Source organism: Streptomyces sp. NPDC005423 (assembly GCF_040606415.1).
In the GTDB taxonomy this organism is placed as follows: domain Bacteria; phylum Actinomycetota; class Actinomycetes; order Streptomycetales; family Streptomycetaceae; genus Streptomyces.
The window spans coordinates 56365-112765 of record NZ_JBEXET010000013.1 but is presented as its reverse complement, the minus strand read 5'-3'; the positions used below and the strand labels follow the sequence as shown (position 1 = coordinate 112765).

The 56401-nt window shown below is 71.8% G+C and carries 49 protein-coding genes and 2 pseudogenes (2 of these 51 running past the window's edge); 21 read left to right on the top strand and 30 right to left on the bottom strand.

Translation table 11 applies throughout. The features are described 5' to 3' along the window. Together ABZT12_RS16720 and ABZT12_RS16715 are read left to right on the top strand one after the other, a co-directional pair. Positions 1 to 1444, top strand: partial view of an alpha/beta hydrolase gene (locus tag ABZT12_RS16720; protein ID WP_356383989.1) — the 3' portion only. The gene continues 131 nt to the left of window position 1, outside the view; 1444 of the gene's 1575 nt are visible here — the last part of the coding sequence; its start codon lies beyond the left edge, outside the window; it ends in the stop codon at positions 1442 to 1444. A 98-nt stretch (positions 1445 to 1542) separates the two neighbouring features. After that, positions 1543 to 2073, top strand: a complete 531-nt coding sequence (locus ABZT12_RS16715; protein WP_356383986.1) for a GNAT family N-acetyltransferase — start codon at positions 1543 to 1545, stop codon at positions 2071 to 2073. An 11-nt stretch (positions 2074 to 2084) separates the two neighbouring features. Here ABZT12_RS16715 and ABZT12_RS16710 read toward each other — a convergent pair whose 3' ends face one another. Further along, on the bottom strand, positions 2085 to 2660 hold the full coding sequence (locus tag ABZT12_RS16710; protein ID WP_356383983.1) for an adenylosuccinate lyase: 576 nt from the start codon (positions 2658 to 2660) through the stop codon (positions 2085 to 2087). Between the two features lie 380 nt (positions 2661 to 3040). Between ABZT12_RS16710 and ABZT12_RS16705 the strand changes: the two genes are divergently transcribed. From ABZT12_RS16705 to pssA, 9 genes are all read left to right on the top strand, one after another. Next, positions 3041 to 4846 carry a 3-hydroxybutyryl-CoA dehydrogenase gene (locus ABZT12_RS16705; RefSeq protein ID WP_356383980.1) on the top strand — a complete coding sequence of 602 codons (1806 nt, stop codon included), beginning with the start codon at positions 3041 to 3043 and terminating at the stop codon, positions 4844 to 4846. A gap of 172 nt (positions 4847 to 5018) precedes the next feature. After that, positions 5019 to 5846 (top strand): TetR family transcriptional regulator, encoded by an 828-nt coding sequence (locus ABZT12_RS16700; RefSeq protein WP_356383977.1) that lies wholly within the window; start codon positions 5019 to 5021, stop codon positions 5844 to 5846. 419 nt (positions 5847 to 6265) lie between these two features. Next, complete coding sequence (gene ccrA, locus ABZT12_RS16695; protein ID WP_356384136.1) at positions 6266 to 7603, top strand: crotonyl-CoA carboxylase/reductase; 1338 nt, start codon at positions 6266 to 6268, stop codon at positions 7601 to 7603. 9 nt (positions 7604 to 7612) lie between these two features. After that, positions 7613 to 9640 (top strand): protein meaA, encoded by a 2028-nt coding sequence (locus tag ABZT12_RS16690; protein ID WP_356383973.1) that lies wholly within the window; start codon positions 7613 to 7615, stop codon positions 9638 to 9640. Beyond that, positions 9637 to 10608 (top strand): CoA ester lyase, encoded by a 972-nt coding sequence (locus tag ABZT12_RS16685; RefSeq protein WP_356383970.1) that lies wholly within the window; start codon positions 9637 to 9639, stop codon positions 10606 to 10608. Before ABZT12_RS16690 ends, ABZT12_RS16685 begins: the two co-directional genes overlap by 4 nt. A 5-nt stretch (positions 10609 to 10613) precedes the next feature. Then, a complete protein-coding gene (locus ABZT12_RS16680; RefSeq protein ID WP_356383967.1) occupies positions 10614 to 11126 on the top strand; it encodes a MaoC family dehydratase in 513 nt (170 codons plus the stop codon). Between the two features lie 2 nt (positions 11127 to 11128). After that, on the top strand, positions 11129 to 12334 hold the full coding sequence (locus ABZT12_RS16675) for an acyl-CoA dehydrogenase family protein (protein ID WP_356383964.1): 1206 nt from the start codon (positions 11129 to 11131) through the stop codon (positions 12332 to 12334). Positions 12335 to 12503: 169 nt separating this feature from the next. Continuing rightward, positions 12504 to 13160 carry a phosphatidylserine decarboxylase gene (locus tag ABZT12_RS16670; RefSeq protein WP_356383961.1) on the top strand — a complete coding sequence of 219 codons (657 nt, stop codon included), beginning with the start codon at positions 12504 to 12506 and terminating at the stop codon, positions 13158 to 13160. A gap of 22 nt (positions 13161 to 13182) precedes the next feature. Next, complete coding sequence (gene pssA / locus ABZT12_RS16665) at positions 13183 to 14004, top strand: CDP-diacylglycerol--serine O-phosphatidyltransferase (RefSeq protein WP_356384133.1); 822 nt, start codon at positions 13183 to 13185, stop codon at positions 14002 to 14004. A gap of 72 nt (positions 14005 to 14076) precedes the next feature. Here the strand turns inward: pssA and ABZT12_RS16660 are convergent, their stop codons facing one another. From ABZT12_RS16660 to ABZT12_RS16640, 5 genes are all read right to left on the bottom strand, one after another. Beyond that, a complete protein-coding gene (locus ABZT12_RS16660) occupies positions 14077 to 15357 on the bottom strand; it encodes an ABC transporter substrate-binding protein (protein WP_356383958.1) in 1281 nt (426 codons plus the stop codon). Further along, complete coding sequence (locus tag ABZT12_RS16655) at positions 15354 to 16502, bottom strand: branched-chain amino acid ABC transporter permease (RefSeq protein WP_356384130.1); 1149 nt, start codon at positions 16500 to 16502, stop codon at positions 15354 to 15356. Before ABZT12_RS16655 ends, ABZT12_RS16660 begins: the two co-directional genes overlap by 4 nt. 76 nt (positions 16503 to 16578) lie before the next feature. After that, positions 16579 to 17469 carry a branched-chain amino acid ABC transporter permease gene (locus ABZT12_RS16650; RefSeq protein WP_356383955.1) on the bottom strand — a complete coding sequence of 297 codons (891 nt, stop codon included), beginning with the start codon at positions 17467 to 17469 and terminating at the stop codon, positions 16579 to 16581. Then, positions 17466 to 18230 (bottom strand): ABC transporter ATP-binding protein, encoded by a 765-nt coding sequence (locus ABZT12_RS16645; protein ID WP_356383952.1) that lies wholly within the window; start codon positions 18228 to 18230, stop codon positions 17466 to 17468. The genes ABZT12_RS16650 and ABZT12_RS16645 overlap by 4 nt, the downstream gene beginning before the upstream one ends. A 5-nt stretch (positions 18231 to 18235) precedes the next feature. Next, entirely contained in the window at positions 18236 to 19042 is an 807-nt protein-coding gene (locus ABZT12_RS16640; protein WP_356383950.1) for an ABC transporter ATP-binding protein, read from the bottom strand. Positions 19043 to 19218: 176 nt separating this feature from the next. Between ABZT12_RS16640 and ABZT12_RS16635 the strand changes: the two genes are divergently transcribed. After that, a complete protein-coding gene (locus ABZT12_RS16635) occupies positions 19219 to 20484 on the top strand; it encodes a helix-turn-helix domain-containing protein (protein ID WP_356383947.1) in 1266 nt (421 codons plus the stop codon). Between the two features lie 130 nt (positions 20485 to 20614). Here ABZT12_RS16635 and ABZT12_RS16630 read toward each other — a convergent pair whose 3' ends face one another. Then, the gene (locus tag ABZT12_RS16630; protein ID WP_356383944.1) at positions 20615 to 21733 is read right to left on the bottom strand and encodes a glycerate kinase; all 1119 of its coding nucleotides are present in this window, start codon (positions 21731 to 21733) and stop codon (positions 20615 to 20617) included. Positions 21734 to 22015: 282 nt separating this feature from the next. Here ABZT12_RS16630 and ABZT12_RS16625 point away from each other — a divergent pair, with 282 nt between their 5' ends. After that, the gene (locus tag ABZT12_RS16625; protein ID WP_356383941.1) at positions 22016 to 22510 is read left to right on the top strand and encodes an NUDIX hydrolase; all 495 of its coding nucleotides are present in this window, start codon (positions 22016 to 22018) and stop codon (positions 22508 to 22510) included. A gap of 34 nt (positions 22511 to 22544) precedes the next feature. Here the strand turns inward: ABZT12_RS16625 and ABZT12_RS16620 are convergent, their stop codons facing one another. Next, positions 22545 to 23033, bottom strand: a complete 489-nt coding sequence (locus ABZT12_RS16620) for a methylated-DNA--[protein]-cysteine S-methyltransferase (RefSeq protein WP_356383938.1) — start codon at positions 23031 to 23033, stop codon at positions 22545 to 22547. Next, on the bottom strand, positions 23009 to 24514 hold the full coding sequence (locus tag ABZT12_RS16615; protein ID WP_356384127.1) for an AlkA N-terminal domain-containing protein: 1506 nt from the start codon (positions 24512 to 24514) through the stop codon (positions 23009 to 23011). The genes ABZT12_RS16620 and ABZT12_RS16615 overlap by 25 nt, the downstream gene beginning before the upstream one ends. Before the next feature lie 257 nt (positions 24515 to 24771). On the opposite strand from ABZT12_RS16615, the gene ABZT12_RS16610 reads away from it, so the two are divergent. Next, positions 24772 to 25158: a luciferase family protein gene (locus tag ABZT12_RS16610; protein WP_356383935.1), complete on the top strand. Its 387-nt coding sequence runs from the start codon at positions 24772 to 24774 to the stop codon at positions 25156 to 25158. 20 nt (positions 25159 to 25178) lie between these two features. Here the strand turns inward: ABZT12_RS16610 and ppk2 are convergent, their stop codons facing one another. The 3 genes from ppk2 to ABZT12_RS16595 are packed head-to-tail and all read right to left on the bottom strand — an operon-like array spanning position 25179 to position 27534. Next, the gene (ppk2, locus tag ABZT12_RS16605) at positions 25179 to 26087 is read right to left on the bottom strand and encodes a polyphosphate kinase 2 (RefSeq protein ID WP_356383932.1); all 909 of its coding nucleotides are present in this window, start codon (positions 26085 to 26087) and stop codon (positions 25179 to 25181) included. 47 nt (positions 26088 to 26134) lie between these two features. Continuing rightward, positions 26135 to 26368 (bottom strand): hypothetical protein, encoded by a 234-nt coding sequence (locus ABZT12_RS16600; RefSeq protein ID WP_356383929.1) that lies wholly within the window; start codon positions 26366 to 26368, stop codon positions 26135 to 26137. A 17-nt stretch (positions 26369 to 26385) separates the two neighbouring features. Continuing rightward, positions 26386 to 27534, bottom strand: a complete 1149-nt coding sequence (locus ABZT12_RS16595; RefSeq protein ID WP_356383926.1) for an inorganic phosphate transporter — start codon at positions 27532 to 27534, stop codon at positions 26386 to 26388. 303 nt (positions 27535 to 27837) lie between these two features. On the opposite strand from ABZT12_RS16595, the gene ABZT12_RS16590 reads away from it, so the two are divergent. After that, the gene (locus tag ABZT12_RS16590; RefSeq protein ID WP_356383923.1) at positions 27838 to 29697 is read left to right on the top strand and encodes a M1 family aminopeptidase; all 1860 of its coding nucleotides are present in this window, start codon (positions 27838 to 27840) and stop codon (positions 29695 to 29697) included. A 29-nt stretch (positions 29698 to 29726) separates the two neighbouring features. On the opposite strand, the gene ABZT12_RS16585 is transcribed toward ABZT12_RS16590, so the two are convergent. From ABZT12_RS16585 to ABZT12_RS16570, 4 genes are all read right to left on the bottom strand, one after another. Further along, entirely contained in the window at positions 29727 to 30236 is a 510-nt protein-coding gene (locus ABZT12_RS16585; protein WP_356383920.1) for an O-acetyl-ADP-ribose deacetylase, read from the bottom strand. Continuing rightward, positions 30233 to 31642, bottom strand: a complete 1410-nt coding sequence (locus ABZT12_RS16580) for an NAD(P)/FAD-dependent oxidoreductase (protein ID WP_356383917.1) — start codon at positions 31640 to 31642, stop codon at positions 30233 to 30235. Before ABZT12_RS16580 ends, ABZT12_RS16585 begins: the two co-directional genes overlap by 4 nt. Positions 31643 to 31730: 88 nt before the next feature. Continuing rightward, positions 31731 to 32573, bottom strand: a complete 843-nt coding sequence (locus ABZT12_RS16575; RefSeq protein ID WP_356383914.1) for an inositol monophosphatase family protein — start codon at positions 32571 to 32573, stop codon at positions 31731 to 31733. An 85-nt stretch (positions 32574 to 32658) separates the two neighbouring features. Further along, positions 32659 to 34476: a gamma-glutamyltransferase gene (locus ABZT12_RS16570; protein WP_356383912.1), complete on the bottom strand. Its 1818-nt coding sequence runs from the start codon at positions 34474 to 34476 to the stop codon at positions 32659 to 32661. 237 nt (positions 34477 to 34713) lie between these two features. Between ABZT12_RS16570 and ABZT12_RS16565 the strand changes: the two are divergent. Together ABZT12_RS16565 and ABZT12_RS16560 are read left to right on the top strand one after the other, a co-directional pair. Continuing rightward, a pseudogene (locus ABZT12_RS16565) lies at positions 34714 to 35155 on the top strand (DNA-binding protein); the annotation flags it as partial. Between the two features lie 171 nt (positions 35156 to 35326). Further along, a complete protein-coding gene (locus ABZT12_RS16560) occupies positions 35327 to 36001 on the top strand; it encodes a hypothetical protein (protein ID WP_356383909.1) in 675 nt (224 codons plus the stop codon). A gap of 25 nt (positions 36002 to 36026) precedes the next feature. Here ABZT12_RS16560 and ABZT12_RS16555 read toward each other — a convergent pair whose 3' ends face one another. The 10 genes from ABZT12_RS16555 to ABZT12_RS16510 all read right to left on the bottom strand — a co-directional run bounded on the left by ABZT12_RS16555 (position 36027) and on the right by ABZT12_RS16510 (position 49994). After that, positions 36027 to 37589, bottom strand: coding sequence for an NCS1 family nucleobase:cation symporter-1 (locus ABZT12_RS16555; protein WP_356383906.1), 1563 nt, complete (start codon positions 37587 to 37589; stop codon positions 36027 to 36029). Between the two features lie 146 nt (positions 37590 to 37735). Next, positions 37736 to 38755, bottom strand: coding sequence for a TIGR03842 family LLM class F420-dependent oxidoreductase (locus ABZT12_RS16550; RefSeq protein ID WP_356383903.1), 1020 nt, complete (start codon positions 38753 to 38755; stop codon positions 37736 to 37738). 11 nt (positions 38756 to 38766) lie between these two features. Then, a complete protein-coding gene (gene hydA, locus ABZT12_RS16545) occupies positions 38767 to 40170 on the bottom strand; it encodes a dihydropyrimidinase (protein ID WP_356383901.1) in 1404 nt (467 codons plus the stop codon). Between the two features lie 139 nt (positions 40171 to 40309). Continuing rightward, a complete protein-coding gene (locus tag ABZT12_RS16540) occupies positions 40310 to 41152 on the bottom strand; it encodes a nitrilase-related carbon-nitrogen hydrolase (protein WP_356383899.1) in 843 nt (280 codons plus the stop codon). Positions 41153 to 41307: 155 nt separating this feature from the next. Further along, a complete protein-coding gene (locus ABZT12_RS16535; RefSeq protein ID WP_356383897.1) occupies positions 41308 to 42873 on the bottom strand; it encodes a PucR family transcriptional regulator in 1566 nt (521 codons plus the stop codon). Between the two features lie 24 nt (positions 42874 to 42897). Next, the gene (locus ABZT12_RS16530; protein WP_356383896.1) at positions 42898 to 44184 is read right to left on the bottom strand and encodes an aspartate aminotransferase family protein; all 1287 of its coding nucleotides are present in this window, start codon (positions 44182 to 44184) and stop codon (positions 42898 to 42900) included. Then, on the bottom strand, positions 44181 to 45023 hold the full coding sequence (locus ABZT12_RS16525) for a nitrilase-related carbon-nitrogen hydrolase (RefSeq protein WP_356383893.1): 843 nt from the start codon (positions 45021 to 45023) through the stop codon (positions 44181 to 44183). The genes ABZT12_RS16530 and ABZT12_RS16525 overlap by 4 nt, the downstream gene beginning before the upstream one ends. A gap of 169 nt (positions 45024 to 45192) precedes the next feature. Continuing rightward, positions 45193 to 46776 carry a hypothetical protein gene (locus ABZT12_RS16520; protein WP_356383890.1) on the bottom strand — a complete coding sequence of 528 codons (1584 nt, stop codon included), beginning with the start codon at positions 46774 to 46776 and terminating at the stop codon, positions 45193 to 45195. Between the two features lie 296 nt (positions 46777 to 47072). Continuing rightward, positions 47073 to 48875, bottom strand: coding sequence for a gamma-glutamyltransferase (gene ggt, locus ABZT12_RS16515; RefSeq protein WP_356383887.1), 1803 nt, complete (start codon positions 48873 to 48875; stop codon positions 47073 to 47075). 108 nt (positions 48876 to 48983) lie between these two features. After that, positions 48984 to 49994, bottom strand: coding sequence for an alpha/beta hydrolase (locus ABZT12_RS16510; protein WP_356383884.1), 1011 nt, complete (start codon positions 49992 to 49994; stop codon positions 48984 to 48986). 144 nt (positions 49995 to 50138) lie between these two features. Here ABZT12_RS16510 and ABZT12_RS16505 point away from each other — a divergent pair, with 144 nt between their 5' ends. Next, positions 50139 to 50774, top strand: coding sequence for an XRE family transcriptional regulator (locus ABZT12_RS16505; RefSeq protein WP_356383881.1), 636 nt, complete (start codon positions 50139 to 50141; stop codon positions 50772 to 50774). Between the two features lie 260 nt (positions 50775 to 51034). On the opposite strand, the gene ABZT12_RS16500 is transcribed toward ABZT12_RS16505, so the two are convergent. Beyond that, positions 51035 to 51271 (bottom strand): hypothetical protein, encoded by a 237-nt coding sequence (locus tag ABZT12_RS16500; RefSeq protein WP_356383878.1) that lies wholly within the window; start codon positions 51269 to 51271, stop codon positions 51035 to 51037. 163 nt (positions 51272 to 51434) lie between these two features. On the opposite strand from ABZT12_RS16500, the gene ABZT12_RS16495 reads away from it, so the two are divergent. Continuing rightward, the gene (locus tag ABZT12_RS16495; RefSeq protein WP_356384124.1) at positions 51435 to 52838 is read left to right on the top strand and encodes an FAD-linked oxidase C-terminal domain-containing protein; all 1404 of its coding nucleotides are present in this window, start codon (positions 51435 to 51437) and stop codon (positions 52836 to 52838) included. A gap of 4 nt (positions 52839 to 52842) precedes the next feature. Then, positions 52843 to 54228, top strand: coding sequence for a mannitol dehydrogenase family protein (locus ABZT12_RS16490; RefSeq protein WP_356383875.1), 1386 nt, complete (start codon positions 52843 to 52845; stop codon positions 54226 to 54228). A gap of 612 nt (positions 54229 to 54840) precedes the next feature. On the opposite strand, the gene ABZT12_RS16485 is transcribed toward ABZT12_RS16490, so the two are convergent. Beyond that, entirely contained in the window at positions 54841 to 55230 is a 390-nt protein-coding gene (locus ABZT12_RS16485) for a VOC family protein (protein ID WP_356383873.1), read from the bottom strand. 87 nt (positions 55231 to 55317) lie between these two features. Between ABZT12_RS16485 and ABZT12_RS16480 the strand changes: the two genes are divergently transcribed. Next, entirely contained in the window at positions 55318 to 55698 is a 381-nt protein-coding gene (locus ABZT12_RS16480) for a LysR substrate-binding domain-containing protein (protein WP_356383870.1), read from the top strand. A 179-nt stretch (positions 55699 to 55877) separates the two neighbouring features. On the opposite strand, the pseudogene ABZT12_RS16475 reads toward ABZT12_RS16480, so the two are convergent. Next, positions 55878 to 55979 (bottom strand): annotated as a pseudogene (locus tag ABZT12_RS16475) (IS5/IS1182 family transposase); the annotation flags it as partial. Positions 55980 to 56071: 92 nt separating this feature from the next. Next, positions 56072 to 56401, bottom strand: the end of a protein-coding gene (locus tag ABZT12_RS16470) for a helix-turn-helix domain-containing protein (protein ID WP_356383867.1). 810 nt of this gene lie beyond the right edge of the window; only the last 330 of its 1140 coding nucleotides appear in the window; its start codon lies beyond the right edge, outside the window — the gene reads right to left on this strand; its stop codon occupies positions 56072 to 56074.

Sequence of the window (56401 nt, the reverse complement as noted above, 5' to 3'; positions counted from 1 at the left end):
GTGCGGGACCACCAAGTACCCGGCGCTCCAGTGCGCTTCCCTCAAGGTGCCTCTCGACCACGCGAACCCCGGCGGCCGGCAGATCACGCTCGCCCTCTCCCGCGTCCCGCACACCGCCACGGCCTACCAGGGCCCGCTGCTGGTCAACCCCGGCGGCCCGGGCGGCAGCGGACTGGCCCTGGCCGGCTTCGTGGCGTCCGCGCTGCCCAAGGCGGTGGCCTCCCGCTACGACGTCATCGGCTTCGACCCGCGCGGTGTCGGCGCCGGCACACCCGCCCTGGACTGCCGCCCCCACCACTTCGCGCCGGTGCGCCCCGACTCCGTACCGAGCACTCCCGCCCTCGAAGAGGCTGGCCTCTCCCGCGCGAAGAAGTTCGCCACCGCCTGCGCCAGGAAGTACGCGGACCTGCTGCCGTACATCGACACCCTCAGCGCGGTACGGGACATCGACGCCGTCCGGCGGGCGCTCGGCGCCCAGCGGATCAACTACTTCGGCTACTCCTACGGCACCTACCTGGGCGCCGTCTACGCCAAGCTCTTCCCCGACCGGGTGCGCCGCCTGGTCCTGGACTCCGTGGTCGACCCCACCGGCGTCTGGTACGACGACAACCTCGGCCAGGACCGCGCCTTCGACGCCCGCCACCGGGCGCTCATGGCGTGGATCGCCGCGAACGACACGACGTACCGGCTCGGCACCGACCCGGCGCGGATCGAGGCCAGGTGGTACGCGATGCGGGCGGCCCTCGCGAGGAGGCCGGCCGGCGGGAAGGTGGGCGCCTCCGAGCTGGAGGACACCTTCCTGCCGGGCGGCTACTACAACGGCTACTGGCCCGCCCTGGCCGGGGCGTTCGCCGCGTACGCGCACGACGGGAACACCCAGCCGCTGGTCGACACCTACGAGAACCTCGGCGCGGTCGACGCCGCCGGGGACAACGGCTACAGCGTCTACACCGCCGTGCAGTGCGGTGACGTCTCCTGGCCGCGCGACTGGCGCCAGTGGCACAAGGACACCTGGGCGGTCCACGAGCGGGCCCCCTTCATGACCTGGAACAACGCCTGGTACAACGCGCCGTGCGTGTTCTGGCCGACCAAGCCGCGGTCGGCGGTGAACGTCGCCAACGGCAAACTGCCGCCGGTGCTGCTCTTCCAGGCGACCGACGACGCGGCCACCCCCTACCAGGGCGGGCTGACGACGCACCGGCTGCTGGCCCGGTCCAGTCTCGTGGTCGAGCGGGGCGGCGGGAACCACGGCGTCACCCTGAGCGGAAACGCCTGCCTGGACAGGTACTTGACGGCGTATCTCGACGACGGCACGGTGCCGCGCGGTCGCGACGGCGTCGATGCGGTGTGCGAGAAGACACCGGACCCCCGGCCGGTGAGCGCGGCGAAAACGGCCACCGCCGCGAACGGCGAGACCCTGCACAAGCTGCTCGGCTTCCGCTGAGCACGGCCCGAACTCCCGCTGCGAAGAAGGGTGTTCGTCGTGGCGGGCGGCAAATTAATCGGGGGGCCTTCCAGCAGAGCCCCCTCTAAGGTGCGGTCATGCCCCACGAGCCGCCGCGGATTCGCCCCATGACCCTCGCCGACTGCGACCGCGTCTCCGAAATCCGCGTCCACGGCTGGCAGTTCGCCTACGACGGCCTGATGCCGCGCTCCTTCCTCGACGCGCTCAGCGTGGAGCGGGACGCCGCCCGGCGCCGGGCCCGCTTCGGGCAGGCCGACGGCGCCGTGCTGAACCTGGTCGCCGAGCGGGCCGGCGAGGTCGTCGGCTGGTCCTGCCACGGCCCGTACCGGGACGGCCGACTCCACACCGCGGAAGCCGAGTTGTACGCCCTCTATCTCGCCACCGACCACCTCGGGACCGGCGTCGGACGGGCCCTGCTCCAGGAGTCGGTACGGCGCTGCGCGGCCCTCGGCCACGACCGGATGTTCCTGTGGGTGGTGCGGGACAACACCCGCGCCCGCCGCTTCTACGAGCGGGCGGGGTTCCGCGCCGACGGCGCCGAGGAGCCCTTCGAGGTGGCCGGGACAGCGGTGCCCGAACTCCGTTACGTGCGCCAACTCCCGCGCTGACGTAGGCCGTTCTACCGCTGCCGGGAAATCCGCGCCAGCGCGCGCACCGCCGCCTCGGCCAGCGCCGGGTGCGCGAGCGCCTCGTTGAGCACCGGCCTGGCCCGGGTGTCCCCGAGCGTGCCGAGCCCCTCCACACAGGCGAGGGCCACCCGCCGGTAGGGGTCGTGCGGGCTCAACCGCCGCCGCAGGGTGGTGATCAGCGCGGGCACCGACTCGGGGGCGCGCAGCTCGGCGAGGAGGAGGACCGGGTGCAGGGCGTAGGCGACGCGGAGTTCGTTGGTGGCGAGGGCGGCGGCGGCGCGGGCGGTGCGGGGGTCGCCGAGCCGGGCCAGGGCGTACGCGGCGGAGGCACAGCGCGGCGGGTCGCGGTGGTTGAGGAGGAGGACGAGCGCCTCGAAGGCCCGTCGGTCGCCCGCGAGGCCGAGCCGGAACGCCACCAGCTCCCTCGCCCACAGCGGCTGCCCCACGGCGGTGAGGACGTCGGCCAGTTCGGCGAGATCACCGGTCGCCGCCAGCCGCTCGTAGACGGGCGTGCCCCCCGACTCCCGCCGCAAGCGCTCCGTGAGTGATCGCGACTCTTCGTCCATGACGCCGAGCCTAGGGGGGCCGCCGGAGCGAGGGACGCAGATCACAAACTCCGGGGGCTGGCGCGCTCGTTACCCACCGGTTAAGCTCAGACGAGCGAGTTACCCACTCGTGTTTCGCTCGCGGTGGCCTGGTGACGCAGCCGCCGTGGGAGCAGTCGGTTCGGTACCTCGCGTACCGCTGTACGACTCGGTCCCGGGACAGGGCCGGTCGGATCCGCCGTTCGCCGGGCGTGTGCACGCCCGTGACGACGGCACCGGGCGTGTGCGACACGTAGCCCGGCAACACCCGCACTCCTTCCCGCACCCCGGTGCGCCGCGGCTTCGGTCCCGGCGCACCCGGGCGCGCTTCCAGTCGTCACCCTCATTCCTGGAGTCCCGCGATGGCCGCTCCCCTGTCCCACACCCCTCTGTCCCCGCTGCAGACCGTCGCCGTCATCGGCCTCGGCACCATGGGCACCGGTATCACCGAGGTCCTCGCCAAGGCCGGCCGCGAGGTCGTCGGCATCGACGTCAGCGAGGCCGCGACCGTGCGGGCCGTCGCATCCCTGGAGGCGGCGACCGCCCGTGCCGTGGAGCGCGGCCGGCTGACCGGGCAGGAGCGCGCCGCCGCCCTGGCCCGGGTCCGCACCTCCACCGACCTGCGGGCGGCGGCCGACGCCGACCTGGTCATCGAGGTGGCCCCGGAGTCGTACGAGATCAAGCAGCAGATCTTCCGGGAGCTGGACGGGATCGTGCGGCCCGAAGCGATCCTCGCGACCGGCACCAACGCCCTCTCCGTGACCCGGCTCGCCGCCGACTCGGCGCGGCCCGAGCGGGTGCTCGGGCTGCACTTCTTCAACCCCGCGCCCGCCATGAGACTGGTCGAGATCGTCTCGTCCGTGCTGACCGCGCCGGCCGCCGTCGCCGCCGTCACCGATCTCGCCGTCGAGCTGGGCAAGGAGCCGGTGGCCGTCGGCGACCGGCCCGGATTCGTCGCCGACGGGCTGCTGTTCGGCTATCTCAACCAGGCGGCGGCGATGTACGAGGCGAAGTACGCCTCCCGCGAGGACATCGACGCGGCGATGCGGCTGGGCTGCGGGCTGCCCATGGGACCGCTCGCCCTGCTCGACCTGATCGGCGTCGACACCGCGCGCACGGTCCTCGAAGCCATGTACACCGAGTCCCAGGACCGCCTGCACGCCCCCGCGCCGATCCTGAAGCAGCTCAGCGAGGCGGGCCTGACCGGCCGCAAGTCGGGCCGCGGCTTCTACTCGTACGCGGCCCCCGGCAGCGCCTCCGTGGTGCACGACGCCCTGACCCCGCTGGAAGGCGTCGGGCTCACCCCCGGCCGCGAGGTGCGCTCCGTCGGAGTGGCCGGCTCCGGGACCATGGCGTCCGGTATCGCGGAGGTCTTCGCGAAGGCCGGCTACGAGGTGGTCCTCGCCGCCCGCAGCGAGGAGAAGGCACGGTTCGCCAAGGCCCGGGTCGGCAAGTCCCTCGCGCGCTCCGTGGAGAAGGGCCGGCTGACCGCCGAGGGCGCCGCCGAGGCCCTGGACCGGATCGTCCCGGCGGGCTCCTACGACGCGTTCGCCGAGGTCGACCTGGCCGTCGAGGCGGTCGCCGAGGACCTGGAGATCAAGCAGCAGCTGTTCGCGACACTGGACAAGGTCTGCCGGCCGGGCGCGGTCCTGGCCACCACGACCTCCTCGCTGCCCGTCGTCGCCTGCGCCCGCGCCACCTCGCGTCCGCAGGACGTGATCGGGATGCACTTCTTCAACCCGGCGCCCGCGATGAAGCTGGTCGAGGTGGTGCGTACGGTGCTCACGGGCGACGACGTCCACGCCACGGTCCGCGAGGTCTGCGGCCGGATCAGGAAGCACGCCGTCGACTGCGGCGACCGGGCCGGATTCATCGTCAACGCCCTGCTCTTCCCGTACCTCAACAACGCGATCAAGATGGTCCAGGAGCACTACGCGTCCCTCGACGACATCGACGCGGCGATGAAGCTGGGCGGCGGCTACCCGATGGGCCCCTTCGAGCTGCTGGACGTCGTCGGGCTCGACGTCTCCCTGGCGATCGAGAAGGTCCTGCACCGCGAGTTCCGCGACCCGGGTCTCGCCCCGGCCCCGCTCCTGGAGCACCTGGTGGCCGCGGGCTGCCTCGGCCGCAAGACCGGCCGCGGCTTCCGCGAATATGCGCGCCGCTGAGCATCCCGGCGAGCGGTCCGGGGGCGACGCGGACTGGGGCGGCCTGCTGGACCCCGCACCACTCGCGTCTCCCCCGCCCGGCCCACCCGCTCCTCCCCCGCCCGGCCCACCCGGTTCTCCCCCCTCCACCCCGGGCGGGGGAAGCCCCCGGCATGCGCGCCGGGCTGCGCACATGCAGTACGTTCGGGTCATGTCCCAGCCCGCCAAGTCCTCACGTACTCCTGCCCCGTCCGACGCGCCGGAGAGTGCCGCCGGCGGTCGTGCCGCCGCCCAACGGCTCAAGATGCGGCGGGAGTTGGCGGCGGCCGCGATGGAGCTGTTCGCGACGAAGGGGTACGAGGCGACCACGGTCGACGAGATCGCCGCCGCGGCCGGGGTCGCGCGCCGCACGTTCTTCCGCCACTTCCGCTCCAAGGAAGAGGCGATCTTCCCCGACCACGACGACACCTTGATCCGGGCCGAGGCGGTGCTCAACGCCGCTCCGGCGCACGAGCACCCGCTCGACACGGTGTGCCGGGGCATCAAGGAAGTCATGCGGATGTACGCGTCCCACCCGGAGATCTCGGTGGCCCGCTACAAGCTCACCCGCGAGGTGCCCACCCTGCGCGAGGCGGAGATCGCCTCGGTGGCCCGCTACGAGCGGCTCTTCACCCGCTATCTCCTCGGGCACTTCGACGAGCACGCGCACGACGACGACGCCAACGACGACCCGTTGCTGGCCGAGGTGGCCGCGTCCGCCGTGGTCACCGCCCACAACCACGTCCTGCGGCGCTGGCTGCGAGCCGGCGCCCAGGGCGACGTGGAGGCCCAGCTCGACCACGCCTTCGCCATCGTCCGCAGGACGTTCGGCACCGGGATAGGGGCCGGCCGGACCGCGGCCCCCAAGCCCGCCGGCGCGGCGACGCACCGGCAGGGCGAGGTCCTGGTGACCGTCGCCCGCACCGACGCCTCGCTGGACGAGGTCATGCGGACCATCGAAGAGGCCTTGAAGGAGCGCTGACCACCCGGCTCCGCCGTGACGACGGCCACCCCTCGGGGTGGCCGTTCTGGCATGTCGGAGCAGGTTTTCGGGCGGCTTCCACCCCCCGTTCGATCGATCATCGCTCATATGTTACGTAAAGATTTCATCTGAGAGCGATTCATGGCACTCGGTGCCTTGCGAGCTGACACGGGGTGCCATACGTTGAAGGGAGTCCGGGCGGCCGGCGAAGCAGAACCTCGCTCCGTCGGCTGTCCCCGCGAACCACTGGTCCGCGCGCCCGGACGCCTGCGTCACAGGCAACCTTCCGCGCCACAAAGCGCTGCCGAAGCACCACCCCCACCGAACCGACGGCACTCCTCACCACCCTCAGCAGCAGCAACGACGACCCTCAGCGCCCCGCCCTCAGGGCGCTCACCGCCGGAGGCAACACCGTGACCGTGAAGGACATCCTGGACGCGATCCAGTCGCCGGACTCGAAGCCGGCCGACTTCGCCGCCCTTCCCCTGCCCGAGTCGTACCGCGCGATCACCGTGCACAAGGACGAGACGGAGATGTTCGCCGGGCTCGCCACCCGCGACAAGGACCCCCGCAAGTCGATCCACCTGGACGACGTCCCGGTGCCCGAACTCGGCCCGGGCGAGGCCCTGGTGGCCGTGATGGCCTCCTCGGTCAACTACAACTCGGTCTGGACGTCGATCTTCGAGCCGCTCTCCACGTTCGGCTTCCTGGAGCGCTACGGCAAGCTCAGCGAGCTGACGAAGCGGCACGACCTCCCCTACCACATCATCGGCTCCGACCTCGCGGGCGTGGTGCTGCGCACCGGCCCCGGCGTGAACGCCTGGAAGCCCGGTGACGAGGTCGTCGCGCACTGCCTCTCCGTGGAGCTGGAGTCCTCCGACGGGCACAACGACACGATGCTCGACCCGGAGCAGCGCATCTGGGGCTTCGAGACGAACTTCGGCGGCCTCGCGGAGATCGCGCTGGTCAAGTCGAACCAGTTGATGCCCAAGCCGGGCCACCTGTCATGGGAGGAGGCCGCCGCTCCCGGGCTGGTCAACTCCACCGCCTACCGGCAGTTGGTCTCCCGCAACGGGGCCGGCATGAAGCAGGGCGACAACGTCCTCGTCTGGGGCGCGAGCGGCGGACTCGGCTCGTACGCCACGCAGTTCGCGCTGGCCGGCGGCGCCAACCCGATCTGTGTGGTGTCCAGCCCGCAGAAGGCGGACATCTGCCGGGCGATGGGCGCCGAGGCGATCATCGACCGCACCGCCGAGGACTACCAGTTCTGGCAGGACGAGCACACCCAGAACCCGCGCGAGTGGAAGCGGTTCGGCAAGCGCATCCGTGAGCTCACCGGCGGCGAGGACGTCGACATCGTCTTCGAGCACCCCGGCCGCGAGACCTTCGGCGCGAGCGTCTACGTCACCCGCAAGGGCGGCACGATCGTCACCTGCGCCTCGACCTCCGGGTTCAACCACGAGTACGACAACCGCTACCTGTGGATGTCCCTGAAGCGGATCATCGGCTCGCACTTCGCCAACTACCGCGAGGCCTGGGAGGCGAACCGGCTGGTCGCCAAGGGAAAGATCCACCCGACGCTCTCCAAGGTGTACTCCCTGGAGGAGACCGGCCAGGCCGCCTACGACGTGCACCGCAACCTCCACCAGGGCAAGGTCGGCGTCCTCTGCCTCGCCCCCGAGGAGGGTCTCGGCGTCCACGACGAGGAACTGCGCGCGACGCACCTCGACGCCATCAACCGCTTCCGGAACATCTGAGGTTCCCAGATGACTGAGCGTCAGAAAGACCGGCCGTGGCTGATGCGCACGTACGCCGGTCACTCCACGGCCGAGGCGTCCAACGAGCTGTACCGGCGCAACCTCGCCAAGGGCCAGACCGGTCTGTCGGTGGCGTTCGACCTGCCGACGCAGACCGGCTACGACTCCGACCACGTCCTCGCCCGCGGCGAGGTCGGCCGGGTCGGTGTGCCGGTCGCGCACCTCGGTGACATGCGCCGGCTGTTCCAGGACATCCCCCTGGAGCAGATGAACACCTCCATGACGATCAACGCGACCGCCATGTGGCTGCTGGCGCTCTACCAGGTCGTCGCCGAGGAGCAGGGCGCGGACGTCACCCAGCTCCAGGGCACGACCCAGAACGACATCGTGAAGGAGTACCTGTCCCGGGGCACGCACGTGTTCCCGCCGGAGCCCTCACTCCGGCTGACCACGGACATGATCTGCTACACGGTCAACCACATCCCCAAATGGAACCCGATCAACATCTGCAGCTACCACCTCCAGGAGGCGGGGGCCACCCCGGTCCAGGAGATCGCGTACGCGATGTCCACCGCGATCGCCGTCCTGGACGCGGTCTTCGCCTCCGGCCAGATCCCCGAGGAACGCAAGGGCGACGTCGTCGGCCGCATGTCCTTCTTCGTCAACGCGGGCGTCCGGTTCGTCGAGGAGATGTGCAAGATGCGCGCCTTCGGCCGCATCTGGGAACACCTCACCCGCGACCGCTACGGCATCGAGGACCCCAAGCAGCGCCGCTTCCGCTACGGCGTCCAGGTCAACTCCCTCGGGCTGACCGAGGCCCAGCCGGAGAACAACGTCCAGCGGATCGTGCTGGAGATGCTGGCGGTGACCCTGTCGAAGGACGCACGCGCGCGTGCCGTCCAACTCCCCGCCTGGAACGAAGCGTTGGGGCTGCCCCGGCCCTGGGACCAGCAGTGGTCGCTGCGCATCCAGCAGGTGCTGGCGCACGAGAGCGACCTGCTGGAGTACGAGGACATCTTCGAGGGCTCGCACGTCATCGAGGCCAAGGTGGCGGCCCTCGTCGAGGAGTCCCTCGCCGAGATGGACCGCATCGAGGAGATGGGCGGCGCGATGGCCGCGGTGGAGTCGGGCTACCTCAAGTCGCGGCTCGTCTCCTCGCACGCCGAGCGGCGGGGCCGTATCGAGTCCGGCCAGGACAAGATCATCGGCGTCAACATCTTCGAGTCGACCGAGCCGAACCCGCTCACGGCCGACCTGGACACCGCGGTCCAGACCGTCGACCCGGCGGTGGAGGCCCGGGTCGTCGAATCGCTCCTCGCGTGGCGGGAGTCGCGCTACCAGCCGCCGTTCAACCACCCGCGCCCGTGCAAGGCGCTGGAGCGGCTGAAGGAGGCCGCCAAGGGGACCGGCAACCTCATGGAGGCCACCCTGGAGTGTGCCCGCGCCGGGGCCACGACCGGTGAGTGGGCCGGGGCCCTGCGCGAGGTGTTCGGCGAGTTCCGGGCACCGACCGGAGTCTCCTCCGCGCCGGTGGCGGTGCCCGCCGAGGAGGGCTCGGCGATGGCCGCGGTGCGCGGCAAGGTGGACCTCACCGCGCGCGACCTGGGCGTCGGCAAACTGCGCTTCCTGGTCGGCAAGCCGGGCCTGGACGGACACTCCAACGGCGCCGAGCAGATCGCCGTACGCGCGCGTGACGCCGGCTTCGAGGTGGTCTACCAGGGCATCCGGCTGACCCCGGAGCAGATCGTGGACGCGGCCGTCGCGGAGGACGTGCACGCGGTGGGCCTGTCCATCCTGTCCGGCTCACACGCCCAGTTGGTGCCCGACGTGCTGGACCGGCTGCGCGAGGCGGGCGCGGCCGACATCCCGGTGATCGCCGGCGGGATCATCCCGAACGCCGACGCCGAACGGCTCAAGGCCGCCGGAGTCGCCGCGGTCTTCACCCCGAAGGACTTCGACATCACCGGAATCATCGGCCGTATCGTCGACGAGATCCGGAAAGCGAACAAGCTCGACCCCCTGGAGGTCCCCGCATGAGCACGCCCGCCCCCGTCAACCGGCTTCGCCCGCGACGCTCCTGTCTCGCGGTCCCCGGGAGCAACCCCCGGTTCCTGGAGAAGGCGCAGGGCCTCCCGGCCGACCAGGTCTTCCTCGACCTGGAGGACGCGTGCGCGCCGCTCGCCAAGCCCGACGCGCGGCACACCATCGTCAAGTTCCTCAACGAGGGGGACTGGACCGGCAAGACACGGGTCGTGCGCGTCAACGACTGGACGACCGAGTGGACGTACCGCGATGTCGTCACCGTGGTCGAGGGGGCGGGCCCCAACCTCGACTGCATCATGCTGCCGAAGGTGCAGGACGCGCAGCAGGTCGTCGCCCTCGATCTGCTGCTGACGCAGATCGAGAAGACGATGGGCTTCGAGGTCGGCAAGATCGGTATCGAGGCGCAGATCGAGAACGCGCGGGGCCTCAACAACGTCAACGAGATCGCTCAGGCCTCTCCCCGTGTCGAGACGATCATCTTCGGCCCCGCGGACTTCATGGCGTCGATCAACATGAAGTCGCTCGTCGTGGGCGAGCAGCCGCCCGGCTACCCGGCGGACGCCTACCACTACATCCTGATGAAGATCCTGATGGCCGCCCGCGCCAACAACCTCCAGGCGATCGACGGTCCCTACCTCCAGATCCGCAACGTCGACGGCTACCGCGAGGTCGCCGGGCGCGCCGCCGCGCTCGGTTTCGACGGCAAGTGGGTGCTGCACCCGGGTCAGGTCGAGGCGTCCAACGAGATCTTCTCGCCCTCCCAGGAGGACTACGACCACGCCGAGTTGATCCTCGACGCCTACGACTACTACACGTCCGAGGCGGGCGGCAGGAAGGGCTCCGCGATGCTCGGCGACGAGATGATCGACGAGGCCAGCCGCAAGATGGCGCTGGTCATCTCGGGCAAGGGCCGGGCCGCGGGCATGCGGCGCACGTCCGCCTTCGAGATCCCGGAGGCCTGAGCATCATGCAGTTCGGACGCACCTACGAGGAGTTCGAGGTCGGCGCGGTCTACAAGCACTGGCCCGGCAAGACGGTCACGGAGTACGACGACCACCTCTTCTGTCTGCTCACCATGAACCACCACCCGCTCCACCTGGACGCCAACTACGCCGAGAACACGACCGACTTCGGCAAGAACGTCGTCGTCGGCAACTACATCTACTCGCTGCTGCTGGGCATGTCCGTGCCGGACGTGTCCGGGAAGGCGATCGCCAACCTGGAGATCGAGTCGCTGAAGCACGTGGCGCCGACCTTCCACGGCGACACCCTCTACGGCGAGACGACGGTCCTCGACAAGACGCCCTCCCGGTCGAAGAGCGACCGCGGGATCGTCCACGTGGAGACCAGGGGGTACAAGCAGGACGGCACGCTGGTCTGCGTGTTCCGCCGCAAGGTGATGGTGCCGACCGAGACGTACATCAAGGAGCGCGGCGGCGAGCAGCCGGGGCGCCCCCAGTTGAAGCAGCAGGAGAAGTAGCCATGGCGCGACTCGCCCAGACCGCCGGTCTCACCGACATCCAGCGGGAGATCCTCTCCACCGTCCGCGACTTCGTGGACAAGGAGATCATCCCGGTCGCCACCGAGCTGGAGCACCGCGACGAGTATCCGCAGCAGATCGTCGACGGCCTCAAGGAGCTGGGCCTGTTCGGCCTGATGATCCCGGAGGAGTACGGCGGCCTCGGCGAGTCCCTCCTCACGTACGCGCTGTGCGTGGAGGAGATCGCGCGCGGCTGGATGTCGGTCTCCGGCATCATCAACACCCACTTCATCGTGGCGTACATGCTGAAGCAGCACGGCACCCAGGAGCAGCGGGAGCACTTCCTGCCGCGGATGGCGGCGGGCGACATCCGGGGCGCGTTCTCGATGTCGGAGCCGGCGCTCGGTTCGGACGTCTCGGCGATCACCTCGAAGGCGGTCCGGGACGGTGACGAGTACGTCCTGACCGGCCAGAAGATGTGGCTGACGAACGGCGGTACGTCCTCGCTCGTCGCCGTGCTGGTGCGCAGTGACGAAGGGCACCCCGAGGGGACCGCTCCGCACAAGTCGATGACGACCTTCCTGGTGGAGAAGGAGCCGGGTTTCGGCGAGGTCCGGCCCGGCCTCACCATCCCCGGGAAGATCGACAAAATGGGGTACAAGGGCGTCGACACGACCGAACTCATCATGGACGGACTGCGGGTTCCGGCCGATCGGGTGCTCGGCGGGAGCACCGGCCGAGGTTTTTACCAAATGATGGACGGCGTCGAGGTGGGTCGCGTCAATGTGGCGGCCCGTGGCTGCGGTGTCGCGCAGCGTGCCTTCGAACTGGGCGTCTCCTACGCCCAGCAGCGGCACACCTTCGGCAAGGCGATCGCCCAGCACCAGGCCATCCAGTTCAAGCTCGCGGAGATGGCCACCAAGGTCGAGGCCGCCCATGCGATGATGGTGAACGCCGCACGCAAAAAGGACTCCGGGGAGCGAAACGACCTGGAGGCGGGGATGGCGAAGTACCTCGCCTCGGAGTACTGCAAGGAGGTCGTCGAGGACGCCTTCCGGATCCACGGCGGCTACGGCTTCTCCAAGGAGTACGAGATCGAGCGCCTGTACCGCGAGGCGCCGATGCTGCTGATCGGCGAAGGGACCGCCGAGATCCAGAAGATGATCATCGGGCGGAGGCTGCTCGAAGAGTATCGACTGCAGGGCTGATTGTCCGTTTCGGGGTGCTTTCCTCGAGAAGAAGATCACACCCCGATAACGCCCTTCGGCCGCCGACTCGGCTTTCTGGCTTACCCAGTTGTGTCCCGCGACCGGTACGATCCCGGGACAGCCGCCGTCCCCCGTTCCAGCGCGGCATCATCCGCTACGAAGGTCATCCATGCCCCACAGCCAAACCTCTGCACCACGCGACAGCCTGGCGGGCGTACGCCTCGCGCGCGGAGCATCGCCGTGGCTCCTGCCGACCGTCGCCACCGCAGCTCTCAGCCTGGTCCGCGCGCGCCGCTCCGGCGTCGCCAGGGCCGTGGCCGTCCCCGCCACCGCTCTCGCGGCGGGCATGCTGTGGTTCTTCCGCGACCCCGAGCGAGAGATCACCCAGGGCCGGGTCATCTCGCCCGCCGACGGCGTGGTGCAGAGCATCATGCCGTGGAAGGACGGACGTACCCGCGTCGCGATCTTCATGAGCCCGCTCAACGTCCACGTCAACCGCGCGCCCCTCTCCGGCATGGTGACGTCCGTCGAGCACATCCCCGGCGGGTTCGTTCCGGCGTTCAACAAGGAGAGCGAGAACAACGAGCGCGTAGTCTGGCATTTCGACACCGAACTCGGCGACATCGAGATGATCCAGATCGCCGGCGCGGTGGCCCGCCGCATCGTGCCCTACGTTCCGCAGGGCACGAAGGTCGAGCAGGGCGACCGCATCGGTCTGATCCGGTTCGGCTCGCGTGTCGACGTCTACCTCCCGGAAGGCGTGGAGGTGGCGGTCGAGGTCGGCCAGAAGACCGTGGCTGGGGTGACTCGCATTGACCGTGATTGATCCGGAGACCCAGGCGGGCTGGGTGCCCGAGGCCGCCGAGCTGGACGACGAGGAGGAGATGCCCCTCTCTCTGCGCCTGTCGATAGCGGACACCCTCACCCTCGGGAACGCCACCTGTGGGTTCATGGCGGTGTACTTCACCACCACGGGCATCCTCATCCCGCATCTGACGGGCAACGACGAGTCGGCCGGCATGGCCCGGCACAGCGCCGCCACGGCGGTCATCCTGATGCTGTGCGCGGCCGTCTTCGACCTGTTCGACGGCCTGGTCGCCCGCAAGCTGCGCTCCTCCCCCATGGGCGCCGAGCTGGACAACCTGTCGGACCTGATCAGCTTCGGTCTCGCGCCGGCGTACTTCGTGCTCGTCTACGGCATGGTCGCCGACGACGCGCACCAGAGAGTGGCCGCGGTCGGTGCGATCGTGGTGCTGCTCGCGGTGGTTCTGCGTCTCGCGAGGTTCTCGTGCGTGACCCCGCCGAACGGCATGTTCCAGGGCATGCCCTCCCCGTTCGGCGCGCTGACCGTGGTCTCGATCGTCCTGCTGGAGCTGCCCTTCGTGGCGACGCTGCTGGCGATCCTGGGCACCGCCTGGCTGATGGTGAGCCGGGTCGAGTACCCCAAGCCGCGCGGCCGGCTCGCGGTGGCGATGCTGGCGTGGATCGTCCTGTCGATGGGGCTGCTCGCCGCGTGGGCCTTCGACGCCCCGGGCGGTCAGCTGCTGCTCCAGACGGGCTGTGCGCTCCAGCTGGTGATGGGCGCGGTGATCCCGCTCTTCGCGACGGCCCGCCGGGTGCACAACTTCCGCGGCAACCGGCGTGAGGCGCGGGCGGCGCAGCTGCCGTAGGCGCTCGCCGCCGTACCGCTGCCGAAGGGGCCCGAACCGATCCGCGGATCGGTTCGGGCCCCTTCGGCCGTCTCAGGGCTTCGAGGTGTACGTCCGGGCCGCCTCGGAGGCACCCGCCTCCTGTACGACCTTCATGCCGCCGGGCACGCCCTTGTCGGGCTGGAGGATCACGCTCTCCCGGGAGGAGGGGGCGGCGGCGTCCGTGAAGTTCTGGGCGGTGCCGAAGCCGATGTCGAAGGTGTTGATCGTCAGCAGCGCCTTGTCGACGCCTTCCCGGGTGAGGTCCTTGGCCGTGCACGCCTTCTTCAGGGCGTCACCGAAGGCCGACGCGGCGGTCCAGCCGGCCACGATGCCGTTGTCGAGGGTGTCCTTGGGGTAGGCCGCCCGGTAGTCGGCGACGAGCTTCTTCGCCTGCGGGGTGTCGGCGCCGATCGGGAGCGAGGGCGAGGCGACGTAGTAGTTCTTCGTCAGGGCCGGGCCCGCCTCGGTGGCCAGCAGCTGGGGGGCGAAGGCGGAGTTGTTGCCGATGACCGGGACGTCGAAGCCGCTCGCCGCCGCGACGCCGACGAGCGAGGCCGCCTGGCGCGGGCCGGCGCTGACGACGATCGCCTTGACGCCGGCCCGTTTGAGGGCGGCGACCTGGGCGGTCATGTCGTTGTCGGTCGGCTTGATCTTCTGCTCGACGACGGCCAGCCCGGCCTTCCGCGCGAGGTACCGGGAGCCGGCGAGGGCGCTCTCGCCGTAGTCCCCCTCGAAGTAGACGTGCCCGATCCGGTCGCCCTTCTTCAGCCCCTTCTTCTTGATCAGGAAGTCGACCGCGTTGATCGTCTCAATGTCGTAGGTGGATCCGATGACTCGTATGTACGGGCTGCCCAGGAGCGTCGATGACCAGGCCTGCGGCAGGACGAGGTCCTTGTCCTGGCCGTCGATGCGTTTCTTGACGGCGGCGACGAACGGCGAGCCGATGAACTGGACGAAGCCCAGCACCTCCGGCTCCAGCTCGGTGTAGCCGGAGACGGCCTTCTGCGGGTCGTAGCCATGGTCGCGGACGGTGAGCGCCACCTTGTAGCCGCAGACGCCGCCCGCGGCGTTGAGCTGCTTCACGTACAGCCGCTGGGCCTGGGTGACGCTCTTGCCGAGGGTCGCGTAGACGCCGGTCACGTCGGTCAGCGCGCCCAGGGTGATCGTTCTCCCCGAGATGCCCCGGCCGGTCTTCACCCCGTCCGCGGCCGTTCTGGTGCCGCTGTCGTCCTTGGCCTTGGAGCTGCACCCGGACAGCACGAGCAGTGCCGCGAGGGCACCCGCGGCGGTCCTGGTCCCGTACCGCGTGATCTTCGTGGACGCCGTGGTCATGGTTTCTCCCCTGGATCGGTTTCGACGCGGTGCCGGGCGGCCACGCCGACCAGGCCGCCGGGCAGGAACAGCACCACCAGTACGACGGCGGCGCCGTAGAGGTAGCGAGCTGCCTCCTCCGGTGCGAGGCCGCCCGTGCCGGGGTCGGAGACCAGGGGCAGCGCGTCGCTGTAGCGGGTGAGCAGCTGGGGCAGCAGGGAGACGAAGACGGCGCCGGCCACCGCGCCGGAGACCGAGCCGAGTCCGCCGATGACGATCATGGCGAGGTACTCCAGGGAGAGCGTGATGCCGAAGTAGTCCGGCACCGTCCGCTGGAAGACCAGCGCGAGCAGCACGCCCGCGAGACCGGCGTACATCGAGGACAGCACGAAGACGGCGGCGCGGTGGCGGGCGACGGGTACGCCGAGTACGCCGGCGGCGACGCGGTGGTCGCGGATGGCGTTCATCGCCCGGCCGGGACGGCCGCGCAGCACCCCGCGGGCGAAGAGGGCGGCCATCAGCAGTACGGCGAGTCCCGCGTACCAGAGCTTCTCGGTGGAGCCGAACGGCACGTCGGCGACGACGAGTTCACGGTCGTCGAAGGTGAGGCCGAACAGGCTCAGGGGCGGTACGTCACGGCCGTTGGCGCCACCGGTCAGGCCGTGCGCGTTGAACATCAGGTGCTGGCCGATGAAGACGAGGGCGAGGGTGGCGATGCCCAGGTAGGCGCCGCTGAGCCGGCCGGAGATGGGGCTGAACAGCCCGCCCGCGACGCCCGCGACGAGCACCGCGCAGCATGCCGCGAGCCAGGTCGGCAGGTGCAGGCCGGTCAGCCCGTCGCCGCCGTCCGCGGCGAACACGCAGTAGGCGTAGGCGCCGACGGCGAGGAAGAAGGCGTGGCCCATGGAGAGTTGACCGGTCGCGCCCGTGAGCAGGTTGATGCCGATCGCGCCGATCGCCGCGGCCATCGCGAAGAGCCCGGCCTCCAGCCAGAAGCGTTCGAGGTAGAACGGGAGGGCGAGCAGAAGCACCGCTCCGGCGGTCCCGGCGCAGAGGCGGAGTGAGAGCGGCGGGACGGAGCGCCGACGGGAACGCGGGGTCGCCGCCTCGCCGTTCCCGCTCCGCACGGCAGGCTCGCTTAGCACGGTCGGCTCGGGGAGCCCCAACTCAAGCCTGGTACTGGCCACTTCGGGTTCTGGTGCCTCCGTCGGCGGCACCGGCTCCCTCGGCGTGGCCGGTTTCTCAGACACGCGTCAGCTCCTTCGTGCCGAACAGGCCCGCGGGCCGGATGAGCAGGACCGCGACCATCACCAGATACGGGGCGACGTCACCGAGACCGCGCCCCAGGAACGCCAGATCGCTCTGGTAGCCGGTCGCCATCGACTCCGTGACGCCGACCAGCAGACCGCCCACCAGCGCCCCCGTCGTGGAGTCGAGGCCGCCGAGGATCGCCGCCGGGAACGCCTTGAGCGCGGCCAGCGAGGTGGCCTGCTCCAGGCCCGGGGTGGGGAAGACGCTGAGGAACAGCGCGGCCACGGCGGCGAGACCGCCCGCCACCGCCCAGGCCCCGAGCGCGACCCGCCCCAGCCGTACGCCCATCAGCGCGGCGGTCTCCGCGCTCTCGGCGGTCGCGCGCATCGCCACGCCCCAGGACGTGTACCGGAAGACGAGCAGGAAGACCGTGATGAGGAGCGCGGCGGCCCCGAACGCGGCGATCCGGGTGTGGGCCAGCGACACCGGCCCGGCCTTGAGGACGGCGTCGCCCCACGGGTCGCCCAGGGTGAGGACGTCGGTGCCGATACGGCGGGTCAGTTCGGTGGTGAGCAGGATGTCGACGCCGATGGTGACGATGGCCAGGACGCTCTGGTCGGCCCCCCGGCAGCGCCGTATCACCAGGAACTCCACGGCGGCACCGACCAGTGCGGCGCCCGCGATCCCGCCGAGCAGCGCGGGCCAGAAACCCACGTGGTCGTGGAGGACCGCGGTGAGGTAGCCGCCCGCGAGCAGCAGTGAGGCGTGGGCGAAGTTGACGACCTCGGTGGCCCGGTAGATGACCACGAAGCCGAGGGCGACGAGTGCGTAGACGGACCCCAACGAGACGCCGTTGAGGAGGACTTCGACGAAGGCGCTCATGAGCCGGCTCCCAGGTAGGCGCGTACGACGGCCGGGTCGTTCTGTACGTCGGCGGGGGCGCCGTCCGCGATCCGGCGCCCGAAGTCCAGTACGGTCACCGCGTCCGCGAGCCGCATCACCACCCCCATGTCGTGTTCCACCAGGAGGATCGAGATGCCGAGACCGTCCCGGACGCCCGCGATCACGGCCGCGGTCCGGCGCCGTTCGTCGGCGGTCATGCCCGCGACCGGCTCGTCCAGGAGCAGCAGGCGCGGCTCCATGCAGAGCGCGCGGGCGAGTTCGGCGAACTTGCGCTGTCCGTACGGGAGCGAGTCCGCCGGGCGGCCGAGACAGTCGGCGATGCCGACGAACTCCGCGATCTCCCGCACCCGTTCGCGGTGCAGCCGTTCCTCGCGGGCCGCCGACGGCAGACCAAGTCCCGCCGCCAGAAAGCCCGTTCGGGTCAGCCGGTGCCGGCCGAGCAGCAGACAGTCCTCGACCGGGGCGCGGGGCGGCAGCGCGAGGTTCTGGAAGATGCGCGCGACGCCGAGACCGGCGATACGGTGCGCGGGCAGACCCGTCAGTTCGTGGGCGCCGAACCGGACGCTGCCCGCGGCGGCCCGGCAGACCCCGGACAGGACGTTGAAACAGGTGGACTTGCCCGCGCCGTTGGGTCCGATGAGGGCGTGCACGGTACCGGGGCGGACGGTGAAGCCGACGTCGTCCAGGGCGGTGAGGCCGGCGAAGCGGACCGTCAGGTTGCGCACTTCGAGGCTGTCCACCGGGTTCACCCCCGCCACCGGGCCAGTGTCCGCCGTGCGCCGGCCGCCGGTTCGGCGTCCGCGTCCGCGATCGCGTCCTCGTCGGCCACGCCCAGATAGCGGCGGCGCACCTCGTCGGAGGCGGCGAGGTCGGCGGCCGGACCGGAGAGCGTGACCTCGCCGACCTCGAGGACGTAGGCACGGGTGGCGAGCCGCAGGGCGAGCGCGGCGTTCTGCTCGACGAGCAGGACCGAGGTGCCCTGCGCGCTGATCTCCCGCACGGTGTCGGCGATCCGCCCGGCCATCAGCGGTGCCAGGCCGAGGGAGGGTTCGTCGAGGAGCAGCACCCTCGGGGCCGCCATCAGCGCGCGGCCGACGGCGAGCATCTGCTGTTCTCCGCCGGAGAGGAGGCCGGCGCGCTGGGTGGCGCGTTCGGCGAGCACGGGGAACAGTTCGTGCACCCGGTCCCGGGCGGCGGCCCGGCCGGACCGGGGGGAGCCCAGGGCGCCGGCGCGGAGGTTGTCGGCGACCGTCATCCGCGCGAACACCCGCCTCCCTTCGGGTACTTGGCTGACTCCGGCGGCGACCACCCGGTCGGGCGCGAGGCCGTCCAGGCGGCGGCCGTCCAGGCTGACGCGGCCCCCGGTGACCGCGCCGCCGTGGAAGGACAGGGTCCGGCTGACGGCCCTGAGCAGGGTGGACTTGCCCGCGCCGTTGTTGCCGAGCACCGTCACCACCGTTCCCTCGGGGACCTCAAGGGACACGCCGCTCAGCGCCCGTACGGGTCCGTATCCGACCGACAGGTCGCGAACGACCAGTCCGGATCCGCCCATTGACTACCCCCTGTTGTCGGTGTGGCGCTCACCCCAGCACCGGCGCGGGCGCCCGTCCACGGCCCGCGGCGGAATCGCTGCGGGTGCCCAGCGGGGCGGGCCGGGCACTGTGCACGCGCACAACACCGCGTGTCAGGGGCCTGTGCGGGACCGCCCCGCGGTGGCATCCTCCGGCCATGGGAACGCGAAGGCCGCGGACCGGTCATGACTGGAAGCTGCTCGCGGAGTCCTGCACGGCTCTGCTGGAACGGCTGCCGCACCTGGTCGACGAGCATCTGCGGCAGCTCACCGAGTACTCCCCCGTCTACGGGCAGGTGCTCCCGCACGACCAGCAGTGGCGGGAGGCCCAGGAGGCGATGCGGATCGGCATCGAGACGCTCTCCGCGCCCCGGGACTCGCCGCGCCGCGACCTGGCGCACGCCGAGGACACGGGCAGGCGGCGGGCCCGGCAGGGGCTGCCGCTGGACCTCGTCGTGCACGCCTACCGCAACGCCGGCTACCTGCTGTGGGACGCGCTGGTGGACGGGGCGGCCGGCCAGGAGCCCGCGCGGCTCTCGGCGCTGATGCGCTCGACGACGATGGTGTGGTCGGCGGTGGACGCGCAGGCCCAGTCGGCGTCGGAGGCCTACCGGGCGACGGAGGCGGAACTGCGCCGGCGTACGGACGAGCAGTTGCAGGCCCTCCTCGACGCGCTTCTGGAGGGCCGGACCACCCCGGGGCTCGCGGCGCGGGCCGCCGCCGGTCTCGACCTGCCGGAGCACGGGCCGTACGCCGTGGTGGTGCTGCGGGCCGAGCGGCGCGAGCCTGCCGAACGGCCGGTGCGGGGGGCCGGGTTCCGGTTCATCTGGCGGATGCGGGCCGACGGCGAGGTGGGCGTGGTGGCGCTCACGCCCGGGCAGAACCTGGACGGCGTAGCGCGGCTGCTCGAAGGGCGGTGCGCGGGTCCGGGCGGCATCAGCCCGGTGGTCCCCGGCCTCGCCGAACTGGGACGGGCCCGGCGCCTCGCCGAACTGGCGCTGCGCACCTGCCCGCCGGACGCGCCCGCGGTCGTACGCCTGGACCAGCGGATGCCGACCGCGCTCGTGGTGAGCCAGCCGGAGCTCGCCGGCCGTCTGGTGGCGGACGTGTTCGGCGCGCTGCTGGAACTGGAGCCGGGCGACCGGGCGGTGCTCCTCGAAACCCTGGAGGCGTGGCTGGCCTGCGAGGGTTCGGCGGGGCGGGCCGCCGGACGGCTGTACTGCCATCGCAACACGGTCTTCAACCGGCTGCGGCGGCTGGAGCAGCTCACCTCCCGGTCGCTGGCCAGGCCGCGGGACCTGATCGAGCTGACGCTGGCGCTGGACGCGTACCGGCTGCCGGGAGCGCGGAGGTCCCCGGCGGGACGGCCGGACCCGAGCGGCCCGGAGCGGGACGGGCCCGGCAGACCGGAGCGGACCGGGTAGGAACGGACCTGACCGGAGCTGACCTGACCTGGCCGGACCGGGTCAGTCCAGGTCAGTTCAGGTCAGGTCAGGTCAGGTCCAGTTCGGTCCGGTCCGGTCCGGTCCCTCAGGTCCGGTCAGATGAGGCCGGTCAGATCAGGAAGTCGCGGGCGATCTGTTCGGCGGCCTGTTCCAGTAGGGGTCCCGCCTCCGCGAGGCACTTGGCGAGGTCCGGCTCGATGGCGGTGAGGGGGTACACCCGGCGGATGCCGGCCCGGCCGATCGCCTCGGGCAGCAGCGCGAGACGGCCGCAGACCGCGACGACCTCCTTGCCCTCCGCGCGGGCCGCCGCGGCGACACCCGCCGGGGCCTTGCCGTGCAGGGTCTGCTCGTCGAGCGACCCCTCGCCGGTGATCACCAGCGAGGCCCACTCCAGCGCGGGCGCGAACCCGAGCACGTCGAGCATGACCTCGATACCGGGACGGAAGCCGGCGCCGAGGAGCAGCGCGCCGTAGCCGAGGCCACCCGCGGCGCCCGCCCCCGGCGCGGCCGCGCACGCGGCGGCCCGGGCGCCGAGCGACACCTCCAGAACCTTCACATAGTGGGCCAGCGCCGCGTCCAGGGTCTCGACGTCGTCCGGGGAGGCGCCCTTCTGCGGGCCGTAGACCGCCGGGGCGCCCTTGGGGCCGGTCAGCGGGTTGTCCACGTCGCCGGCGAGCACCAGTTCCACGGAGGCCAGCCGCTCGTCGAGTCCGGAGAGGTCGGCCGACGCCAGTTCGGCGAGTCCGCCGCCGCCCGGGGGCACCGGTTCGCCCTCCGCGTCCAGGAACCGGGCGCCGAGCGCGGAGAGCATGCCGGCGCCGCCGTCCGTGGTGGCGCTGCCGCCGACCCCGAACACGATGGTGCGGGCCCCCGCGTCCAGCGCGGCCCGGAGCAGCTCGCCGGAGCCGTACGTGGACGCGGTGAGCGGGGCGAAGACGCCCTTGGGGAGCCGTCCCAGCCCGCTCGCCTCCGCCATCTCCACGACCGCGGTGTCGCCGCGCAGCGCGAAGGCGGCGGTGACCTCGTGCCCGAGGGGGCCGGCGACCGCCAGTTCCCGGCGCTCGAACCCGGCGGCCACGGCCGCGTCCACGGTCCCGTCGCCGCCGTCGGCCACGGGCAGCGCCCGCACGTCGAGATCGGGCACGCTCCGGCGCAGGCCCGCCGTCACCCGCTCCGCGACCTCTACGGCCGTCAGCGACCCCTTGAACTTGTCCGCGGCGATGAGCACGCGCGTTCCGCGCCCGTTCCGTGCAGCGTCCGTCACTTGCCACTCCCCTTGCTCTCCGGGCCCTCGCGCATCAGGGCCGGTCACGCCGCTGCGACCTTAACCGGAGGACGCCCCCGCCGTCATGCGCCGACCGAACGCCGGGACGAACCGCGACCACCCCGCACCGCCACCACGCCCCTGTCCCCCGGGACTCCGCGGCCGGACCGGCCCCACGCCGGACGCGGGGCTGGACGCGGGCTTGCACCCCGACCTGGGGAACGAGCCACTGGTTAGGCTTCCCCGATGACCACCACTGCGGACTTCGCCACCTACATCGCGGGCCTCCCCCGCATCATCGCCGGCGCCGCCGCCCTCTTCCGCGACGGCGAGGGACGGATCCTGCTCGTCGAGCCCAACTACCGTGAGGGGTGGGCGCTTCCGGGCGGCACCATCGAGTCGGACGAGGGCGAGACCCCGCGCCAGGGCGCCCGCCGCGAGACGGCGGAGGAGATCGGCCTCGACCTCGAACCGGGCCGCCTCCTCGCCGTCGACTGGGTCCCCGGCACGGCCCGCCCGCCGCTGGTGGCCTACCTCTACGACGGCGGGGTCCTCGACGCCGACACCCTCGCCTCGATCCGCCTCCAGGAGGAGGAGCTGCTCTCCTGGAAACTCGTCCGGCGCGACGATCTCACCGCCCACCTGCCGGGCGCCCTGGGCCGCCGCGTGCTGGCCGCCCTCGAAGTCCTCGACACGGACTCCGGCACGGCGGAGCTGGAGAACGGCCACCGGGTCGGCTGACCAGTCGCGTCCCCGGCCTCACAGGGCGGTACACCTAGAACAGCGCCGCTCCGCTCTCGAAGTCGAGCAGGCGCTGTTTGCGTTCCAGGCCGCCGCCGTAACCGGTGAGGCTGCCGCCCGCCCCGACGACGCGGTGGCAGGGGACGACGATGCCGATCGGGTTCCGGCCGTTGGCGAGGCCGACCGCGCGGGAGGCCCCCGGGCTGCCGAGGGCGTCGGCGAGAGCGCCGTAGGAGCGGGTCTCGCCGTAGGGGATGCGGCGGAGCTGGTCCCAGACCGTGCGCTGGAACGGGGTGCCGTGCAGCCGCACTTCGAAGGTGAACTCCTTCAACTCCCCGTCGAAGTATGCCTGTAGCTGTTCGACGACTTCGGGGAACGGGGTGTGGTCCCGGTCGCCGAAGCTCTCCTCGGGCGGCCGGTGACGCTGGTCGGTCATGTAGAGGCCGCACAGGACGCCTTCGTCGGCGACGAGGGTCAGGAGGCCGTACGGGCTGTCCGTCAGGGTGTGGGTCCTGGTCCGCATGGTGCCGGATCTCCTTGTGCGGGGAGGTAGTTGATGGGGTGGTTGTCGGTCGCCCACAGGTACTGGACCGCGTACGCCCGCCAGGGACGCCAGGCCGCCGCGCGGGCGGTGAGGGCGGACGGGGTCGACGGCAGGCCCAACTCCCGTGCGGCGCGGCGGACGCCGAGGTCGGTGGGGAGGAAGGCGTCGGGGTCGCCCAGGGCGCGCATCGCGATGACGTCGACCGTCCAGGGGCCGAAGCCGGGGAGCGCCAGGAGCCGCGAGCGGGTCCGGGCCCAGTCGCTGTCCACTCCCAAGTGGAGTATGCCGTTGGCGAGTTGGGAGACGAGCGTGGTGAAGGTCGCGCGGCGGGTGCGGGGCATCGCGAGGGAGCCGGGATCGACCGCCGCGAGCGCCCCGGGGGACGGGAAGAGGTGGGTGAGGCCGCCCTCGGGGTCGTCGACCGGGTCGCCGTGCGCGGTGACCAGGCGGGCCGCGTGGGTGCGGGCCGCCGCCGTGGAGACCTGCTGGCCCAGCACCGCCCGTACCGCGAACTCCGCCGCGTCGACCGTGCCCGGGACGCGGCGGCCCGGCGCCTTGTCCACCAGGGGCGCCAACTCCGGGTCGGCGCGCAGCTGTTCGTCGACCGCGACCGGGTCGGCGTCCAGGTCGAGCAGGCGGCGGCAGCGGCTGCCGGCGACGGTCAGATCGCGCAGGTCGCTGAGGGTGAGGCGGCACGCGATGTGGTCGGGCCGGGGGGTGAGCGCCACGATGCCGTGGCCATAAGGCAGCCGCAGGGTCCTGCGGTACGCGCCGTCCCGCCACTCCTCGACGCCGGGTACCGCGGTCGCGGCCAGGTGGCCGAAGAGGTTGTCGGGGTTGAGGGGCGCGCGGAAGGGGAGACGGAGCGTGAGGGTGCCGGGGGTGAGCGCGGCCGTCCTCGGTCCGCGGTCGCGGAGTTCGCTCGGGGACAGGGCGAAGACCTCGCGCACGGTGTCGTTGAAGGCGCGGATCGAGGAGAAGCCGGCGGCGAAGGCGAGCTCCGTCATGGGCAGCGCGGTCGTCTCGATCAACAGCCGTGCGGTCTGGGCGCGTTGGGCGCGGGCCAGGGCGAGCGGGCCCGCGCCCAGTTCGGCCAGGAGCTGGCGTTCGATCTGGCGGGTGCTGTAGCCGAGGCGGGCGGCCAGGCCGGTGACTCCCTCGCGGTCGACCGTGCCGTCACCGATCAGGCGCATCGCGCGCGCCACCAGGTCGGCGCGCTGGTTCCACTCCGGGGAGCCGGGGCTGGTGTCGGGGCGGCACCGCTTGCAGGCCCGGAAGCCGGCCTGCTGGCAGGCGGCGGCGCTCGGGTAGAACGTCATGTTCTCCGCCTTGGGCGGCACGACCGGGCAGCTGGGCCGGCAGTAGATGCGGGTGGTCAGGACGGCGGTGAAGAACCAGCCGTCGAACCGCGCGTCCTTGGAGCGGACGGCGCGTACACAGCGCTCGGTGTCGGTGTGCATCCCGTTCTGCATGTCTCCAGCATCGGGCACCCGCCGGCCCGTGGCTGGCGGGAATCCGACATCAGCCTCGCGTGGCCTGGCGTGGGCGGGATCACCGCGCGGCCACTCGCCCTCCGCCCGGCGGACCGGCGGCGGGTTTCCGACGGCGGGACACCGGCGGCCGAAATCCCGCTCCCGGGGCGCCGATTCACCTCACGGCACGGTTACAACTCGATCAACCCCTGGTTGCGGGGCGGTGAGCGGTCCACGATGGAGACATGACTTTGGCCGAGCGAGCCATGCGGCAACTGGAAGTATGGCCCGACCTGTTGACGAGCCTGGCCAGTTGCGGCAGGGGACGGGCGCTGCGCTCCGTCCACAGTGAGATCGCGCACTTCCACTCCGACCGCGATGTGGATCTGCATCTCACCCTGCGGACCATCCAGCGGATCCAGGACGATCTCCGGGAGTCGACGGCGCTCCGGTTGATCCCCGGTTCCCGCTGGGTGACCGTGCACCTCGACTGCGACACCGACGTGGACCTGCTGATGAGCCTGGTCAGTGTGGCCCTCCAGGCGCACCAGACCGGACCCCCGCCCGAGGGCCCGGCCATCACCACCTGCAACTACAACCGGGTGGTACTGGTGCCGCGCGACTGCGCCTGAAACCCCGGAACCCCGGGACGCTAGAACGCGTCAAGGCTGTCCGGCGTGTCCGCGGCGTAGTCCTCGCCGGCCTCCAGCAGGTTGGCCGCCGCGCCGACGACGCGGGGGTCGGGGCTGCCGACGACCTCCTCGTCCTTGTCGGCGTAGTCGAAGCGGGCCAGCACGCTGCGCATCGCCTCGACCCGGGCCCGCTTCTTGTCGTTGCTCTTCACCACCGTCCAGGGGGCCTGTTCGGTGTCCGTCTCGCGGAACATGGCGACCTTGGCGGCCGTGTAGTCGTCCCAGCGTTCCAGCGACGCCAGGTCCATCGGGCTGAGCTTCCACTGCCGTACGGGATCCACCTGGCGGATCGTGAAACGCGTGCGCTGTTCACTCTGCGAGACGGAGAACCAGAACTTGATCAGGTCCACCCCGTCGTCGACGAGCATCCGTTCGAAGAGCGGGGCCTGCCGCATGAAGCGCCGGTACTCGTCGTCCGAGCAGAAGCCCATGACCCGCTCCACACCGGCCCGGTTGTACCAGGACCGGTCGAAGAGCACGATCTCGCCCGCAGTGGGCAGATGCTCGACGTACCGCTGGAAGTACCACTGCCCCTGCTCGCGTTCGGTCGGCTTCACCAGCGCGACCGTCCGGGCACCGCGCGGGTTGAGGTGCTCGGTGAAGCGCTTGATCGTGCCGCCCTTGCCGGCCGCGTCCCTGCCCTCGAAGAGGATGACGAGCCGGCGGCCGGTCTCCTTGACCCAGCTCTGGAGCTTCAGCAGCTCTATCTGCTGGAGCCGCTTGTGCCACTCGTACTCCTTGCGCTCCATGCGCTCTTCGTAGGGGTAGTTCTCCCGCCAGGTGTCCACCGGGGTGCCGTCCGGCCGGATCAGCACCGGGTCGTCCTGGTCGGTGTAGTCGACCCGCAGTCCGCTCAGCAGTTCCGTCATCCCGGTCTCCTCTCAAAGGGGTGCTACGCCTTCCCGTACCCGGGCACTCAGTGGAACTGCGGCACGATCAGATAAATGCCGTACGCCACGACCGCCGCGCAGGCGAGGAAGCACAGCCCCGCCTGGGCGACTCCGAGGACGTGGGAGCCGCCGTCCTGTTCGCGGACGGTCTCGGTCCGGGCGAGGCCGAGCACGCCCAGCGCGAAGACGACGACCACGCCGACTGTCGCTCCGACACTCACCGCGAAGACCTCGCCGAGGGCGTTCCAGTCCACACTCATCGTTCAACTCCCTTGTCTCAGGCGGCCGTACGGACGGGGGCGGGCCCGGTGGTGCGGACCGTGACCTCGTGGGTCTCGTTGACGTTGTCCGCGCGCACCGGGTTGCGCCGGGAGGCGAGGACGATGAAGAGGGCGGCGGCGACCACGGCGATCAGCGCGGTGCCGAGGTTTCCGCCGTGCTTGACGACGGTCGCGGAGAGACCACCGACCAGCCCGGCGGCCGGCAGGGTGACCAGCCACGCGAGGGCCATGCGGCCGGCCGTGCCCCAGCGCACCTCGGCCAGCCGGCGGCCGAGACCCGCGCCCAGGATGCCGCCGGAGCACACCTGCGTGGTGGAGAGCGCGAAGCCCAGGTGCGCGGAGGTCAGGATCACGGTGGTGGCGGCGGCCTCGGCGGCGAAGCCCTGCGGGGACTGGATGTCGGTGAGCCCCCTGCCCATCGTGCGGATGATGCGCCAGCCGCCGATGTAGGTGCCCAGGCCGATGGCGAGTCCGGCGGAGGCGATCACCCAGACCGGCGGGCCGGCGTCGTGGCCGAGGGCGCCGGCGGAGATCAGGGTCAGGGTGATCACGCCCATCGTCTTCTGGGCGTCGTTCGTGCCGTGCGCGAGGGAGACGAGCGAGGCGGAGGCGATCTGGCCGAGCCGGAAGCCCTTGGTGACCGAGTCCTTGCGGCCCCGGGCGGTGATCCGGTAGGCGAGGTAGGTGGCGAGCAGGGCGGCGATTCCGGCCACGACCGGCGAGGCGACCGCGGGGATCAGGATCTTCTCGACGACTTTGTCGACGTGCACGCCGTGGGAGCCGGCGCCCACCCAGACGGCGCCGACCAGGCCGCCGAAGAGCGTGTGCGAGGAACTGGACGGCAGGCCGAGCAGCCAGGTGAGCAGGTTCCAGAGGATCGCCCCGACCAGTCCCGCGAAGATCATCCCCGGGGTGACCAGGGTGTCGTCGACGATGCCGCCGGAGATCGTCTTGGCGACCTCGGTGGAGAGGAAGGCGCCGCCGATGTTCAGGGCCCCGCTGATGAGGACCGCCGTTCTGGGCTTCAGCGCGCCGGTCGCGATGGAGGTCGCCATCGCGTTGGCGGTGTCGTGGAATCCGTTGGTGAAGTCGAAGGCCAAGGCCGTGACGATGACGACCGCCACGAGGAACGTGATGTGGTCCATCGTTCGATGGAACCAACCGAAGGCGTACATTCGGCCACGCCCAGGCCACATCCGGGCATGGCGCGGTCAACGCGGGAGTGACCGGCTCCGCTTCCGGCGGGTACACGGCCCTGCCCCGCACGTTCTTCTTCCCCGGTGCGACCTTTCCCCTTCTTGTGGCATGCTCCGGTCAAATCTGCCAAGCTTCCCCCGCGATCACGCAATCGCTGCGCGTACCCCACGCGGTCGCCCGCCGGCGCACCCAGGCCGGCCGGGCGTCCACCGAGCAGGCCGGGATCCCGGCCGCCGCAGAAGGAGTTCCGTGTGAGATCGACCCCCCACAAGGGCCTGGCCGCCGGCTTGTTCGCCGTCGCCGCGCTGGCCGCCGTCTCGCTCCCCGCCCTCCCGGCCGCCGCCGCGCCCACCGCGGCGCCGGTCGCCGCCGCCTGCACCCCGGCGCAGGTGGTCGCCAACGGCGGCTTCGAGAGCGGCACTTCGTCCTGGACGCAGTCCTCGACCAGTGTCATCACCAGCCGCACCGGGCAGAGCGCCCACGGCGGCGCCAGCTTCGCCTGGCTCGACGGTGTCGGCAGCACGCACACCGACACGCTCTCCCAGAGCGTCACCGTCCCCTCCGGGTGCAGCAGCGCCACCCTGACGTTCTGGCTGCACATCGACACCGCCGAGACGACCTCGTCCACCGCGTACGACAAGCTCACGGCGAAGATCGGCAGTACGACGCTGGCGACGTACTCGAACCTGAACAAGGCCACCGGTTACGTCCAGAAGTCCTTCGACGTGTCGGCGTTCGCGGGCCAGACCGTGGCCCTCGCCTTCACCGGCGTGGAGGACTCCAGCCTCCAGACGAGCTTCGTCCTCGACGACATCGCCCTCGACACCTCCGGCGACACGACCCCGCCGGCCGACTCCACCCGTACACCGGCCGCGCCGTCGTACACCGTCAGCCTGACCAGCAACACCAGCGGCACCAGCTGGACCGGGCACGAGAGCACGACCTTCACCAACGCGTCGGCCACCCCGCTCACCGAGGTGTACCTGCGGCTGTGGGACAACTACCACGGCACCTGCTCCGCGCCGCCGATCACGGTCACCAACGTCACCGGCGGCACTGCGGGCGCCCTCTCGGTCGCCTGCACGGCCCTCCAGATCGCGCTGCCGACCCCGCTCGCACAGGGTCAATCGACCACGATCGGCTTCGACTTGGGGATCACGGTCCCGAGTGGCGCCGACCGGTTCGGCTACGACGGCGCGTTCAGCATGATCGGCAACGCGCTGCCGGTCCTCGCGGTCAAGGACGGCTCGGGCTGGCACCTCGACCCGTACACCAACAACGGCGAGTCCTTCTACTCCCTGGCCGCCGACTTCAAGGTGACCCTCGACCACCCGACGAGCCTGCTGGTCCCCGCCACCGGCACCTCGGTCGACGCCTCCGGAACCAGCGGGCGCACGGTGACCACCGCCACCGCCTCCAAGGTCCGCGACTTCGCCTGGGCGGCGGGCCCGTTCAGCAAGATCTCGGGTACGTCGACGGCCGGCACCCCGATCAACATCTACTCGGTCTCGGGCATCAGCTCCTCCAACGCCCAGTCCATGCTCACGACCGCGAAGAGCGCCGTGGACGCCCACGCCGGCCGCTTCGGCGCCTACCCCTACGGCGAGTTGGACGCCGTGATCGACAACAACTTCTGGTTCGGCGGCATGGAGTACCCGGGATTCGTCCTCGACCTGGTCAGCACCACTGCGCTCACCCACGAGATCGGGCACCAGTGGTTCTACGGGATCGTCGGCGACGACGAGTACAACAGCCCCTGGCTGGACGAGGCGTTCACCGACTACGCCACCGACCTCGCACAGGGACTCACCGGCACCAACTGCTGGAACAGCACCTCCTGGGCCTCCTCGGCGGAGAACATCACCAACTCGATGGCCTACTGGGACGCCCACTCCTCCCGCTACTCCACCGTCGTCTACGGCTACGGCAAGTGCGCCCTGCACGATCTGCGCCGCGTCCTCGGTGACACCGCGATGGCCAAACTCCTGAAGGACTACGCCACTTCGCACTGGTACGGCGTCTCGACCACGGCCGAGTTCAAGGCCGCGGCGCAGGCCGCGACGAGCACGGACCTCACCTCGTTCTGGACCACGCACCGCATCGTCGGCTGATCACACTGATCACAGGGGAGTTGGCCGCGTCAGCCGAGCCACGCGGCGAACGCCCCGTACGCCCGCTCGTCGAAGAGGACGAAGGTGACCTCCTCGACCGCGGTCTGCGCGGCCCGTACCGTCTCGACGGCGATACGGGCCGCGTCGTCCAGCGGCCAGCCGTAGATGCCGGCGGAGACGGCGGGGAACGCGACCGTGCGGGCGCCGAGTTCGTCCGCCACCCGGAGCGACTCGCGGTAGCAGGAGGCGAGCAGGGCCGAGCGGTCCTCCTCGCCCGAGTGGACCGGGCCGACCGTGTGGATCACCCAGCGGGCGTCCAGCTCCCCGGCCGTGGTGGCGACCGCCCGGCCGGTGGCGAGACCCTTGCCGTACCGGGAGGCGCGCAGCCGCCGGCAGTCGGCGAGGATCGCGGGGCCGCCCGCCCGGTGGATCGCGCCGTCCACGCCCCCACCGCCCAGCAGCGAGGAGTTGGCCGCGTTGACGATCGCGTCGGCCCGCTGCCGGGTGATGTCGCCCCGGACCAGGGTGATCGTCGTCATGACTGCCTCAGCCTCCGCCAGACGGCCTTCGCCGCGTTGTGTCCCGACATGCCGTGCACGCCGGGGCCCGGCGGGGTCGCCGAGGAACAGATGAACACCGCCGGGTGCGGGGTGCCGTACGGGGACAGGGAGAGCCTCGGGCGGAGCAGGAGCTGGAGCCCCGACGTCGCGCCGGAGGCGATGTCGCCGCCTACGTAGTTGGCGTTGCGAGCGGCGAGTCCGGGCGGCCCCGCGACGGCGCGGGCGAGGACCCGGTCGCGGAACCCCGGTGCGAAGCGCTCCAGTTGGCGCTCCATGGTGTCCGTGAGGTCGCCGGTCCAGCCGTTCGGCACATGGCCGTACGCCCAGAAGACCTGCTTCCCGGCCGGGGCCCGGGTGGGGTCGGCGACACCGGGCTGGACGGTGATCAGGAACGGCGGGTCGGGGGCCCGGCCCTCCCGGGCCACCGCGCGCAGGGCGGCGCCGATCTCCCCGCTGTCCGCGCCGATCTGCACGGTGCCGGCACGGCGCGCCTCCTCCGCCGTCCACGGCACCGGGCCGTCCAGGGCGTAGTCGACCTTGAAGACGCCGGGCCCGTAGCGGTAGCCCTCGTAGTAGCGGCCGAAGCCGGCGATCCTGGCGAGAGCGGTGGGCGAGGTGTCGAAGACGTAGGCGCGGGCCGGGGGCAGGTCGTCGAGGCGCTTGACCTCGTAGCCGGTGTGGACGACGCCGCCCAGGTCCGTCAGGTAGGCGGTCAGCGCGTCGGAGATCGCCTGGGAGCCGCCGCGAGCCACCGGCCACCCCCGCGCGTGCGCCGCCAGCGCGAAGACCAGGCCGACCGCCCCGGTGGCGAACCCGCCGAGCGGGGCCATCACATGGGCCACCAGACCTGCGAACAGGGTCTTCGCGCGCTCGTCGTGGAAGCGGCGGGTCAGCCAGGTCGAGGGGGGCAGGCCGGCGAGGCCGAAGCGGGCGAGCGTCACCGGGTCGCGCGGCAGCGCGGTCAGCGGCAGGGACATGAAGTCCCGGACGAGGGTGTCCCATCGGGGCAGGAAGGGCTCGACCAGCCTGCGGTACGTGCCCGCGTCACGCGGCCCGAAGGAGGCGGCCGTCTCCGCGACCGACCGCGACAGGACCGCGGCCGTGCCGTCGAGGAACGGGTGGGCCATGGGGAGTTCGGCGTGCAGCCACTCCAGGCCGTAGCGCTCCAGTGGCAGGGCGCGGAAGGCGGGTGAGCTGACGCCGAGCGGGTGCGCCGCCGAGCAGGGGTCGTGCCGGAAGCCGGGGAGGGTCAGCTCCTCGGTGCGGGCACCCCCTCCCACGGTGTCGCGCGCCTCGAAGACGGCCACGGAGAAGCCCCGGCGGGCCAGCTCCACGGCAGCCGTCAGTCCGTTCGGCCCCGCACCCACTACGACCGCATCGAGCATCGACGGCACCTCCGGACCCCTTCGTCAGCCGATGGCCACTGGGGGCCAGGATATGCCGCCGCACCGACAGCTCCTGGGCAGGTTCAAGCTAGGACGCGCGGAGGAGGTCGACCACGCGCCGGGCCGTCGTCGCGTCCCGGGCCGTGGTGAACGGCAGGGAGTTGCCGCCCGCTATCCGGAACGGCTCGCCGGTGAGCGTGCGGTGGACGCCGCCCGCCTCCTCGACGAGGAGCAGGCCCGCCGCGTGGTCCCAGGCGGCCTCCCAGGAGAAGGCCGTCGCGTCCAACTCGCCCCGGGCGACGGCCAGATACTCAAGTCCCGCCGAACCGCACGGCCGGGTCCGCACCCCGTCGGCCCACAGGCCGAGCAGGGCGCGCTTCTGCGCGTCCGTCGTGTAGTCCGGGTGGGAGGTGGCGACCTCCAGGTCCCGGCCGGGCTCCGGGGCGCCGGAGCGCAGCGGCACGCCGTCGAGGAGGGCGCCGCCGCCCCGGACGGCCGTCGCCATCAGGCCCAGGGCGGGCGCGTAGCTCCAGGAGGCGAGGACGACGCCGTGCCGGGCGAGCGCGACGAGGGTGCAGAAGGCAGGGTCCCCGTGCACGAACTGCCGTGTCCCGTCGACCGGGTCGACGATCCAGACCGGGGCGTCACCCTGGAGGGCCTCGTACGTCTCGGGGTCGGCGTGCACCGCCTCCTCGCCGACCACGACGGAGCCGGTCAGGAGGCCGCCGAGCACCTCGGTGAGATACCGCTCGGCGTTGCGGTCGGCGTCCGTGACGAGGTCGTGCGGTCCGGTCTTCTGGTCGACCTCGTGCGCGGCGAGCTTGCGGAACCGGGGCATGATCTCGGCGGCGGCCGCCGTGCGGACCGCCTCCTCCACGTCGGCCGAGCTGTGTACGAGAAACTCTTCGATGGTTTCGGTGTCTCCGATCATGCCCCCATGAGAGCACGGACCACTGACAATTCCCCCCGGCCCGGTGCCCAACGGGCGGAATCGGCATGAACACCCGGCGCCGGGTTCAACGTCCGACGGCGTACCCCTGCATGCCCCGCGGGTTCGCGGCGGCCGACAGGATCCCGGTGTGCGGATCGCGGGCGACCGCGCAGAGCCGCCCCTCGGACCAGGCGTCGCCGACGGTCACGTCGTGGCCGCGCCGGCGCAGCTCCGCCACGGTCCCGGGGTCGGTGCGGGACTCCACGGTCACGCTGCCGGGCCGGGTGCCGCGCGGGTAGAAGGAGCTGGGGAAGCCGTCGGTGTGCCAGTTGGGGGCGTCGATCGCGCCTTGGAGGTCGAGTCCGCCGCGCGCCCGGGACCGCAGGGCGACCGCCAGGAAGAAGTGGAGCTGCCACTGGTCCTGCTGGTCGCCGCCGGGCGTGCCGAACGCCAGGACGGGCACCCCGTCGCGCAGCGCGACCGTCGGGCTGAGCGTGGTGCGCGGACGGCGGCCCGGGGCAAGGGAGTTGGGCAGCCCTTCCTCCAGCCAGGCCATCTGGAGCCGGGTGCCGAGGGGAAAGCCGAGTCCGGGCACGACCGGGTTGGACTGGAGCCAGCCGCCGCTGGGCGTGGCCGCGATCATGTTTCCCCAGCGGTCGACGACGTCGAGGTGGCAGGTGTCGCCCCGGGTGGTGCCGTCGGCGGCGACGGCCGGCCCGCCGGGAAGGCTCACCACGGTCGGCTCGCCCGCACCGGGGGCGCGGGCGGCGAACGTGTCGACGGCGTCCACGCGCGCGTGCCGGGGCAGTCGTGGGCTCCGGCCGGCCGGAGCGCCGGGCCGCAGCTCGTGGCGGGCCCGGTCGCCGACGAGTGCGCGGCGCGCCGCGTTGTACCGGGGGGACAGCAGGTCGTCGAGGGGTACGGCGGCGCCGGGCGCGTCGCCGTACCAGGCCTCCCGGTCGGCCATGGCGAGCTTGCAGCCCTCGATCAGCAGGTGCAGGTGGTCGGCGGTGCCGGGTGCCGGCAGCTCGGGCGGGAGCAGGGCCAGCTGCTGGAGGAGGACCGGGCCCTGGCTCCACGGGCCGGCCTTGCACAGGGTCCAGCCCCGCCAGTCGTACGTCACCGGAGTCTCGTAGGACGCGGACCAGCCGGCGAGGTCGGCGGCCGTGAGCGTGCCGGTGTGGTGAGCGCCGCTGGTGTCCAGGGTGGGGCGCCGCGCCTGCCGTAGGAGGGCCTCGGCGACGAAGCCGGAGCGCCACACCTCGCGGGCCGCCTCGATCTGGGTGACCCGCTCGCCCGCGCCGGACACCTCGGCGAGCAGCCGTCGCCAGGTGGCGGCCAGCGCGGAGTTGCGGAACAGCTCGCCGGTCCGGGGCGCCCTGCCGTCCGGGAGGTACACGTCCGCCGACGAGGTCCACTCCGTCTCGAACAGCTCCCGGACCGTCTCCACGGTCGCGCCGACGCCCTCCACGGGCGCATGCCCGTCCTCCGCGTATCCGACGGCGTACTTCAGGACGTCGGCGAGCGGCTTGGTGCCGTGGTCGCGCAGGAGCAGCATCCAGGCGTCGAAGGCGCCGGGTACGGCGGCGGCGAGGGGGCCCGTGCCGGGGACGAGGTCGAGGCCGAGTCCCCGGTAGTGCGCGACGGTGGCCCCGGCCGGTGCGACGCCCTGTCCGCACAGCACCCGTACCTCGCCGCCGGCGGGGGCGAGCAGGATCGGCACCTCGCCCGCGGGCCCGTTGAGGTGCGGTTCGACGACGTGCAGGACGAAGGCGCCGGCGACGGCTGCGTCGTAGGCGTTGCCGCCGTCCTCCAGGACGGCCATCGCCGACTGCGAGGCGAGCCAGTGGGTGGAGGACACCATGCCGAAGGTGCCCTGGAGGGTGGGGCGGGTGGTGAACATGGGGGCTCTCACCTCGCTGGTTCGGCGCATCGGCCAGGGTGGCGGACGCGCGGGACGGGTCCGGGAGGGGACCGAGGAAGACCGCGAAGTCGGTCCGTGCGGTCCCCGCCGTTTCACGCCGTTTCCCGCGCAGGCTATCGACCTCGGCCCGGCCCCGGAGCCGGGACGCGAGGGGCGACCAGGCCCGACTCGCGGGCGGATACGACGAGTTGGGCCCGGTCGCGGGCGCCCAGCGGGTTCGTGGCGCTCTCCTCGCTTCCCGAACTCCTGGCGCCCGCCCGCCGGGGCGTTGACACGCGAGTCGTTGATCGCCGGGGTCGGCGCCAGGACCGGCAGGGAACTGGCGGCCCTCGGGGTGTCGCTCGCCAACAGGTGCCCGTTCCTCGTCGACGCGCACACCGGGTTGCTGCACGCCACCGGTGATCACGCTCTCGCCGAACGGCCGGCGCGCGGCGGGAGACCCGTGGAGGAGGAGCACGCACGTGTGCCGGCATGGGGGCGCGCGACCCGTGTCCCGGGGGCGCCTCGGGAGCCGTTTCCGTTCCCGGCGGGGCAGGCGCCGGCCTGTCCGGGCACCGTTCTCGCCTTCCCCTTCGTCAACCGGATCGCGTCGGCCCTGCTGGCGGAGCGGCTGTTGCCGGGCGCATCGGGAGCGCGCCGGCCGTGCGCGGTGCGGACCGGCCGCCGCGGGTGCCGGGCCGGGCACCGGGCCGGAGAGGCGGCCCGCGAGCTGTGTCACCGCACAGGTACGGAGCGAGTTCACCCTTCCGCCTCACAGGCAGTCATGTGAGACTGGCGTCCCGTCCGCAGTGCGGACTCCCTCCGCACCATCCCCCACGAGAAGTGCGCCTTGCGTTCTCTTCCTCTGCCGCTCGCCCTCACCGCGCGGCTGTCGCCGGTCGTCGTGCTCGCCGCGATGGGCTGGGCCCTGACCTCGGGGCCGTTCGCCGCCACGTCGACCACCGAGCACAAAGCGACGCCCACGACGGGGTCCGGTGCCCAGGCGGACCCAACGCCGTCCGCCAGCGCGGTCACCAAGACCTACGGCGCCTCCCCCGCGCCCTGCGGGAGCGTGACGACGGCGACAGTCAAGTCCCTTGTCCCGGGGGCGAAGACGGACGGCAAGGAGATCCCGTCGACGGACGAGAAGGTGCGCCGTACCTGCTCGTGGAACGCGCTCAAGGGGTTCGACTACCGCTGGCTCGACGTGTCCTTCGAGATCTCCGCCTCCGACCAGGTGGCACAGAAGTCGTACACGGAGACCATCAGCAAGAAGACCGGCGGCGGCGCGGTCCCCGGGCTCGGCGACTCGGCGTACTCGGTGGTGAACCTCACCACGCAGGACAAGCAGCAGACCCGGGAGGGCGTGGTGGTGGTCCGCGCGTCCAACGCGCTGGTGGTCGTGACCTACAACGGCAGCGACTTCGAGACGAAGAAGGCGCCGAGCACGGACGAGATCAACAAGGGCGCGATCAAGGCGGCCAAGGAGGCGGTGACCGCGCTGGAGGGCGGCAAGGCCGCCTGACCGCCCTCCAGTTGAGCCGGTGGTGCTACGCCTCGACGGGCGCCGCCGCCTGCTCCGCCGCCTGCTCCGGCGTCTGTGTCCCGCGGGTCAGCAGGGTCAGGACGACGTAGAGCGCCATCGAGGTGCCCAGGCCCACGGCCCAGCCGTAGTCGGCGAGTGCGGACAGCGCCGGGACGGGCCGGCCGTCGAGCAGCGGGTGGAAGTCGGCGCCTCCGACTGCGAGGACGCCGCCGGCCAGGAAGGCGACGACGGCCCGCCAGTTCCAGCCGCCGTCGTACCAGTAACGGCCGCCCGCCCGGTACAGGTCGGTGAGGTCGAGCTTGCCGCGGCGCAGGATCCAGTAGTCGGCGATGAGGATGCCGGCGACCGTGCCGAGCAGACCGCCGACCAGGCCGAGCCAGGTGAAGATGTAGCCCTGCGGGTCGGAGTACAGCTTCCAGGGGCAGATCAGCACGGCCAGGACGCTGGTGACGAGGGCGCCGGTGCGGAAACTGATCCGGCGGGGCGCGATGTTGGAGAAGTCGAAGGCGGGCGAGACGAGGTTGGCCGCGATGTTCACGGAGAGGGTCGCGACCAGCACGGTCACCAGCGCGTAGAGCAGACCGACCGTGCTGTCCGTCTTCGCCGCGAGCTGGACGGGGTCCCAGATCGCCGTGCCGTAGACCGCCTGCGAACCGGAGGTGACCAGCACCGACAGGAACGCGAACAACGTCATGGTGGTGGGCAGACCGAGGGCCTGTCCCCAGGTCTGGGCCTTCTGGCTTCTGCCGTAGCGGGTGAAGTCGGGGATGTTCAGGGAGAGGGTCGACCAGAAGCCGATCATGCCCATGAGCGAGGGCCAGAACAGTTTCCAGAAGCCGCCGCCCCAGCCCAGCTTGGACGGCTGGTCGAAGAGCGGCCCGAATCCGCCGGCCTTGCCGCTCATCCACCACAGCATCACGAACGCGCCGACGAGCACGAAGGGCGCCGCCCAGTTCTCGAAGCGGCGGATCGTCTCCATGCCCCGGTAGATGATCGCGACCTGGAGCGCCCAGAAGAGTGCGAAGGAGAGCCACATCGTCCAGGCGTACGCCCCGATGTGCGAGGCGTTGGCCCAGCTGTCGCCGATCAGCTTGCCGGCGAGGAAGTAGATCGCCTCACCGCCGATCCAGGTCTGGATGCCGAACCAGCCGCACGCCACCAACGCCCGTACGACAGCGGGCAGGTTGGCGCCGCGCACCCCGAAGGAGGCGCGGGCGAAGACCGGGAAGGGGATGCCGTACTTCGGTCCCGCGTGCCCGGTGAGCAGCATGGGCACCAGCACGATCAGGTTGGCCAGGGCGATGGTGAACACCGCCTGCTTCCAGTCCATGCCGACGGCGATCAGCCCGGAGGCGAGGGTCCAGGAGGCGGTGTTGTGGGCCATGCCGACCCAGAGCGCGGAGAAGTTGTACGTGGTCCAGGTGCGCTTCTCGACGGGGACCGGGAGGAGGTCGTCGTTGGCGTACGGTCCGCTCGGCGGCGGGGATCCGGGGGCGATCTCCACCCGGCCGTCGGCGAGGGTGACTTGGGCGGTGGGCGGTATGGCCGGTGGTGTGGTGTCGGTCATGGGCAGGCCAATCGGATGAGGCGGGACGGGAGAGGCCGTGCGGGCGGTCGGGGGGTACGCGCGTGGGGAGCGCCCCGGGCCCCCTTCCCGGGTCGGCGGAGCGGCGGGACCCGAGGGGAAGGGGGAGATCAACGGGGTTGTGGGGATCAGGCGTTGACGGCCGGGATGACCTGCGCGCCGTAGGCGTCGATGGTGACTTCCTGGGCGTCGTGCATGTCGTAGACGGCGAACTGGTCGACCCCCAGCTCGCGCAGGGCGTTCAGTTTCTCGATGTGCTTCTCGACCGGGCCGATGACGCAGAAGCGGTCGACGATCTCGTCCGGGACGAACTGGGTGTCGGGGTTGTCGCTGCGCCCGTGGTGAGCGTAGTCGTACCCCTGACGGGCCTTGATGTAGTCGGTGAGTTCGTCGGGTACGGCGGCGGAGTGCTCGCCGTACTTGGAGACGAGGTCGGCGACGTGGTTGCCGACCATGCCGCCGAACCAGCGGCACTGGTCGCGGGCGTGGGCGAGCGCCTCGGGCGAGTCGTCCTCGGTGACGTAGGCGGGCGCGGCGACACAGATCTTGACCTCGGACGGGTCGCGGCCGGCGGCGCGCGCCGCGTCCTTGACGGCCTTCACCATGTACTCGGTGAGGTAGAGGTCGGCGAGCTGGAGGATGAAGCCGTCGGCCTCCTCGCCGGTCATCTTCAGGGCCTTGGGGCCGTACGCGGCCATCCAGACCGGGAGTTGGGCGCCTTCCCCGATCCACGGGAAGCTGATGACGGTGCCGCCGAGGTCGGCCTCCCGGCCGGAGCCGAGCGCCCTGATGACCTTCATGGCCTCACTGATCCGGGCCAGGGTGTTCGGGGGGCGGCCGGCGACGCGCATCGCGGAGTCGCCGCGGCCGATGCCGCAGACGGTGCGGTTGCCGAACATGTCGTTGAGGGTGGCGAAGGTGGAGGCGGTGACCTCCCAGGTGCGGGTGCCCGGGTTGGTGACCATCGGGCCCACCGTCAACGTCTCGGTCTGGGCCAGGATCTGACTGTAGATCACGAACGGCTCCTGCCAGAGCACGGCGGAGTCGAAGGTCCAGCCGTGGGTGAAGCCGTTGCGCTCGGCGCGCTGCATCAGGCTGACGACCCGGGAGGCCGGAGGGTCGGTCTGCAGGACGAGTCCGAAGTCCATGTGCGCCACTCCTAGTTGAGGTACTGACAGGTGGAGCGCGGGGTGTAGACGCCGTGGCCCGCGTGCCCGGTGTACTCCCGCTCGGTGATGACGGGTTCGCCGCGCGAGAGGACCGTCTCGACCCGGCCGGTCAGCCGCTTGCCCTCGTATGCCGAGTAGTCGACGTTCATGTGGTGGGTCTCGGCGGAGACGGTCTGCTCGGCGTGCGGGTCGTAGATCACCACGTCGGCGTCGGCGCCCGGGGCGATGGTGCCCTTCTTCGGGTAGAGGCCGAACATGCGGGCCGGGGCGGCGCAGGCGATCTCGATCCAGCGGCGGCGCGAGATGCGTCCTTCGACGACGGCCTGGTGGAGCAGGTCCATCCGGTTCTCGACGCCCGGCATCCCGTTGGGGATCTTGGAGAAGTCGCCCCGGCCCCGCTCCTTCTGGCCCACGAAGCAGAAGGGGCAGTGGTCGGTGGAGACGACCTGGAGGTCGTTGGTGCGCAGGCCCTGCCAGAGCTTGGCCTGGTGCTCCCTGGGGCGCAGGGGCGTACTGCACACGTACTTGGCGCCCTCGAAGCCGGGCTCGGCGAGGTTGTCGGTGGACAGGAACAGGTACTGCGGGCAGGTCTCGCCGAAGACCGGCAGGCCCTCGTCGCGCGCCCTGGCGAGCTCGGCGACGGCCTCCATCGCGGAGACGTGCACGACGTAGAGGGGCGCGCCGGCCACCTGGGCGAGCTTGATGGCGCGGTGGGTGGCCTCAGCTTCCAGGAGGGCCTTGCGGACCTCGCCGTGGTAGCGGGGGTCGGTCTCGCCGCGGGCGAGCGCCTGCTCGACGAGGACGTCGATGGCGATGCCGTTCTCGGCGTGCATCATGATCAGGCCGCCGTTGCCGGCGGCGCGCTGCATGGCGCGCAGGATCTGGCCGTCGTCGCTGTAGAAGACGCCGGGGTAGGCCATGAACTGCTTGAAGGAGGTGACTCCCTCCTCGACCAGCAGGTCCATCTCCTTGAGGGTGTTCTCGTTGACGTCGGAGACGATCATGTGGAAGCCGTAGTCGATGGCGCAGTTGCCCTCGGCCTTGGCGTGCCAGGCGTCGAGCCCCTCGCGCAGGGCGCCGCCGACGCTCTGGATGGCGAAGTCGACGATGGTCGTCGTACCTCCCCAGGCGGCGGCGCGGGTGCCGGTCTCGAAGGTGTCGGCGGCGAAGGTGCCGCCGAACGGCATCTCCATGTGGGTGTGTCCGTCGACGCCGCCGGGGATGACGTACTTCCCGGTGGCGTCGATGGCCCGCTCGGCACTCCAGGCCTCGGCGGCGGGGGTGCCGGAGGCGGCGAGGGCGGCGACACGGCCGTCCTCGATCAGGACGTCGGCGTGGATCTCGTCGGACGCGGTGACGACGAGTCCGCCACGGATGACGGTACGGCTGCTCATTCTCCCTCTCCTGACCTTGACGCTCCGCTCGGTGAGCGGTCGGTGACGGGCGGGCCGGCCACGGCCGGTCGCGCTCCGCGGCGGGGCCGCGGCCGGATGCCGCCCCGCGCCCCTCGCCGGGGCGCGGACACCGCCTGTCCTACGGTGCGGTGAGCGGCTCGTAGGCGTCCGGGCGGCGGTCGCGGTAGAACTGCCAGCGGTCGCGGACCTCGCGGAGTTTCGCCAGGTCCACGTCCCGGACGAGCAGTTCGGGCTCCTTGTCGCTGGCCACCTCGCCGACGAACTGGGCCTCCGGGTCGACGAAGTAGCTGGTGCCGTAGAAGTCGTTGTCGCCGAGCTCCTCGACCCCGACCCGGTTGATGGCGCCGACGAAATACTCGTTCGCGGCGGCGGCGGCCGGCTGTTCCAGCTGCCAGAGGTAGGCCGACAGACCGCGTGAGGTGGCCGACGGGTTGAAGACGATCTCGGCGCCGGCCAGCCCCAGCGCGCGCCAGCCCTCCGGGAAGTGCCGGTCGTAGCAGATGTAGACGCCGATCCGGCCGACCGCGGTGTCGAAGACGGGCCAGCCGCTGTTGCCGGGGCGGAAGTAGAACTTCTCCCAGAATCCGGGGACTTGGGGGATGTGGTGCTTGCGGTACTTGCCGAGGTACGAGCCGTCCGCGTCGATCACGGCGGCGGTGTTGTACAGGACGCCGGGCTGCTCCTCCTCGTACATCGGCAGGACGAGGACGATGCCCAGTTCCCTGGCGAGCGCCTGGAAGCGCTTGACGATCGGGCCGTCGGGGATCCGTTCGGCGTACTCGTAGAACGCCTTGTCCTGGACCTGGCAGAAGTACGGTCCGTAGAACAGCTCCTGGAAGCACAGGACTTGGGCACCCTGTGCGGCCGCGTCGCGGGCCGCCTGCTCGTGGACCTGGATCATCGACTCCTTGTCGCCCGTCCAGGCGGTCTGGAAGAGGGCGGCACGAATCACGGTGCTCATCGGGACCTCCGGTCGCTCGGTGTGGGGCGAGCCTAGGAAGTCCCGGGGGCCGGATTGAGGTGCACGGTGTCACGTCCGCGGGGGCGTGGCGTGTCACCGTGTCACCCTGCCGTGCGCCCATGTTTCACCGCCGTTCTCCCAGGTGGTCCCATGTTTCACCGCTGTTGCGCGTCATGCGCGAGCAGCGCGATGTGCACCGAGGCGGCCTGTTCGAAGTCGTCGAGGTCGACCCCGAGCCGGGTTCCTATGACCTCCAGCCGGCGGTACAGCGCGGGACGCGAGACGTGGTGCAGTAGCGCGGTGCGCGACTTGTTGCGGCCGGTGGCGAGGTAGGTCCGCAGTACGGCGAGCAGGTCCTCGTCGGCCGCGCGGAGCAGCCCGTCCAGCTCCCGTTCCGCGAAGGACTGCACCTGCGGGTCGTCGCGCAGCAGCCGGATCAGCCCGCGCAGATGGACATCCCTGAGCCGTACGACGGCGGGCAGGGCGAGGGCCTCCGGGGAGTCGGCCACGGCGTCCGCGACATGCCGGGCCTCGCGCAGTCCGGCGGGCACGTCGTCCCAGTCGGGGCGCGGCCCGGCGGCGGCCACCACGGTCTTCGGCGCTCCCGACTCGGCGCGCAGCCGGCCCGCGAAGTGTGCGGCGAGGGCGTCCGGGTCCTGGTCCCGGGCGAGGCTCAGGAGCACGGCACTGGCGCCGTCGGCGAGTTCCGCGACCAGCCCCGACAGCCCCAACAGGCGCAGTACGCGGTCGAGTTGGCCGGAGTCACAGCCGCGCACGAAGAGCGGCACGAAGGTCCGCCGGTTGACCGGCAGGCCGGCGGCCCTGGCCCGGGGCAGCAACTGCCGCGCCGGTACGACCCCGCTGACCAGGTCGGTCAGCAGGTCCTGCGCGGACTGTTCCTCCCAGGTGTGCGCGGAGCCGCCGAGCATCCGGTGCAGGACGAGCGCCTCGGCGGCGCGGTCGGCGAGCAGCCGTCCGGTGGCGGTGTCGCCGCGGTGCCCGCAGAGCGTGATGTGGCCCCAGCGCTCGCCGCGTCCACCGAGTTCGGCGCGGATCCAGCCGTCGCCCTCGCTGCCGCCGGCCTGGCGCGCGATGCGTTCCCAGTCGCGCAGCACGTCGTCCACGGCCGGCCGTTCGCCCGCGGTGGCGAGGACCCGGTGGGCGAGGTTGGTGACGACGACGGGACAGGCGCTGTGCGAGGCGACCTCGTCGAGCAGGCGTTGCAGGGGGGCACCGGCCGTGATGAGTCCGGTGAGCGCGGTGCGTACGGCCTCCGAGAGGCTGACCGCCGCGAACTTCCGCCGCACCAGGCGGGACTGCACCTCCTCGGTCAACTCGGCGAAGGGGAAGGGCCGGTGCAGCACCACCATGGGCAGTCCGCACCGCTCGGCGGCCCGGCGCATCACGTCCGGGGGAGCGGGGAAGGCCCGTCCCAGGCCCAGGACGACGGCCGCGGCCTCCGCGCGGTGCAGGGACCGGATGTACTCGGCCTGGGCGCCCTCGTCACCGGCGAGGAGCACGCCGGTGGTGAGCACCATCTCGCCGCCGGTGAGCATCACCCCGACGTCGGCGGCCTCGGCCACGTGTACCCAGCGCACGCTCCGGTCGAGCTGGGCCGCCCCGGCCACCACCTCGGGCTCCCCGGCCAGCACCCGTTCCAGGGCGAGGATCTGACGGACCGACAGGGCGGGTTCGAGGAGTGCCGAGGTGGTGGTCGTCATGGCGGTGTTCCCTTGCTCGTGCCGCTACCGCGTGCTCCGCAGCGCCTGTTCGAGGAGAGCGGCGCCCTCCTCGGCCTCCGCGACGGTGAGGGTCAGCGGCGGGGCGATGCGCAGCGCGCTGGTGTCGTGGCCGCCGCCCTTGCCGAGCAGCAGGCCGCCCGCGCGGGCCGCCTCCAGCACGGCCGCGGCGCCCTGCGGGTCGGCCTCGTCGGTCCCGGGCCGGACCAGCTCGATGCCGATCATCAGCCCGCGCCCGCGCACCTCGCGTACGCCCGGCAGTTGCGCGGTCGCTGACCGCAGCCGCTCGATGAGCAGGCCGCCGACGCGCCGGGCGTTGCCCTGGAGGTCGTGTTCCAGCAGGTAGGTGAGGTTGGCGAGGGCCGCCGTCATGGTGACCTGGGTGCCGCCGAAGGTCGAGATGCTGTTGGCGTCGAGGCAGTTCATGATCTCGGCGCGGGCGACGACGCCGCCGACGGACATGCCGTTGCCGATGCCCTTGGCGAAGGTGAGGATGTCCGGCGGACCGTTCCGCGCGTGCGCCTGCCAGCCCCAGAAGTGGTCGCCGGTGCGGCCCCAGCCGGTCTGCACCTCGTCGGTGATCCAGAGGATCCCGCGCTCGGCCAGGACTTCGCGGAAGGCCGCGTACAGACCGTCCGGCGGGGAGGTGAAGCCGCCGACGCCCTGGACGGGTTCGGCGATCAGCGCGGCCGGCGGGCGGCCGTGGCCGAGGAGGTCCTTGAGATCCACCACGCAGGCCGCGGTGAACTCCTCGTCGCTGAGCGCCGCGTAGGGCCCGCGGGTCCGGACGCCCCCGTGGACGTAGAGGGTCTGGAGGGGGGAGAGCGAGGTCGGGGACCAGCCGCTGTTGCCGGTGATGCCGACCGTGCTGAAGGAGCGGCCGTGGTAGCTGTTGCGCATGGCGAGGATCTGGTTGCTGCGCCGGTAGGTGGTGGCCAGCATCAGGGCGGTGTCGTTGGCCTCGGTGCCCGAGGTGGTGAAGAAGACCCGGGCGTCGGGGATGCCGGACAACTGGGCGACGCGCTCGGCCAGTTCGACCATGGGCCGGTTGAGGTAGAGCGTGGAGGAGTGGATGATCCGCCCCGCCTGCTCGCTCACCGCCTTGGTCACCTCGGGCAGCGCGTGCGCGGTCATCGTGGTGAGGATGCCGCCGAAGAAGTCGAGGTACTTGTTGCCCTCGGCGTCCCAGACGTGCCGGCCCTCGCCGTGCGTGATCTCCAGCGGGTCGTCGTAGTAGAGGGCGAGCCAGTCGGGGAGCACGTTCCGGTGGCGTCCCAGCAGGTCCCTGGTCACGGCCGCACCAGCCCGTCGTAGGCGTCGGGGCGGCGGTCGCGGTAGAACGCCCACTGCTGCCGCACCTCCTCGATGAGCCCGAAGTCGAGGTCGCGGACGACGAGTTCCTCGGTCTTGTCGCTCGCCGTCTCGCCGACGAACTGGCCGCGCGGGTCGACGAAGTACGACGTCCCGTAGAAGTCGTTGTCCCCGTACTCCTCCTGGCCGACCCGGTTGATCGCGGCGATGAAGTACTCGTTGGCGACGGCCGCCGCGGGCTGTTCCAGCTGCCAGAGGTAGGCGGAGAGGCCGCGTGAGGTGGCCGACGGGTTGTAGACCAACTGGGCGCCGTTGAGGCCGAGTTGGCGCCAGCCTTCGGGGAAGTGCCGGTCGTAGCAGATGTAGACGCCGACCTTGCCCACGGCGGTGTCGAAGACGGGCCAGCCCGCGTTGCCCGGTTTGAAGTAGTACTTCTCCCAGAAGCCCTTGACCTGGGGGATGTGGTGCTTGCGGTACTTGCCGAGGAAGGTGCCGTCGGCGTCGATCACGGCCGCGGTGTTGTAGTAGAAGCCCTCCTGCTCGACCTCGAAGACCGGGACGACGATCACCATGCCGGTCTCCCGGGCCAGCTCCCGCATACGGCGCAGGGTCGGCCCGTCGGGCACCGGCTCGGCCCAGCGGTAGTGCTCCGCATCCTGGACCTGACAGAAGTAGGGGGCGTTGAACACCTCCTGGAACCCGATGACCTTGGCGCCCAGGCGGGCCGCCTCGCGGGCGTGTTCCTCGTGTTTCGCCACCATGGACTCGGTGGAGCCGGTCCAGGTGGCCTGGACCAGTGCGGCGCGTACGACGTTGGCCATGAGCTGCTCCTTCGGCGGGACGTCAGAGCCTCTACGCCCGTAGACAGAGGTCGTAGAGGGACGAACGTAAGCCTCCCGGAGAGGCTTGCCAAGACCATCGTCGTTAACCCGCTGGGTCGATCCCGTTTCACACTCCGGGGCGCGAGGCGGGTCCGGACGGCCCAGCAGGTCAGGTGGCGAAGCCCGCCACCCGCAGCGCGTGCACGAGGTCCCAGTGCCGTTGGTCCGAAACACCCCGGGCGGCCTCCAGCAGGAGCGGCACGAGGTGCCGCGGGTCGGCCTCGGCCGCGCGGGCCGTCTCCTCGGGGGTGCGGACGCGGACGTAGGCGTCGAGCAGCGCACGGGCCTCGCGGTGCCGGTCCTCGGCGACGAGCTCCCGCACGGCCTCGCCGATCTCGGCGGCGGGACGGGCGACGCCCTGCCTGAGGATCTGCTCGCCGTCGGCGGGACGCCCCGCGGCGGCCAGCGCGTCGGCGGCGGCGACCAACTGCTCGGGGGGCAGCGAGGCCGCCTCCCAGAGCAGGGTCGCCCAGTCCGCGCCTAGCCCGGCGCGCTGGAGTTCGGCGGCGAGCAGCGGGAAGCGGGCGGCGGGCCAGTAGGCGATCTCGACGAGCAGTGCGTGCGCCTCGCCGGTGCGGCCCTCGCTCCGCAGGCCCACGAGCCTCCGTACGGCCGCCACGGTGTGCTGCCGGGCCTCCGCGTCCAGCGGTTCACGCGCCGGCCGGGATTCCGGCCGGCCCGGCTGGGGCGCCGCCCCGCCGGCGAAGCGAGCGCCGCGCAGGGTACGGCGGGTCGCGGCGGCCGGTGCGGGAGCGTCGGGGCCGGCGGCCCGGTCGTCGGGGTCCGGTGCGGCGGCGGGTTCGTCGGCCAGGCCGGCGAAGCGGGCGCTGCCCCGGCGGCGCCTGCGCTGCTTGGCGGGCGGCCCCGCGGATTCCGGTACCGCGTGGCCGGGCGCGGGTGCGAGTGCGGGCGCGGGTGGGTGGCCGTGCTCCGCCGAGCCGGTGTCGTCCCGGCCCCGCCCGTCGGGGTCCCGCCGCGCGCGTGGGTCGGGCTGCGGGGCGCGGCGGGCGTCCTGGGTGCCGGGTCCGCGTTCCGCCTCGCGCTGCCGGGGGAAGGTCCGGGCACCGGGTCCCGGGTCCGCGCCGGCCCCCGTGCCCTCCTCGGGGAAGGCGGCGTCGAAGGTGAACACGTCGTCCTGGCGGTCCCGGTGGACGGGCTCGGCCTCCCGGAGCCGGCCGGTGGCCGTATGGCGCTCCAACTCCGCTATCCGGGACCGGAGTTCGGCGCAGCGGGCGGTCGCGCGCTCATGGTCGTCGTGGGCCCAGGCGAGGTCGAGACGGAGGGTGTCGGCCTCCTCGCGGGTGGCGGCAGCGGTGAGCGCCCGGCCCAGTTCCAGCTGCCGTTCGGCCGCGTACCGCTGCTCGCGGAGCATCACGTCGAGCCGGTCGGCGAGGACGTCCCGGCTGCCGGGCCGGGCGTCGGACGCGGCCAGCGCGGCGGCGTGCAGCGCGCGGACCCGCTCCTTCTCCGACGTCACGGAGCCGGGACCGTACCGGGCGGCGAAATCCTGAAGAAGCGCCTCCACGACGTCCCAGGGCGGTACTTCACGCCCGTCGAGGCAGGCCCGCATGCCGTCCGGGTCGCGCTGCCAGAACACCCCGCACCAGCCGCCGCCCTGATCCAGGCGCGCCAGCAGACCGTCCAGGTGGTTCGCGAACTCCCGGACCTGCCCGGGGAGTTGTTCCACAGCCATCGCCCAACTCCCGCCAGACCGGAGCACTCCGGTCGGTAGAAAACACCAGTGGTGTTACGGGATCGCTACGAGAGGTTTTCCGGCCGGACGCCGAGTGCTCTGATCCTGCCGGGCACCACACGTCTACCACAGGTGGCTGAGGGTGTTCACCTCGTGACCGGGGAACCCGGGCCCGCGTCGGCGTCCCTCCACCGCGGCCGGATCCGGGAGGGCCGTCACGTGCCGGTGGACATGCGGGACGGGCGGGCCGTCCGCCGCACGACGCCGCCCGTCACCGACTCCGATGGACGGAGCGGCTAGCGCTCCAGGTGCACGACCATCGCCGAGCCGCCGCCGCGCCGTACCTTCTCGGCCGCCGCCAGCCACTCGCCGTTCGGCAGCCGTTGCACGCCCGTCGCCGCGCCGATCTCCGGGTTGAGTGTGAAGGTGTGCCCGATGGCTTGCAGCGCCGCCTTCACCTCGCTGTTGTAGAGCGCCGGTTCGAGTTCCGTGGCGGCCGCGTTGCGCTGGCTGGCGCGGGGCGTGGCGATCGCGTCCACGAGCGGCAGCCCGCGGTCGAGGAACTCGGTGAGGGTCTGCAGCACCGTGGTGATGATGGTCGCGCCACCGGGTGAACCGAGCGCCACCACCGGCCTGTTGCTCTTGTCCAGCACGATCGTCGGCGAGATCGACGAACGCGGACGCTTCCCCGGACCGGGCAGGTTCGGGTCGTGGACGGCCGGGTTGGCCGGGGTGAAGGAGAAGTCGGTCAGCTCGTTGTTGAGCAGGAAGCCGCGGCCGGGGACGGTGATGGCGCTGCCGCCGGTCTGCTCGATGGTGAGGGTGTAGGAGACGACGTCGCCCCACTTGTCGGCGACCGTGAGGTGGGTGGTGTTCTCGCCCTCGTACGTCGTCGGGGCGGCCGTGCCGGCGGTGGTGCAGGCCGCCGGGTGGCGCGGGTCGCCGGGCGCGAGCGGGCTGGTGAGCACCGCGTCGTCCTTGACGAGGCAGGCGCGGGAGTCGGCGTACTTCTGCGACAGCAGCTGCTTCGTCGGTACGTCCTCGAAGGCAGGGTCGCCGACCCAGCGCCCCCGGTCGGCGAACGCGATCCGGCTCGCCTCGATGTAGTGGTGCAGGTACTGGACCTCGCTCGCCTTCGAGAGGTCCGTCTTCTCCAGGATGTTGAGGGCCTCGCCGACCGTGGTGCCACCGGAGGAGGAGGGCGCGATGGAGTAGACGCCGAGTCCCCGGTACGACGTCTTCGTGGGCGCCTGGAGCTTGGCGCGGTAGGCCGCGAGGTCCTGGGCGGAGAGCCGGCCGGGCCGGGCGTTGTATCCCGAGGCCGGGTCCACCGGCGGCTGGTCCACCGTGGCGAGGATGTCCTTGCCGAGGTCGCCGTGGTAGACCGCCCCGGCTCCCTTCTTCCCCAACTCCTGGTAGGTGTCCGCCAGTTCGGGGTTCTTGAACGTGGAGCCGACCACCGGCAGCGCGCCGTTCGGCAGGAACAGCCGGGTGGTGGCCGGGAAGCGGCGGAAACGGATCTCGTTGGCGGCGGTCTGGCTGCGGAAGGTGTCGTCGACGGTGAAGCCGTCGCGGGCGATCCGTTCGGCGGGCTGGAGCACCGTGCCGAGCCCCCGGCTGCCCCACCGGTCCAGGGCGGTCTGCCAGGTGGCCGGGGTGCCCGGGGTGCCGACACCGAGGCCGCTGGTCACCGCGTCGGCGAAGGGGAGCGCCTTGCCGTTCTCCACGAACAACTGGGAGTCGGCGGTCAGCGGTGCCGTCTCCCGCCCGTCGATGGTGTGCACCGTACGGGACTTGGCGTCGTAGTAGACGAAGTAGCCGCCTCCGCCGACGCCGGAGGAGTAGGGCTCGGTGACGCCGAGGGCGGCAGCCGTGGCGACGGCCGCGTCGACCGCGTTGCCGCCCTTGCGCAGGACCTCGATGCCGGCAGCCGTGGCGTCCGCGTCGACACTGGCGACCGCGCCGCCGTAGCCGACCGCGACCGGCACCTTCGCGGGGGTGGCGGCGCTCCCCGGGGCCGGTGGCGCCGCGGCCCCCACCGAGACGACGGCGGCCGAGACCGCCAGAACCGACAGCTTCCGCACGACAGGACGACGCATCCGCACCTCCAGTTCGAAACCGTCCGCGCAGCGTATCCACCCGCCTCCGGCCCCGACAGTGCGCAACCGGCCGCCGCCACACGAACGTCACACCTCGAACACCGGTACCTACCGCCCTCGTTGTGGCGCTGACACGCGCGCCCAGGTGGCGAGCCAGTCGATCAGGAGGCTGTTGACCTCCTCGGGGCGTTCCTGCTGGATCCAGTGGCCGCAGCCGTCCAGGAGGTGGGAGGCCGACAGGCCGGGGAGGGTGGTGGGGTAGGCGTCGATGGCGTCGGACATCCAGGTGGTGGAGGCGTCCAGTGCGCCGCCGATGAACAAGGCGGGCTGTTTGATCGGGGCTCCGCGGTACGGTGCGAGGTCTTCCCAGTCGCGGTCCATGTTGCGGTAGCGGTTCAGGGCGCCGGTCAGGCCGGTGCGATCGAACTCCCCGGCGTAGACGTCGAGGTCCTCCTCGCTCAACCAGGCCGGGAGCGGGCCGACGGGGAAACGGTCGCGCATCTGACAGCCGGGGGCGACGAAGTGCGGGTCGGGCTCGCCCCGGGCGGGCATGGTGTCGGCGGACAGGGCCGCGTAGAAGCCCGCGAGCCAGCCCCGGACATCGGGCTCGATCTCCGCCTCGGCGCGGCCGGGCTCCTGGAAGTAGGAGACGTAGAACTCCTGCTCGGGGCCGCCGATCCGGCCGAAGACGTCGGTGGGGCGGGGGCCGCCGGGCGGCGCATAGGGGACGCTCAGCAAGCCGACCGCGCGGAAGACTCCGGGGTGGATGAGGGCGGAGGCGGCGGCGATGTTGGAGCCCCAGTCATGGCCGACGACCACCGCGCTTTCCTCGCCGAGGGCGCGCACGACGGCGAGGTTGTCCCGCACCAGGTCGAGCATTCGGTAGGCGTCGGTCGCTGCGGGCTTGGAGGAGCGGCCGTAGCCGCGCACGTCGATCGCCACTGCCCGGTAGCCGGCCGCGGCGAGGGCCGGGAGTTGGTGGCGCCAGGAGTACCAGGACTCGGGGAAGCCGTGCACGAGCAGGACCAGCGGGCCAGTGCCCTGCTCGACCAGGTGCAGGCGCCCGGCAGGGGCCTCGACCGTGCGGTGGTGGAGTGCGGCGGTCGGCTCGGACTGCATAGGGGCTTCTCCTCGGTTCGCGGGCGGCCGGCGGGTATCCACCGATCATGCGGCGCGGCGGCCACTCGGCGCGATCATCGTTGCCATTCTGGCAAGCTTGCAGGTCAGGGTGGTGAAGCGGCACGGCGGGAAGGAACAGGGACTGTGGCAGGGGACGATGTGGCCCAGATGCTGGCGGCGGTGGGGCCCCGCCTGCGGGTGGTGCGCGAGCGCCGTGGCGTCACACTCACCGAAGTCAGCCGCGCGACCGGCATCTCGGCCAGCACGCTGTCGCGGATCGAGACCGGCCGGCGCAAGCCCACCCTGGAGGTGGTGCTACAGCTGGCGCAGGACTTCGCAGTCTCCCTGGACGAGCTGGCCGGCACGGCGCCCGCCCCCGCGGCCGAGCCCCGCAGCACGGCGCGGCACAGTTTCGGCGACGACAAGGCGGTGCTGCCGCTGACCCGGTACGTCGGTGGTCTGCACGCCCACAAGCACGTCCTGCCTGCCGTCGAGGGGCCGCCCGGGCGGCCCCGGCAGGTGTCCCACGAGGGCTACGAGTGGCTGTGCGTCCTGTACGGGCGGCTGTGGCTCGCACTCGGTGATCAGGATCTCGTCCTGGTGGCCAGGGACGTCGCCGAGTTCGACACCCTCATCCCCCACGGCGTCGCGAACGCCGGATCCGACGGACCGGTCGAGTATCTGATCATGTTCGGGCCTCAGGGAGAACGGCTACGGCCGCGCACCACCTCTCCAGCCACCGGTCGTCGCGGGCCCGGTGACAGGAAGGCTGCTGAATGAGCGTTTGTGACGAGCCGCGTGCCTCGCTGGTGACAACCACGCTGCTTCGTCCGGTCTTCATGCTCCGCGTCATCCGGCTCCGCGGGTGACAACTGGCGTGCTTCGGCTCACGGCCATGGAGCGAAGCGCGTTGGTTGTCACGGTCACCAAGATCGACGACTCAGCTCCGATCGCCGGACTGCCGGACAAGGTGTCGGGCCAGTTCATCGTCCTTGCCCACAGAGCGCCTGACGATTACGTGTTCCCCGACTGGCGTCGACCTATGAGGTGCGGCTCCTTCTGGCCAGGTTGTCGAGGACCGTCAGTTCGTCGACGTGCTGACGGGTGGCGACCAGGCGGGCGCGCTCGAAGGCAGGCTCGAGATCGCGCTCGGCCCGGGCCGGGGTGGGGCCGTCGGCGTCGTCCAGCAGGTGGCGCCGGTGGTCGGCCAGTTCCTCAGGTGTGCGTCCGCGGATGAGCAGTTCGAGCCGGCCGTTCCGGTCGGCATGAGGGAACACCGGTTCACTGTGCCGCGCTGAATAAAGGGAGATACGGAGAAAGTCTCCATACATGCGTCGTTCTTCCGGGTGACCTCCATGAACTGGCTGGCTGGCGGCGTGGTGTCATCGGCGTTGTGTTCATATTTCAGCCAACTTCTCTGGAGGTGCGCCGGTGACCGATCTGAATGCCGCCATCACGGCAACCCACACCGGAGGCATCGCCGAGGCGCTCGCGCGCCGGCTGCCCGCCGGCCGGGTGGTGACCGACCCGGACATCGTCGCAGGCCTCTCCCACGACCAGGCCGTGTGGGCACCGGCCGGCTCCCCCGCCGCCGTCGTGCGCGCCAGGAGCACCGACGAGGTACGGACCGTGGTCCGGACCTGCCTCGAGTACGGCGTCCCGCTGGTCGCACGGGGTGCCGGCACCGGGCTCTCGGGCGGGGCCAACGCCATTGAGGCGGGCGTGGTGCTCACGCTCGACGCCATGGACCGGATACTGGAGGTCGACGAGCTCGAACGCCTCGCCGTCGTACAGCCCGGTGTGGTCAACGACGACCTGCGCGCCCACGTGGCCACGCACGGCCTGTGGTATCCGCCCGACCCGGCCAGCTCCCAGTGGTCGACCATCGGGGGCAACGTCTCGACGAACGCGGGCGGACTGTGCTGTGTCAAGTACGGCGTCACCCGTGACTACGTCCTCGGCCTGGAGGTGGTGACCGGCACGGGCGAGATCGTCCGGCTCGGCCGCCGTACGGCGAAGGGTGTCGCGGGCTACGACCTGATGGGCCTCATCGTGGGGGCCGAAGGCACCCTGGGCGTCGTCACCGAGGTCACGGTCCGGCTCCGGCCGACGCCTCCGATCGGCGTGACGGTCGCCGGCTACTTCGACAGCGTCGTCCGGGCCGGGGACGCGGTTCGCGCGACAGCCGCCGCGGCGCTGCGGCCGGCCGCCCTGGAACTGGTGGACCGGCACTGCCTGCGCGCGGTGGACGCCTGGAAGAACATGGGCCTCTCCGCCGAGGCGGACGTCGTCCTGCTGGCGCGCTTCGACGACGGCGGCCCCGCCGGGGACGACGGCGCCCGCCGGATGCTCGAGTGCTTCCGCGCGGCCGGCGCCACCTGGGCCGAGCGGTCGGAGACCGAGGCGGAGGCCGAGATGCTCTTCGAAGCCCGCCGGCTGGCCTTCCCCGCACTCGAACGGCTGGGGCCGGTACTGACCGAGGACGTCTGCGTGCCCATCGCGGCGGTGCCCGAGATGCTGGCCCGCATCGACCGCACCGCGGACAAGCACCGGATCACCATCGCCAACATCGCGCACGTCGGGGACGGCAACCTGCATCCGCTGCTGGTGACGGAACCCGGTGACGAGGAGGCCAGGACCCGTGCCCGCGCGGCGTTCGACGACATCATCGCCGACGCGCTCGAACTGGGCGGGACGGTGACCGGGGAGCACGGGGTAGGTCTGCTCAAGCGGACCGGACTCACCCAGGAACTCAGCCCGGCCGTCCTGGACATGCACCGCGCGGTCAAGCGCGCCCTCGACCCGGCCGGAATCCTCAACCCCGGCAAGATCTTCGAGGCCTGATCCAATGGACAACCGAGACACCTCCGCGTACCGGACCGCGGCGCTCCCCGCGCCGGACTACCGCGCGCGCCCCCTCGGCGTCGGCATCGTCCACGTCGGCGTCGGCGGCTTTCACCGCAGTCACCAAGCCGTCTACACCCACGAGTTGATGCGTCGGGGCCTGGCCGACGACTGGGCGATCCTCGGTGTGGGAACCCGGCCGGACGACGTTCGTATGCACCAGGTCCTCACCGCCCAGAACGGCTGCTACGTACTGGAGATCCGAGCGGCGGACGGCAGCAGGAGAGCCGAGGTGATCGGCTCGCTCGTCGGTCACCTACAGGCCACCGACGATCCGGACGCGGTGGTCTCCGCCCTGACCGACCCGGCCGTCCGCATCGTCACGCTGACGATCACCGAGGGCGGCTACGACGAGTCCGCGCAGCAGGGCGGTGTGTCCGTCTTCGGCCTGCTCAGCGATGCGCTCGCCGCCCGCTGGGCAGCCGGCACGGTGCCCTTCACGGTCGTCTCGTGCGACAACATCCAGCACAACGGTCAGGTCGCGCGCCGCGCGCTGACCACGTTCGCCGCCGGCCGGGACCCCGAGCTGGCCGCCTGGATCGAGTCGGAGGTCGCCTTCCCGAGCTCGATGGTCGACCGCATCACGCCGGCCACCACCCCGAGCGACGTCGCCGCCGTGCGCGAGCACACAGGGTGGGCCGACGAGTGGCCGGTCGTCGCGGAGCCGTTCACCCAGTGGGTTTTGGAGGACCGCTTCCCCGCGGGACGGCCGCCGTGGGAGGAGGTCGGCGTGCAACTCGTCGAGGACGTCGCGCCGTACGAGAAGCTGAAGCTGCGGATCCTGAACGGCGCCCATCAGGCCATCGCCTACGCCGGCCTGCTCCTCGGGCACCGCATGGTCCACGAAGCCGCCGCCGACACCGACGTACGCGCCTTCGTCCGGGGATACCTGAAGCGCGAGGCGACCGGGACGCTCGACCGCGTCCCCGGGATCGACGTGCCCGAGTACGTCGAGACGGTGCTGGGGCGGTTCACCAACCCAGCCATCGCCGACACGCTCGAACGGCTCGCGGTGGCGGCCACCGACCGGATCGGCGGCTTCGTGATCCCCGTCGCCCTCGACCTGCTCCGCGCCCGGCGGCCCGCCCCCGGGGCGGGCGCCGTCGTCGCGCTCTGGCAGGCGGCGGGCCGGGAGGCGGAGCGCGCGGGCTTCGTGATCGCCGACGGCACCACGGCGCGGCTCGTCGCCGACGACGCCCCGACAACGGCCTGGCTCGACGCGTCGGCCCCTGCCGATCCGCTCGTCCGGCAACTGCTGCCCGACGTCGAGCGCGCGGCGGATCTGCTGCGCACGAGTGGTCCGCGCGGGCTGCTGCGGGGGTTCGCGTGAGACCCGGCCGGTGTGAAGACAGGCTCCGCACCATGCGGGGACCGTCCGTTCACCGGGTGCCGTTGTGTGTCCAACTCCCTTCGCCGCAGCGGGCGGACGTCGCGTCAGGGGCCGGTGATCAGTCACCACCTGGTGGAAGTCGGCCACCCCGGCCGGTGCGATGCGCATGTCCATGATGGCGATCCTGGCAGGCACCTCGGACGTAACAGGCGAACGTCCTTGAGGGTGGGGCGAGTTGGGGCGACCGCTCGCTCAAGGGGCCGTCCCCGGCCAGTAGGCCGTAGCCGTGCTGAAGGGGGCGTGGGGGTCCCAGTTGATGGTCCGCCTGGTGCGCGGCCAGGGCGTGGTCGCCCGGTCCCGGTCCTCCTGGCCGCGCCGCCTCTGGGGGGAAGAGGCTGGAGACAGCCCGCCGCCCCAGTCGTGCTCTCTCCGGCGGTTGTGGTTGCCCTCTGTGCAACCCCTTCTACCCAACCGACGAGCGGGGGCCCGACCCGGCCGCATGGCCAAGAACGGGCTCGACCTCCAACCGCCGGAGCGCCGTAGCGCAAACCAGTGTGACCGGCCGTGACCTTGCTGATCCCGTGCGGTTGAAGCGAGTCGCCGTGGGCGTGCTCAGGCGTCCGGCGGATACCAGCGCAGCTCCACGGTGTTGCCGTCCGGGTCCTGCACATAGAGGGACTCCGCCGCACCTTGGGCACCGAAGCGCTTGCCGGGGCCGTCCAGCACTGTGAAGACGCTGGAATCGATGACACGTTGCCAGTCGAGCGGCTCGACCACCAAGCAGATGTGATCGACGTTGAAGCCCTTCGCCCGTTCGGCGGGCGTCTTGACGAGGTCGATGATGGTGGTAGGGCTCACCCGCACGGACGGGAAGGGGACCTTGCCGTCCCGCCACTCCTTCACCCGCACTGGCTCCAGGCCCAGAGGGCCGGTGTAGAAGGCGAGCGAGCGCTCGATGTCGGCGACGTTCAGGACGAGGTGGTCGAAGGCGATCACGCGCATGGGTTTCTCCGCGGGTCGGGGCGCGCGGGGCGCCGGCAGTGTGAGGGCGTCCGTGACAAGGAACTTGGCCGCGGGCAGTATGTCGCGGTGGTGGCCCCGGGCCACCCGCTGGCCACGCACCATGAGGTGGACCTGCGCCTCCTTGCCGACGAGGTGTTTGTGGACTTCGCCGACGGCAGCGCCGCCCGCGCCCAGTCGGACCAGGCTTTCGCGGCGATCGGCCTGCGGCGCGAGGTCGCGTTCGAGGTGTCCGGTGTCGAGCTCATGGTCCGAATGGTTCGCCAGGGATTGGGCATCGCCCTGCTACCCGCGACGTTCAATGCCGAACTGCACGGACTGCGATGTGTGCCGATCATCAACGGGCCGACACGGGTGGAGCGACTCATCTGGAGCCGGTTCCCCCCGTCACCCGCAGTCTCCGCTTTTCTCTCCCTGCTGGGCGTCCGCACGCCCGTAGCCGAGGCCTAGATCCTCACGGCGCGGCGCGTGTCGGCGGCGACGATTCGGCACCCGGCGGGGGCTTACCCGCAGCCGCGAGGCGCTGACGACCCTGGCCCACCTGCGCTGCAACCACACTTCGCTGAGCTCGCAGCCAGATTCCGCGTGGGCCTGCCCCCCAGCCGTACCGCCGCGCGAAGTCAAAAACCAAGCTGTGCGGACTTGCGGGTGACCATGGCCAGTTCGCCGAGTGCGCGGATCTTCGCGTGGGCGCGGTTGACGGCCTTCGTCCCGGCGGAAAGCTTGTTCCAGTGGCGGCGGACGCGGTCGTGGACGGCCGGGCCGGAGCGAGGCGTGATCCAGGCCTGCGCGCGGACGTGGTCGTGGACGGTCGAAGTACGCGTCAGCCGGCCCGGAGACCGACCGCCAGCGTCAGTTCGAGGACCCGGTGTGGCGAGGCGAGATCCGGAAACAGCTCCCGCAGCTGCGACATCCGGTACCGGACCGTCTGGGGATGGACGAACAACGCCGCCGCCACCTCGTCCCGCCTGCCCTGGTGCAGCAGCCACGCCCGCAACGTCTCCTCCAGCCGCCGCGCGGTCGCGACGGGCAAGGTCCGCAACGGTGCCAGGGCTCGGGCACGCAGGTCCGCGAACGCGTCCACGTCGGCGCTCAGCACCAGCTCGGGCAGGTGGTCCTCGGTGTCGCGAATATCAGCGGACAGGGAGCGTGC

What these genes read in the sequence shown, in the direction of transcription:
- ABZT12_RS16570 (WP_356383912.1), bottom strand. Translation starts at nt 34,476, where the DNA reads ATGTTCACCACCCGCCCCACCCTCCAGGGCACCTTCGGCATGGTGTCC.
- ABZT12_RS16650 (WP_356383955.1), bottom strand. Translation starts at nt 17,469, where the DNA reads ATGAGCGCCTTCGTCGAAGTCCTCCTCAACGGCGTCTCGTTGGGGTCC.
- ABZT12_RS16595 (WP_356383926.1), bottom strand. Translation starts at nt 27,534, where the DNA reads ATGGACCACATCACGTTCCTCGTGGCGGTCGTCATCGTCACGGCCTTG.
- ABZT12_RS16520 (WP_356383890.1), bottom strand. Translation starts at nt 46,776, where the DNA reads ATGGCTGTGGAACAACTCCCCGGGCAGGTCCGGGAGTTCGCGAACCAC.
- ppk2 (WP_356383932.1), bottom strand. Translation starts at nt 26,087, where the DNA reads ATGACGGAACTGCTGAGCGGACTGCGGGTCGACTACACCGACCAGGAC.
- ABZT12_RS16610 (WP_356383935.1), top strand. Translation starts at nt 24,772, where the DNA reads ATGACTTTGGCCGAGCGAGCCATGCGGCAACTGGAAGTATGGCCCGAC.
- ABZT12_RS16485 (WP_356383873.1), bottom strand. Translation starts at nt 55,230, where the DNA reads ATGCGCGTGATCGCCTTCGACCACCTCGTCCTGAACGTCGCCGACATC.
- ABZT12_RS16635 (WP_356383947.1), top strand. Translation starts at nt 19,219, where the DNA reads ATGGGAACGCGAAGGCCGCGGACCGGTCATGACTGGAAGCTGCTCGCG.
- ABZT12_RS16535 (WP_356383897.1), bottom strand. Translation starts at nt 42,873, where the DNA reads ATGACGACCACCACCTCGGCACTCCTCGAACCCGCCCTGTCGGTCCGT.
- ABZT12_RS16625 (WP_356383941.1), top strand. Translation starts at nt 22,016, where the DNA reads ATGACCACCACTGCGGACTTCGCCACCTACATCGCGGGCCTCCCCCGC.
- ABZT12_RS16585 (WP_356383920.1), bottom strand. Translation starts at nt 30,236, where the DNA reads ATGACGACGATCACCCTGGTCCGGGGCGACATCACCCGGCAGCGGGCC.
- ABZT12_RS16540 (WP_356383899.1), bottom strand. Translation starts at nt 41,152, where the DNA reads ATGAGCACCGTGATTCGTGCCGCCCTCTTCCAGACCGCCTGGACGGGC.
- ABZT12_RS16705 (WP_356383980.1), top strand. Translation starts at nt 3,041, where the DNA reads ATGGCCGCTCCCCTGTCCCACACCCCTCTGTCCCCGCTGCAGACCGTC.
- ABZT12_RS16640 (WP_356383950.1), bottom strand. Translation starts at nt 19,042, where the DNA reads ATGGGCGGATCCGGACTGGTCGTTCGCGACCTGTCGGTCGGATACGGA.
- ABZT12_RS16710 (WP_356383983.1), bottom strand. Translation starts at nt 2,660, where the DNA reads ATGGACGAAGAGTCGCGATCACTCACGGAGCGCTTGCGGCGGGAGTCG.
- ggt (WP_356383887.1), bottom strand. Translation starts at nt 48,875, where the DNA reads ATGCGTCGTCCTGTCGTGCGGAAGCTGTCGGTTCTGGCGGTCTCGGCC.
- ABZT12_RS16575 (WP_356383914.1), bottom strand. Translation starts at nt 32,573, where the DNA reads ATGATCGGAGACACCGAAACCATCGAAGAGTTTCTCGTACACAGCTCG.
- ABZT12_RS16490 (WP_356383875.1), top strand. Translation starts at nt 52,843, where the DNA reads ATGGACAACCGAGACACCTCCGCGTACCGGACCGCGGCGCTCCCCGCG.
- ABZT12_RS16685 (WP_356383970.1), top strand. Translation starts at nt 9,637, where the DNA reads ATGAGCACGCCCGCCCCCGTCAACCGGCTTCGCCCGCGACGCTCCTGT.
- ABZT12_RS16690 (WP_356383973.1), top strand. Translation starts at nt 7,613, where the DNA reads ATGACTGAGCGTCAGAAAGACCGGCCGTGGCTGATGCGCACGTACGCC.
- ABZT12_RS16510 (WP_356383884.1), bottom strand. Translation starts at nt 49,994, where the DNA reads ATGCAGTCCGAGCCGACCGCCGCACTCCACCACCGCACGGTCGAGGCC.
- ABZT12_RS16700 (WP_356383977.1), top strand. Translation starts at nt 5,019, where the DNA reads ATGCAGTACGTTCGGGTCATGTCCCAGCCCGCCAAGTCCTCACGTACT.
- hydA (WP_356383901.1), bottom strand. Translation starts at nt 40,170, where the DNA reads ATGAGCAGCCGTACCGTCATCCGTGGCGGACTCGTCGTCACCGCGTCC.
- ABZT12_RS16555 (WP_356383906.1), bottom strand. Translation starts at nt 37,589, where the DNA reads ATGACCGACACCACACCACCGGCCATACCGCCCACCGCCCAAGTCACC.
- ABZT12_RS16580 (WP_356383917.1), bottom strand. Translation starts at nt 31,642, where the DNA reads ATGCTCGATGCGGTCGTAGTGGGTGCGGGGCCGAACGGACTGACGGCT.
- ABZT12_RS16675 (WP_356383964.1), top strand. Translation starts at nt 11,129, where the DNA reads ATGGCGCGACTCGCCCAGACCGCCGGTCTCACCGACATCCAGCGGGAG.
- ABZT12_RS16620 (WP_356383938.1), bottom strand. Translation starts at nt 23,033, where the DNA reads ATGCGGACCAGGACCCACACCCTGACGGACAGCCCGTACGGCCTCCTG.
- ABZT12_RS16525 (WP_356383893.1), bottom strand. Translation starts at nt 45,023, where the DNA reads ATGGCCAACGTCGTACGCGCCGCACTGGTCCAGGCCACCTGGACCGGC.
- ABZT12_RS16600 (WP_356383929.1), bottom strand. Translation starts at nt 26,368, where the DNA reads ATGAGTGTGGACTGGAACGCCCTCGGCGAGGTCTTCGCGGTGAGTGTC.
- ABZT12_RS16550 (WP_356383903.1), bottom strand. Translation starts at nt 38,755, where the DNA reads ATGGACTTCGGACTCGTCCTGCAGACCGACCCTCCGGCCTCCCGGGTC.
- ABZT12_RS16615 (WP_356384127.1), bottom strand. Translation starts at nt 24,514, where the DNA reads ATGCACACCGACACCGAGCGCTGTGTACGCGCCGTCCGCTCCAAGGAC.
- ABZT12_RS16660 (WP_356383958.1), bottom strand. Translation starts at nt 15,357, where the DNA reads ATGACCACGGCGTCCACGAAGATCACGCGGTACGGGACCAGGACCGCC.
- ABZT12_RS16670 (WP_356383961.1), top strand. Translation starts at nt 12,504, where the DNA reads ATGCCCCACAGCCAAACCTCTGCACCACGCGACAGCCTGGCGGGCGTA.
- ABZT12_RS16680 (WP_356383967.1), top strand. Translation starts at nt 10,614, where the DNA reads ATGCAGTTCGGACGCACCTACGAGGAGTTCGAGGTCGGCGCGGTCTAC.
- ABZT12_RS16715 (WP_356383986.1), top strand. Translation starts at nt 1,543, where the DNA reads ATGCCCCACGAGCCGCCGCGGATTCGCCCCATGACCCTCGCCGACTGC.